At 72.6% G+C, this 55,798-nt stretch carries 56 protein-coding genes and 1 pseudogene (1 of these 57 only partly in view); 34 read left to right on the forward strand and 23 right to left on the reverse strand.

Annotated elements, in window-relative coordinates; translation table 11 throughout:
- Positions 1-410 (forward strand): transposase (locus MCM47_RS35025; protein ID WP_238951043.1); only part of this gene is annotated, 410 nt, incomplete at its 5' end.
- A 213-nt stretch (positions 411-623) separates the two neighbouring features.
- Here MCM47_RS35025 and MCM47_RS35030 read toward each other — a convergent pair.
- Complete coding sequence (locus MCM47_RS35030; protein ID WP_238951046.1) at positions 624-1,139, reverse strand: DUF4245 domain-containing protein; 516 nt, start codon at positions 1,137-1,139, stop codon at positions 624-626.
- A gap of 236 nt (positions 1,140-1,375) precedes the next feature.
- Here MCM47_RS35030 and glpX point away from each other — a divergent pair, with 236 nt between their 5' ends.
- A complete protein-coding gene (gene glpX, locus MCM47_RS35035; RefSeq protein WP_238951047.1) occupies positions 1,376-2,416 on the forward strand; it encodes a class II fructose-bisphosphatase in 1,041 nt (346 codons plus the stop codon).
- 91 nt (positions 2,417-2,507) lie between these two features.
- Here glpX and MCM47_RS35040 read toward each other — a convergent pair whose 3' ends face one another.
- Both MCM47_RS35040 and MCM47_RS35045 read right to left on the reverse strand, forming a co-directional pair.
- Positions 2,508-2,939, reverse strand: coding sequence for a WhiB family transcriptional regulator (locus MCM47_RS35040; RefSeq protein ID WP_374209262.1), 432 nt, complete (start codon positions 2,937-2,939; stop codon positions 2,508-2,510).
- A 330-nt stretch (positions 2,940-3,269) separates the two neighbouring features.
- Positions 3,270-4,013, reverse strand: coding sequence for a DUF1707 domain-containing protein (locus MCM47_RS35045; protein WP_374209263.1), 744 nt, complete (start codon positions 4,011-4,013; stop codon positions 3,270-3,272).
- Between the two features lie 155 nt (positions 4,014-4,168).
- On the opposite strand from MCM47_RS35045, the gene MCM47_RS35050 reads away from it, so the two are divergent.
- Positions 4,169-5,836 carry a fumarate hydratase gene (locus MCM47_RS35050; RefSeq protein ID WP_238951049.1) on the forward strand — a complete coding sequence of 556 codons (1,668 nt, stop codon included), beginning with the start codon at positions 4,169-4,171 and terminating at the stop codon, positions 5,834-5,836.
- Positions 5,837-5,958: 122 nt separating this feature from the next.
- Here the strand turns inward: MCM47_RS35050 and MCM47_RS35055 are convergent, their stop codons facing one another.
- Positions 5,959-6,717 carry a GntR family transcriptional regulator gene (locus MCM47_RS35055; protein ID WP_238951052.1) on the reverse strand — a complete coding sequence of 253 codons (759 nt, stop codon included), beginning with the start codon at positions 6,715-6,717 and terminating at the stop codon, positions 5,959-5,961.
- Between the two features lie 143 nt (positions 6,718-6,860).
- Between MCM47_RS35055 and MCM47_RS35060 the strand changes: the two genes are divergently transcribed.
- Positions 6,861-7,271 carry a hypothetical protein gene (locus MCM47_RS35060; protein ID WP_238951054.1) on the forward strand — a complete coding sequence of 137 codons (411 nt, stop codon included), beginning with the start codon at positions 6,861-6,863 and terminating at the stop codon, positions 7,269-7,271.
- Between the two features lie 84 nt (positions 7,272-7,355).
- On the opposite strand, the gene MCM47_RS35065 is transcribed toward MCM47_RS35060, so the two are convergent.
- Positions 7,356-7,616 carry a hypothetical protein gene (locus tag MCM47_RS35065; RefSeq protein ID WP_238951056.1) on the reverse strand — a complete coding sequence of 87 codons (261 nt, stop codon included), beginning with the start codon at positions 7,614-7,616 and terminating at the stop codon, positions 7,356-7,358.
- 213 nt (positions 7,617-7,829) lie between these two features.
- Here MCM47_RS35065 and MCM47_RS35070 point away from each other — a divergent pair, with 213 nt between their 5' ends.
- The 3 genes from MCM47_RS35070 (at position 7,830) to MCM47_RS35080 (ending at position 14,143) form a co-directional block, all read left to right on the forward strand.
- Positions 7,830-10,781 (forward strand): AfsR/SARP family transcriptional regulator, encoded by a 2,952-nt coding sequence (locus MCM47_RS35070; RefSeq protein ID WP_238951057.1) that lies wholly within the window; start codon positions 7,830-7,832, stop codon positions 10,779-10,781.
- A gap of 567 nt (positions 10,782-11,348) precedes the next feature.
- Positions 11,349-12,116: a methyltransferase domain-containing protein gene (locus MCM47_RS35075; RefSeq protein WP_308222582.1), complete on the forward strand. Its 768-nt coding sequence runs from the start codon at positions 11,349-11,351 to the stop codon at positions 12,114-12,116.
- A gap of 56 nt (positions 12,117-12,172) precedes the next feature.
- Positions 12,173-14,143 carry a SpoIIE family protein phosphatase gene (locus MCM47_RS35080; protein WP_238951059.1) on the forward strand — a complete coding sequence of 657 codons (1,971 nt, stop codon included), beginning with the start codon at positions 12,173-12,175 and terminating at the stop codon, positions 14,141-14,143.
- A 102-nt stretch (positions 14,144-14,245) separates the two neighbouring features.
- Here the strand turns inward: MCM47_RS35080 and MCM47_RS35085 are convergent, their stop codons facing one another.
- Complete coding sequence (locus MCM47_RS35085) at positions 14,246-16,438, reverse strand: MMPL family transporter (protein ID WP_238951060.1); 2,193 nt, start codon at positions 16,436-16,438, stop codon at positions 14,246-14,248.
- Between the two features lie 155 nt (positions 16,439-16,593).
- Between MCM47_RS35085 and MCM47_RS35090 the strand changes: the two genes are divergently transcribed.
- Positions 16,594-17,220, forward strand: a complete 627-nt coding sequence (locus MCM47_RS35090) for a TetR/AcrR family transcriptional regulator (RefSeq protein WP_238951061.1) — start codon at positions 16,594-16,596, stop codon at positions 17,218-17,220.
- A gap of 164 nt (positions 17,221-17,384) precedes the next feature.
- On the opposite strand, the gene MCM47_RS35095 is transcribed toward MCM47_RS35090, so the two are convergent.
- Positions 17,385-18,362, reverse strand: coding sequence for a LysR substrate-binding domain-containing protein (locus tag MCM47_RS35095; RefSeq protein WP_238951062.1), 978 nt, complete (start codon positions 18,360-18,362; stop codon positions 17,385-17,387).
- A 191-nt stretch (positions 18,363-18,553) separates the two neighbouring features.
- Between MCM47_RS35095 and MCM47_RS35100 the strand changes: the two genes are divergently transcribed.
- Both MCM47_RS35100 and MCM47_RS35105 read left to right on the forward strand, forming a co-directional pair.
- Positions 18,554-19,105 (forward strand): peroxiredoxin, encoded by a 552-nt coding sequence (locus tag MCM47_RS35100; RefSeq protein ID WP_238951063.1) that lies wholly within the window; start codon positions 18,554-18,556, stop codon positions 19,103-19,105.
- A 5-nt stretch (positions 19,106-19,110) separates the two neighbouring features.
- A complete protein-coding gene (locus MCM47_RS35105) occupies positions 19,111-19,653 on the forward strand; it encodes an alkyl hydroperoxide reductase (RefSeq protein WP_238951064.1) in 543 nt (180 codons plus the stop codon).
- 97 nt (positions 19,654-19,750) lie between these two features.
- Here the strand turns inward: MCM47_RS35105 and MCM47_RS35110 are convergent, their stop codons facing one another.
- From MCM47_RS35110 to MCM47_RS35125, 4 genes are all read right to left on the reverse strand, one after another.
- Entirely contained in the window at positions 19,751-21,250 is a 1,500-nt protein-coding gene (locus MCM47_RS35110) for an AI-2E family transporter (RefSeq protein WP_238951065.1), read from the reverse strand.
- 454 nt (positions 21,251-21,704) lie between these two features.
- Positions 21,705-22,427, reverse strand: a complete 723-nt coding sequence (locus MCM47_RS35115) for a transglycosylase SLT domain-containing protein (RefSeq protein WP_238951066.1) — start codon at positions 22,425-22,427, stop codon at positions 21,705-21,707.
- A gap of 446 nt (positions 22,428-22,873) precedes the next feature.
- Positions 22,874-24,208: a PhoH family protein gene (locus tag MCM47_RS35120; RefSeq protein WP_238951067.1), complete on the reverse strand. Its 1,335-nt coding sequence runs from the start codon at positions 24,206-24,208 to the stop codon at positions 22,874-22,876.
- A 284-nt stretch (positions 24,209-24,492) separates the two neighbouring features.
- Entirely contained in the window at positions 24,493-25,287 is a 795-nt protein-coding gene (locus tag MCM47_RS35125) for an isoprenyl transferase (RefSeq protein ID WP_238951068.1), read from the reverse strand.
- A gap of 407 nt (positions 25,288-25,694) precedes the next feature.
- On the opposite strand from MCM47_RS35125, the gene MCM47_RS35130 reads away from it, so the two are divergent.
- Positions 25,695-27,293: a chitinase gene (locus MCM47_RS35130; RefSeq protein WP_238951069.1), complete on the forward strand. Its 1,599-nt coding sequence runs from the start codon at positions 25,695-25,697 to the stop codon at positions 27,291-27,293.
- Between the two features lie 132 nt (positions 27,294-27,425).
- Here MCM47_RS35130 and MCM47_RS35135 read toward each other — a convergent pair whose 3' ends face one another.
- Positions 27,426-28,139, reverse strand: coding sequence for a prepilin peptidase (locus tag MCM47_RS35135; protein WP_238951070.1), 714 nt, complete (start codon positions 28,137-28,139; stop codon positions 27,426-27,428).
- 202 nt (positions 28,140-28,341) lie between these two features.
- On the opposite strand from MCM47_RS35135, the gene MCM47_RS35140 reads away from it, so the two are divergent.
- Together MCM47_RS35140 and MCM47_RS35145 are read left to right on the forward strand one after the other, a co-directional pair.
- Positions 28,342-29,100: a hypothetical protein gene (locus MCM47_RS35140; RefSeq protein WP_238951071.1), complete on the forward strand. Its 759-nt coding sequence runs from the start codon at positions 28,342-28,344 to the stop codon at positions 29,098-29,100.
- A 100-nt stretch (positions 29,101-29,200) separates the two neighbouring features.
- On the forward strand, positions 29,201-30,415 hold the full coding sequence (locus MCM47_RS35145) for a pyridoxal phosphate-dependent aminotransferase (RefSeq protein WP_238951072.1): 1,215 nt from the start codon (positions 29,201-29,203) through the stop codon (positions 30,413-30,415).
- Positions 30,416-30,704: 289 nt separating this feature from the next.
- Here MCM47_RS35145 and MCM47_RS35150 read toward each other — a convergent pair whose 3' ends face one another.
- A complete protein-coding gene (locus MCM47_RS35150) occupies positions 30,705-32,516 on the reverse strand; it encodes a phosphoenolpyruvate carboxykinase (GTP) (RefSeq protein WP_238951073.1) in 1,812 nt (603 codons plus the stop codon).
- Positions 32,517-32,799: 283 nt separating this feature from the next.
- Here MCM47_RS35150 and MCM47_RS35155 point away from each other — a divergent pair, with 283 nt between their 5' ends.
- Positions 32,800-33,489, forward strand: coding sequence for a hemolysin III family protein (locus MCM47_RS35155; protein WP_238951074.1), 690 nt, complete (start codon positions 32,800-32,802; stop codon positions 33,487-33,489).
- Here the strand turns inward: MCM47_RS35155 and MCM47_RS35160 are convergent.
- Positions 33,460-34,104, reverse strand: a complete 645-nt coding sequence (locus MCM47_RS35160; RefSeq protein WP_238951075.1) for a hypothetical protein — start codon at positions 34,102-34,104, stop codon at positions 33,460-33,462. The two genes, MCM47_RS35155 and MCM47_RS35160, sit on opposite strands and share 30 nt — an antisense overlap.
- Positions 34,105-34,418: 314 nt before the next feature.
- On the opposite strand from MCM47_RS35160, the gene MCM47_RS35165 reads away from it, so the two are divergent.
- On the forward strand, positions 34,419-36,125 hold the full coding sequence (locus tag MCM47_RS35165; RefSeq protein WP_238951076.1) for an MFS transporter: 1,707 nt from the start codon (positions 34,419-34,421) through the stop codon (positions 36,123-36,125).
- 8 nt (positions 36,126-36,133) lie between these two features.
- Complete coding sequence (locus tag MCM47_RS35170) at positions 36,134-36,802, forward strand: TetR family transcriptional regulator (protein WP_238951077.1); 669 nt, start codon at positions 36,134-36,136, stop codon at positions 36,800-36,802.
- 115 nt (positions 36,803-36,917) lie between these two features.
- Here the strand turns inward: MCM47_RS35170 and MCM47_RS35175 are convergent, their stop codons facing one another.
- Both MCM47_RS35175 and MCM47_RS35180 read right to left on the reverse strand, forming a co-directional pair.
- The gene (locus MCM47_RS35175) at positions 36,918-37,826 is read right to left on the reverse strand and encodes a hypothetical protein (RefSeq protein ID WP_238951078.1); all 909 of its coding nucleotides are present in this window, start codon (positions 37,824-37,826) and stop codon (positions 36,918-36,920) included.
- A gap of 9 nt (positions 37,827-37,835) precedes the next feature.
- The gene (locus MCM47_RS35180) at positions 37,836-38,516 is read right to left on the reverse strand and encodes a papain-like cysteine protease family protein (RefSeq protein ID WP_238951079.1); all 681 of its coding nucleotides are present in this window, start codon (positions 38,514-38,516) and stop codon (positions 37,836-37,838) included.
- A gap of 267 nt (positions 38,517-38,783) precedes the next feature.
- Between MCM47_RS35180 and MCM47_RS35185 the strand changes: the two genes are divergently transcribed.
- Complete coding sequence (locus tag MCM47_RS35185) at positions 38,784-39,716, forward strand: hypothetical protein (protein ID WP_238951080.1); 933 nt, start codon at positions 38,784-38,786, stop codon at positions 39,714-39,716.
- 73 nt (positions 39,717-39,789) lie between these two features.
- Here the strand turns inward: MCM47_RS35185 and MCM47_RS35190 are convergent.
- Together MCM47_RS35190 and MCM47_RS35195 are read right to left on the reverse strand one after the other, a co-directional pair.
- Positions 39,790-41,879: pseudogene (locus tag MCM47_RS35190) on the reverse strand (thioredoxin domain-containing protein).
- Between the two features lie 308 nt (positions 41,880-42,187).
- The gene (locus MCM47_RS35195; protein WP_238951081.1) at positions 42,188-42,391 is read right to left on the reverse strand and encodes a cold-shock protein; all 204 of its coding nucleotides are present in this window, start codon (positions 42,389-42,391) and stop codon (positions 42,188-42,190) included.
- A 459-nt stretch (positions 42,392-42,850) separates the two neighbouring features.
- Here MCM47_RS35195 and MCM47_RS35200 point away from each other — a divergent pair, with 459 nt between their 5' ends.
- A complete protein-coding gene (locus tag MCM47_RS35200) occupies positions 42,851-43,081 on the forward strand; it encodes a hypothetical protein (RefSeq protein WP_238951082.1) in 231 nt (76 codons plus the stop codon).
- A gap of 234 nt (positions 43,082-43,315) precedes the next feature.
- Here the strand turns inward: MCM47_RS35200 and MCM47_RS35205 are convergent, their stop codons facing one another.
- Positions 43,316-43,576, reverse strand: coding sequence for a MerR family transcriptional regulator (locus MCM47_RS35205; protein WP_238951151.1), 261 nt, complete (start codon positions 43,574-43,576; stop codon positions 43,316-43,318).
- Between the two features lie 780 nt (positions 43,577-44,356).
- On the reverse strand, positions 44,357-44,554 hold the full coding sequence (locus MCM47_RS35210) for a hypothetical protein (RefSeq protein ID WP_238951083.1): 198 nt from the start codon (positions 44,552-44,554) through the stop codon (positions 44,357-44,359).
- A 351-nt stretch (positions 44,555-44,905) separates the two neighbouring features.
- On the opposite strand from MCM47_RS35210, the gene MCM47_RS35215 reads away from it, so the two are divergent.
- A complete protein-coding gene (locus tag MCM47_RS35215) occupies positions 44,906-45,298 on the forward strand; it encodes a hypothetical protein (RefSeq protein ID WP_238951084.1) in 393 nt (130 codons plus the stop codon).
- Positions 45,299-45,469: 171 nt separating this feature from the next.
- Here MCM47_RS35215 and MCM47_RS35220 read toward each other — a convergent pair whose 3' ends face one another.
- From MCM47_RS35220 to MCM47_RS35230, 3 genes are all read right to left on the reverse strand, one after another.
- Positions 45,470-46,903, reverse strand: coding sequence for a site-specific integrase (locus MCM47_RS35220; protein WP_238951085.1), 1,434 nt, complete (start codon positions 46,901-46,903; stop codon positions 45,470-45,472).
- Positions 46,873-47,310, reverse strand: a complete 438-nt coding sequence (locus MCM47_RS35225; RefSeq protein WP_238951086.1) for an ImmA/IrrE family metallo-endopeptidase — start codon at positions 47,308-47,310, stop codon at positions 46,873-46,875. The genes MCM47_RS35220 and MCM47_RS35225 overlap by 31 nt, the downstream gene beginning before the upstream one ends.
- A 123-nt stretch (positions 47,311-47,433) precedes the next feature.
- Positions 47,434-48,042 carry a helix-turn-helix transcriptional regulator gene (locus MCM47_RS35230; protein ID WP_238951087.1) on the reverse strand — a complete coding sequence of 203 codons (609 nt, stop codon included), beginning with the start codon at positions 48,040-48,042 and terminating at the stop codon, positions 47,434-47,436.
- 105 nt (positions 48,043-48,147) lie between these two features.
- Between MCM47_RS35230 and MCM47_RS35235 the strand changes: the two genes are divergently transcribed.
- From MCM47_RS35235 to MCM47_RS35305, 15 genes are all read left to right on the forward strand, one after another.
- Positions 48,148-48,414 carry a helix-turn-helix domain-containing protein gene (locus MCM47_RS35235; RefSeq protein ID WP_238951088.1) on the forward strand — a complete coding sequence of 89 codons (267 nt, stop codon included), beginning with the start codon at positions 48,148-48,150 and terminating at the stop codon, positions 48,412-48,414.
- Between the two features lie 16 nt (positions 48,415-48,430).
- Complete coding sequence (locus tag MCM47_RS35240; protein WP_238951089.1) at positions 48,431-48,712, forward strand: helix-turn-helix domain-containing protein; 282 nt, start codon at positions 48,431-48,433, stop codon at positions 48,710-48,712.
- 87 nt (positions 48,713-48,799) lie between these two features.
- Entirely contained in the window at positions 48,800-49,096 is a 297-nt protein-coding gene (locus MCM47_RS35245; protein ID WP_238951090.1) for a hypothetical protein, read from the forward strand.
- A complete protein-coding gene (locus tag MCM47_RS35250; protein WP_238951091.1) occupies positions 49,093-49,266 on the forward strand; it encodes a hypothetical protein in 174 nt (57 codons plus the stop codon). The genes MCM47_RS35245 and MCM47_RS35250 overlap by 4 nt, the downstream gene beginning before the upstream one ends.
- The gene (locus MCM47_RS35255) at positions 49,266-49,619 is read left to right on the forward strand and encodes a hypothetical protein (RefSeq protein WP_238951092.1); all 354 of its coding nucleotides are present in this window, start codon (positions 49,266-49,268) and stop codon (positions 49,617-49,619) included. The genes MCM47_RS35250 and MCM47_RS35255 overlap by 1 nt, the downstream gene beginning before the upstream one ends.
- The gene (locus tag MCM47_RS35260; protein WP_238951093.1) at positions 49,616-50,407 is read left to right on the forward strand and encodes a PD-(D/E)XK nuclease family protein; all 792 of its coding nucleotides are present in this window, start codon (positions 49,616-49,618) and stop codon (positions 50,405-50,407) included. The genes MCM47_RS35255 and MCM47_RS35260 overlap by 4 nt, the downstream gene beginning before the upstream one ends.
- Complete coding sequence (locus MCM47_RS35265; RefSeq protein ID WP_238951094.1) at positions 50,404-51,195, forward strand: hypothetical protein; 792 nt, start codon at positions 50,404-50,406, stop codon at positions 51,193-51,195. The genes MCM47_RS35260 and MCM47_RS35265 overlap by 4 nt, the downstream gene beginning before the upstream one ends.
- 141 nt (positions 51,196-51,336) lie before the next feature.
- Complete coding sequence (locus tag MCM47_RS35270; RefSeq protein ID WP_238951095.1) at positions 51,337-53,892, forward strand: phage/plasmid primase, P4 family; 2,556 nt, start codon at positions 51,337-51,339, stop codon at positions 53,890-53,892.
- Positions 53,893-54,148: 256 nt separating this feature from the next.
- Complete coding sequence (locus MCM47_RS35275; RefSeq protein WP_238951096.1) at positions 54,149-54,502, forward strand: hypothetical protein; 354 nt, start codon at positions 54,149-54,151, stop codon at positions 54,500-54,502.
- Complete coding sequence (locus tag MCM47_RS35280) at positions 54,499-54,858, forward strand: hypothetical protein (RefSeq protein WP_238951097.1); 360 nt, start codon at positions 54,499-54,501, stop codon at positions 54,856-54,858. The genes MCM47_RS35275 and MCM47_RS35280 overlap by 4 nt, the downstream gene beginning before the upstream one ends.
- Positions 54,855-55,025, forward strand: coding sequence for a hypothetical protein (locus tag MCM47_RS35285; protein ID WP_238951098.1), 171 nt, complete (start codon positions 54,855-54,857; stop codon positions 55,023-55,025). The genes MCM47_RS35280 and MCM47_RS35285 overlap by 4 nt, the downstream gene beginning before the upstream one ends.
- A complete protein-coding gene (locus MCM47_RS35290) occupies positions 55,022-55,318 on the forward strand; it encodes a WhiB family transcriptional regulator (RefSeq protein WP_238951099.1) in 297 nt (98 codons plus the stop codon). The genes MCM47_RS35285 and MCM47_RS35290 overlap by 4 nt, the downstream gene beginning before the upstream one ends.
- 20 nt (positions 55,319-55,338) lie before the next feature.
- The gene (locus MCM47_RS35295) at positions 55,339-55,542 is read left to right on the forward strand and encodes a hypothetical protein (RefSeq protein WP_238951100.1); all 204 of its coding nucleotides are present in this window, start codon (positions 55,339-55,341) and stop codon (positions 55,540-55,542) included.
- 9 nt (positions 55,543-55,551) lie between these two features.
- On the forward strand, positions 55,552-55,755 hold the full coding sequence (locus MCM47_RS35300; RefSeq protein WP_238951101.1) for a hypothetical protein: 204 nt from the start codon (positions 55,552-55,554) through the stop codon (positions 55,753-55,755).
- A protein-coding gene (locus MCM47_RS35305) for a hypothetical protein (protein ID WP_238951102.1) crosses the window boundary here: on the forward strand, positions 55,752-55,798 show its 5' portion. Its footprint extends 439 nt past the window's final position; 47 of the gene's 486 nt are visible here — the first part of the coding sequence; it begins with the start codon at positions 55,752-55,754; its stop codon lies beyond the right edge, outside the window. Before MCM47_RS35300 ends, MCM47_RS35305 begins: the two co-directional genes overlap by 4 nt.

Consider the following 55,798-nt stretch of genomic DNA (forward strand, 5'->3'; position numbering starts at 1 on the left):
CCGTCATCCGGGTCCGCTTCAGCCCCGCCGACTGCCGCCCCTGCCCCCACCTGCGGGAATGCGTCAACTCACCCAGGGCCGAACGACGCGAGCTCAACCTGCGACGCCGGGACGAATACGAAGCCGTCCACGCCGCCCGCGCCGAACAGCGAACCGACGCCTGGAAGGACCGCTACAAGATCCGCGCCGGCGTCGAGGGCACCATCTCCCAGGGCGTCGGGCGCTGCGGCCTGCGCAGATCCCGCTATCAGGGCCTCGCAAAGACCAGCCTCCAGCACCAGCTCACCGGCGCCGCGATCAACCTGGCCCGCATCGACGCCCACCTCACCGACACCCCCCGGGCCCGCACCCGCACCAGCCACTTCGCAGCACTTCGCCCCGCCGAGCAACAGCTCGACGGGGCGAAGTGATCAGGACCCCGAATTCACCAACAGCGTCCGGTTCCGACCGGCGCGGGGCCCTTCCGCATGGACCCGGCCGCACGGACCTCACCGCACGGACCCGACCGGACGGACCCGGACCCGAGGAACCCGGACCCGAGGAACCCGGCGCACCCGCCGGCGGCACGGACCGGGCCCGCCGCCGGCGCGCAGCAGGCCGGTGCCGACGCCGGCCGCGCGGGACTACTTCAGCGCCTGCGCCAGCTCGGCCAGCTCCTCGTACGAGGCGGTGCCGGTGAGCACGGTGGTGGCGTTGCCGCTCCGGGTCGTCAGCGCGCGGTCCTTGGTGCCCTGCAGCCGCTCCCAGGCCGTCCCGGCCACGTCGGCGGTGCCGTCCGGCTTGGCGCCGGCCACGACCGAGGAGAGCAGCGCGTCGCGGTCGAGGTCGCTCTGCTCGACGGCCGCGTACTGGCCGGACGGGGTCACGAAGCCCAGGTGCCAGGCGTTGCCCTTGCCCTTGCCCAGCGAGGCGGGCTCGTAGCTCACCGAGGTGGCCCGCCACCGGTCGGACAGCCCCTCCGGGGAGAGCAGCGGGTACGGCGCGGCACGCTTCGCGGAGGCCGCGGCCACCTTGTACTCCTTGGCGTGGACCCCGTCACCGCTCGCGTCGTGCGGCAGGAACAGGTACCCGATCCAGACCACGACGCCGACCGCCAGCATCGACAGGACCATGTCCCGTACCGTCTGCCGGCCCCTCATGCCTCTGCTCTCTCCAGCCACCCCCACATGGTGACTCATCCACTCCCGGACACCGGCACCCGGGGTGCCCTCGTACGGGTGAACAGGGGCAAACCGACCGTTTCCGAACCGGGGCGGCGACCCGCGCCACAGACAGTCATCTCGTGGGCGGATACGATCGCAGGACCCTCACCACGGCGTTCGACCTGGCAGTAGTCGGGCGCTCACTGGCCGTCGCGTACAGAGAGGTAACGACGATGACCACGCAGTACCCGCACACCCTCCCCCAGGCCCTGGAGGTCGCGCCGGAGGCTCCCGACCGGAACCTCGCGCTCGAGCTCGTCCGGGTCACCGAGGCCGCCGCGATGGCCGCCGGGCGCTGGGTCGGCCGCGGCGACAAGAACGGCGCCGACGGCGCCGCCGTGAAGGCCATGCGCACGCTCGTCTCCACCGTCTCGATGAACGGCGTCGTCGTCATCGGCGAGGGCGAGAAGGACGAGGCGCCGATGCTCTACAACGGCGAGCGGGTCGGCGACGGCACCGGCGCCGAGTGCGACGTCGCGGTGGACCCGGTCGACGGGACCACGCTCACCGCCAAGGGCATGAACAACGCCGTCGCGGTGCTGGCCGTCGCCGACCGCGGCACCATGTTCGACCCCAGCGCGGTGTTCTACATGGACAAGCTCGTCGCCGGCCCCGAGGCCGCCGAGTTCGTCGACATCACCGCGCCGCCGGCCGTCAACATCCGCCGGGTCGCCAAGGCCAAGGGCTCCGCCGTCGAGGACGTCACCGTGGTCATCCTCGACCGGCCGCGCCACCAGGGCCTGGTCCAGGAGATCCGCGAGGCCGGTGCCCGGATCAAGTTCATCTCCGACGGCGACGTGGCCGGCGCCATCATGGCCGCCCGCGAGGGCACCGGCGTCGACCTGCTGATGGGCGTCGGCGGCACCCCCGAGGGCATCATCGCGGCCTGCGCCATGAAGTGCATGGGCGGCGTGATCCAGGGCCGGCTCTGGCCGAAGGACGACGCCGAGCGCCAGAAGGCCCTCGACGCCGGCCACGACCTGGACCGCGTCCTCACCACCAACGACCTGGTCAGCGGCGAGAACGTGTTCTTCGTCGCCACCGGCATCACCGACGGCGAGCTGCTGCGCGGCGTCCACTACCGCCAGGAGACCGCCACCACCAGCTCGCTGGTCATGCGCTCCAAGAGCGGCACCATCCGGGAGATCCACTCCACCCACAAGCTGTCCAAGCTGCGGGCCTACAGCGCGATCGACTTCGACCGCGCCAACTGATCCCGGACGCACGCGCGTCGACGACGCCCGCGGCCTCGGCGGAATCCCCCTCCGCCGAGGCCGCGGGCGTTCCCGCCGTCCGGGCCCGCGCTCAGCCCGCTATCCGCCGGCGGGCCGGCACCCGGGCCGCCTCGCGCAGCTCGGTGTCCCGGCGCCGCCGCCGGGCCAGCACCACCCGCCGCTCGGCGGCCGTCAGCCCGCCCCACACGCCGTACGGCTCCGGCTGGGCCAGCGCGTGCTCGCGGCACTCCAGCAGCACCGGGCAGCGGGCACAGACCTGCTTCGCCTGCTCCTCGCGCGAGAGCCGGGCCGCCGTCGGCTCCTTGGAGGGCGCGAAGAACAGCCCCACCTCGTCCCGGCGACAGGCCGCACCGGTGTGCCAGGGGTCGTCATCGCCCTGCGGCTGCGGCTGCGGCGCGGGCCGGTGCTGCAGGACCCGGGCGGTCGCGACCGGCGACACGACGGGCGGGGTGGCGGGCGACGCGACTGGCGCGGTGGGGCGGGACTCGATCGGATGCAGCACGGCCGTACTCCTGACGAGGCTCTCGGACACGGGGAAGCTCGCACCCCTGCCCGGCTGCGAGCCCCCGCTCTTCACCCCCCGGGCCGGCCTCAGGCCGCCTCCGGTGCGCAGCCGTACAAGAAGCGATGTGCGAGAGGAACTACCCCGCCGCGCCGCGATTCATGCACACTGCATGCAATCGACTACAGCCTGCACTCACCGCAACGGCGAGTGCCCGGGCGGGAGTTGTTCCCGCCCGGGCACCCGGGTGCGCGGCCGCGACCGGCGGCGGCCCGCCGACCTGCCGAATCCTGCCCGGCGCCGGGACCCGGCGGACGGGCCCAGGACGGCCTAGTCGGCGCCGAGTTGCTTGCGCACCCACTCCTTGAGCTTCTTGCCCTTGCGCGGCTTGGCCTCGCAACCACCGAACACCGCCGCGCCCTTGACCCGGACCACCGGCGCGTAAGGATCCGCCGCCGTCTGCTCCTTGACGTCGAAGCCGCCGAAGATCCCGACGCCGCTGCCGTGCAGGCTGACGTTCTCCGGCACCTTGATCTCGACCCCGCCGAAGACGGCGATCACCTCGATGACCACCTCGGGCGACTCGAAGACGGCGTCGGTCAGGTCGATCTCGACCCCGCCGAACGCCGCGACCGCCCGCAGGTGCGAGCCGACCCGCCAGCGGCCCTTGCGGGACGCCCCACCGAAGATCGCGACCATGGTCGGTGCCTCCTGCCGGGCCGGCAGCCGAACCGGCCCGTCCGGGCGCGGTCCCTGCTCCGGGGCGCCCAGCGGGGGCTTGTCGAAGGAGATCGCGCGGTGCACCGGAAGGTCCCTGGTCAGCGGCACCAGGTCGCCCAAGGTCTTGGCGGCGTAGGCCGCTTCGATCCGCTCGGCGTGCTCCTCGACGTCCAGCCGGCCCTCGGCGTAGGCGTCCCGGAGGAGCTCGGCCACGCGTTCGCGGTCCGCGTCGGAGGCCCTCATCTCGGCCTCCGCCACCGGGGCGTGGTCGGCGCGAGCCGGCGGCTTCGTCTCCGGCTTGGTCATCGGTACGGGCGGCTGGCCCTGGTCGTCCCTCGACGGCGAGTTGTCCACGGGTCAAGACTAGCCACCGGGGCAAGCCCCGTACGCGTGTCCGAGTGAGCCCGGTCACGCAGGCGGACCTGTCCGCGTACGGCGCTCCGGCGGGTCCTACCCTTGAGGGTGCTTCGCCGACGCAGCCGGAACACGGAACACTAAGGACCTCCCCCATGGCTCCCACGCCAGACTTCGAGTACAGCGACCTGCTCCCCCTGGGCGCCGACCCGACCCCGTACCGCAAGCTGACCTCCGAGGGTGTCTCCACCTTCGAGGCCGGCGGCCGCACCTTCCTCCAGGTCGAGCCCGAGGCCCTGCGGCTGCTCACCGCCGAGGCGATGCACGACATCTCGCACTACCTGCGCCCCGCCCACCTCGCCCAGCTGCGCCGCATCCTGGACGACCCGGAGGCCAGCCCCAACGACCGCTTCGTCGCGCTGGACCTGCTGAAGAACGTCAACATCTCGGCCGGCGGCATCCTGCCGATGTGCCAGGACACCGGCACCGCGATCGTGATGGGCAAGCGCGGCCAGAACGTGCTGACCGAGGGCGGCGACGAGGCCGCCATCGCCCGCGGCGTCTACGACGCCTACACCAAGCTCAACCTGCGCTACTCCCAGATGGCCCCGGTGACCACGTGGGACGAGAAGAACACCGGCAACAACCTGCCGGCGCAGATCGAGCTGTACGCGACCGACGGCGACGCGTACAAGTTCCTCTTCATGGCCAAGGGCGGCGGCTCGGCCAACAAGTCGTACCTGTACCAGGAGACCAAGGCGATCCTGAACGAGGCGAGCATGCTCTCGTTCCTGGAGCAGAAGATCCGCTCGCTCGGCACGGCCGCCTGCCCGCCGTACCACCTGGCCATCGTGATCGGCGGCACCAGCGCGGAGTTCGCGCTCAAGACCGCCAAGTACGCCTCCGCGCACTACCTGGACCACCTGCCGACCGAGGGCAACGCGAAGACCGGGCACGGCTTCCGGGACCTCGAACTTGAGGCCAAGGTCACCGAGCTGACCCAGAAGATCGGCATCGGCGCGCAGTTCGGCGGCAAGTACTTCTGCCACGACGTGCGCGTGGTCCGCCTGCCGCGCCACGGCGCCTCGCTGCCGGTCGCGATGGCCGTCTCCTGCTCGGCGGACCGCCAGGCGCTGGGCAAGATCACCGCCGAGGGCGTCTTCCTGGAGCAGCTGGAGACCGACCCGGCCAAGTACCTGCCGGACACCACGGACGAGCACCTGGACGACGACGTCGTGCGCATCGACCTCGACCAGCCGATGTCCGCCATCCGCGCCGAGCTCTCCAAGTACCCGGTGAAGACCCGCCTCTCGCTGACCGGCACGCTGGTCGTGGCCCGCGACATCGCGCACGCCAAGATCAAGGAGCGCCTGGACGCCGGCGAGGGCATGCCCAAGTACCTCCAGGACCACCCGGTCTACTACGCGGGCCCGGCCAAGACCCCCGAGGGCTACGCCTCCGGCTCCTTCGGCCCGACCACGGCCGGCCGGATGGACTCCTACGTCGACCAGTTCCAGGCCGCAGGCGGCTCGATGGTCATGCTCGCCAAGGGCAACCGCAGCAAGCAGGTCACCGACGCGTGCGCCCAGCACGGCGGTTTCTACCTCGGCTCGATCGGCGGCCCGGCGGCGCGGCTCGCCCAGGACTGCATCAAGAAGGTCGAGGTCCTGGAGTACGCCGAGCTCGGCATGGAGGCCGTCTGGCGGATCGAGGTCGAGGACTTCCCGGCGTTCATCGTGGTGGACGACAAGGGCAACGACTTCTTCCGCGAGACCACCGAGGGCCCGCTGATCACCAACCTGCGCGTCCGCTCCAAGGAGTAGCCGCCCCCGCCGCTGCGACACCCGGGACCGACCCGACCGACCCGACCGCCCCGACCGCGACCTCGCGGCCGGGGCGGTTCCGCCTTGCGGCGGGGGCTCCCGGGCAGCAGGCTGCGGAGGGCTCAGGCGTCGAAGTCGTACTCCAGGACGTAGGAGGCCGCGTCGAGGGTCATCTCGTTCAGCTCGACCACCTGCCCCTCGTCCGCGAAGGCCGTGCGGCAGATCAGGATGACCGGCGTGCCGGCCGGGAGCTCCAGGCGGGCGCTCTCCTCGGCGCCGGGCATCCGCGCGCGGACCTCCTCGCGGAAGTGGACCGGCTTCGCACCGATCTCCGCCAGCCGCGCGTAGGTGCCGCCGGGCCCGGTGTCCTCACGGGTGATCGCCGTCCCCGCGACCAGGCCGGCCGGAAGGTACGAGGTGGAGAGCAGCACCGGCTTGCCGTCCAGGACGAAGCGCCGGTGCCGGACGCACATCGGTGCGCCCGGGTCGACGCCGAGCACCCGCGCCACGTGGTCCGGCGCCCCCTGCTCGGTGACCGACACCTGGTCGACGACCAGCGAGCGACGGTCGATGTCAGCCGACCATATCGACCGGCCCGAACCCCACTGCCCCTGGGCGAGCCGCTGGATCCCGCGCCGCCGCAGCGGCCGGAAGTCGCGGACGAAGACCCCGGCGCCCCGGCGCGCCTCGGCGATGCCCTCGCTCTGCAGCACGCCGAGCGCCTGGCGGGCGGTCATCCGGGCCACGCCGTACTCGTCCATGAGGTCGTTCTCCCCGGGCAGCCGGTCGCCGGCGCGGTACTCGCCGGCGTCGATCGCCGCCTTCAGGGTGTCGGCGATCCGCTGGTACTTGGGCTGTTTCTCGCCACTGCTGCCGACCATCGCCTTCTCCTCGTCCTCGCCCGGAAATCGTAGGCGCGCCCGCGGCCGTCGGTAAGCCGATAGGACCGGTCAGGGCCGTTGACATCTCTAGAGATATTAGCTTCTCTAGAGAGGCTGGGTAGTACCAGAGCAAGGAGCATGCGGTGAGCACCCGTAAGCGCGACGCCGCGGCCTACCGACCGCGAGTGGGTGAACTCGTCCTCGACGGCAGGACCGGACGCACCGGCATCTACATGGACACCATCGGCGGGGAGCACTACCTGCGCCCCGAGGCCGGCGGCCGCGAGTGGACGGCCCTCCCGGGCCAGATCGGGCCGGTGCCGGACCGGGCCCCGGTCCCGGGGGAGGAGGGTCGACCGCCGACCCGGACCCCCGGCATTGCCGCGGAACCGGATCGGGCCCCGACCCCGCCAGCGGAACGCGGCTTTCGCAGGGAATCGGATCAGTCGCCCGAAAAGTCAGCACTTGCGGCAATCAAGCGGAAATCCGCCCAGGAAGCGCTGAGGGGGATCCTGCAGGGTTCATGGCGAATCCGGAATTCCGGAACGACCTGACGCCCCCTCCGTTATCGATAGCCGCAATGGCGAGTGCCCTACGCTCCGCGTCACGCGGGGCGCAGGGCACTGGCGTGGCGCACGTTACGGGTGTGCCGCGATGATGCCCTGCGGCTCGAACACCTCGCCCGGCTTGCCGGTCGCCGGAGCAGTGGGCTCCACGACACGCTCGGACTCGTCGCCGAACAGATCGTCCTCGAGGTCCGCCTTCTGCGCAGCGGTGGGTTCCGTGTACTCGGTCGGGTTCGAGGACGCGGCCACTGCGCCCTCGACCGCCTTGCCGGCCTCCACAGCAGCATCGGCCGTCTTGATCGGCTCGGGGGTCGCGCTCTGGTCGTTGGCCATGGGCGGCCGCCTTTCAGTCATCAAATGTCTTCGGCCCCACCGGCATGGCGCGGGCGCGTCGCCAGTATCGTAGGGTTGATTAAATGTCCGATAAACATCGTGCGGCTTGCCGTGTTGTCCGGCAGAGTCGGCCCTCCGCCTAAGCTGAAGCCATCACACGGCGGACCGCCGAGCGCCCTTCGCGGAATCGACCACAGGCCATCGGGGGACTTCATGGAGTTTCGGGAAACGCCGCCCGCACCGGCGCTGCGCTTCCAGGTACTCGGTCCTGTCCAGGCATGGCTCGACGGCAAGCCCCTCGCGCTCGGCTCGCCCCAGCAGCAGGCCGTCCTGACCACCCTCCTGCTGCACGCGGGACGCCCCGTCACCACCCAGGACCTCGTCGACGGCCTCTGGGGTGACCGGCCTCCGGCGCAGGCCATCGCCGCGCTGCGCACCTACGTCTCCCGCCTGCGCTCCGTCATCGAGCCCAGGCGCGAGGTCCGCGCCCCGGCCGAGCTCCTGGTCTCGGTGGCCGACGGCTACGCGCTCCACATCCCCCGCGACGCACTCGACGTGACGGTCTTCGAGAGGCTCGCCGCCGAGGCCGCCACGGCCCGGGCGGCCGGCGAGGTGCAGGAGGCGCACGAGCTGCTGCTGCAGGCACTCGGCCTCTTCAGCGGACGCCCGCTGACCGGCGTCCCCGGGCCGTACGCCGAGGCGCAACGGCTCCGCCTGGGCGAGCGCCGGATCGCCGTCGCCGAGGAGCGGTGCACCGCCGCCCTCGACATCGGCCTGCACGCCGAGGTGGTCGGCGAGCTGAACTCGCTCACCGCCGAGCACCCGCTGCGCGAGCGCCTGCGCGAACTGCTGATGCTGGCGCTCTACCGCTGCGGGCGCCAGGCGGAGGCCCTCGGCGTCTACACCGACACCCGGAAGCTGCTGATCGACGAGCTCGGCGTCGAACCCGGCGCCGGCCTGTCGGCCATGCACGCGCGGATCCTCGCCGCAGACCCGACGCTGACTCCCACCGGCGCGCCCGCCACCCCCGTCCGCGAGGACGGTCCGGTCACGCCACCTCCGCCGGCCCAGCTCCCGGCCGACGTCTCCGACTTCAGCGGACGGGAGGGGCTGGTCGCCGAGCTGTCCTCCGTCCTGATGAACGCCACCGGGCAGGCGGTCGTGGTGACGTCGCTCGCCGGCATCGGCGGCGTCGGGAAGACCACGCTCGCCGTCCACGTGGCCCACCGGGTGCGGGCCGAGTTCCCGGACGGGCAGCTGTACGTCGACCTCCGCGGCGCCGGGGCGTCGCCTGCCGACCCGGCGGTCGTCCTCGGCGACTTCCTGCACGTTCTCGGCGTCACCGAGAATCCCGACTCCCTCGAACAGCGTGCGGCCCTCTACCGCTCGCTGCTCGCCAGCCGGCGGATGCTGATCCTGCTCGACAACGCCCAGGACGCCGAGCAGATCCGACCGCTCATCCCGGGGGTGTCCGGCTGCGCCGTGCTCGCCACCAGCCGTGGCCGGCTCGCCGGCATCCCGGGCGCGCACCTGGTGGACGTCGAGGAACTCACTCCGCAGGAGGCGCTGGCCCTCTTCTCGGCCATCGTCGGCGAACAGCGCGTCGCCGCCGAGCCCGAGGCCTCGATGGCGGTCGTGACGGCCTGCGGCTTCCTCCCCCTCGCCGTCCGCATCGCGGCAGCCCGGCTGGCCAGCCGGCCCAGGTGGAGCGTCTCGGACCTGGCCCGCCGGTTAGCCGACCAACGGCGCCGGCTGGACGAGCTCCAGCTCGGAAACCTCGCGGTGGAGACCACGATCGGCCTCGGATACGGACAGCTGTCCCCGGCCGAGGCGCGTGCCTTTCGACTGCTCTCGCTGATCGACTCCCCCGACATCCCGCTCGCGGCCGCCGCCGCGCTGCTCGGCGTGGACGAGACCACCGCCGAGGACCTCGCCGAGGCCCTGGTCGAGGCCAACATGCTGGAGTGCTTCACGCCGGGGCGCTACCGGTACCACGACCTGCTCCGGCTCTATGCGCAGCGCCAGAACGAGCGCACCGGCGACGCCGAGGAACAGCGGCTGGCCATGCTGCGCCTGCTCGACCTCCTGTTGGCCACCGTCTCCAACGCAGCCCGCGCGATCGAGCCGGACGACCAGTTCCCCGACCCGCTGAACCCACCGGCGTCGACCGGCCTGGCACTGGCGACGAGCGAGGCCGCACGGGGCTGGCTCCGCGCCGAGAACGCGCTGATCCTCGGGGCCGTGGAAGCCGCGACGGACGGGCCGCGAGAACTGCGGTACCCGGCGGTCGACCTGCTGATCCTGCTGAACAGCCTGGGCGCGGACCCGACGCACGGGCCCCGGGTCCGTCGGGCCCTGGAGATCGCGGGCCAGAACGCCGGCGACGACCGCGAAGCGCTCGCCCGCGTCCACTTCGCCATCGGTGCCCTTCAAGGTCTCACCAGCGACTTCCAGGGTGCGGAGCACTCCCTGCGCCGGAGCCTCGAGTTCCAGGCGACGGACGACACCGTGCTCCGGTCGGCCGCCACCAACATGCTCGGGATCATCCTCAGTATCGGCAACAGACCCGCCGAGGCCCTGGCCTTCTTCGAACAGGCCCTCGCCATCAGCCGGGTGGTCGGAGCACCGATCGGCGAGGCCCGGCTGATCAGCAACATCGCCCGCGTCCAGCAGCGGCTCGGCATGACGGAGACGGCCGTCCAGTCCGCCACCGACGCGGTGGCCGCGGCGCGCACGTCGAAGAACGGGCCGTGCCTCGCGGACACGCTCTACCAGCTCGGCGTGGTGCTCTCCTCGGGCGCCGCCGTGGCGCACCTGCGCGAGGCCCACGAGCTGTACCAGTCCCAGCAGAACCCGCTCTGGCAGGGCTACACCCTGGCCCGGCTCTCCTCGTCGCTGCTCGCCGCCGGGCAGCACGCCGAGGCGGCGGAGTCCGCCGAGGAGTCACTGGCCATCGGGCAGGAGCTGGACTCCGCCTACTGCCAGGGCCTGGCCAACGCCGCGCTCGGCGAGGCCCTGCTCGGCCTCGCCCAGCCGGCGCGTGGTCTGGCGTGTCTCCGGGAAGCCCACGCCATCTTCACGCGGCTCGGTGTGCCGGAGGCCTCCCCCGTTGCGGACCTCATCTCCCAGCAGCACACCGAGCCCCTCTCTCCCCCTGCGCCGTAGGCCGCCGCCCCCCGGTCGGCAGCCTCCCCCGGGCGTTCCGGTGCTCCCGCAGCCCCCCGGCTGCGGGAGCACCCTCAACGCTTCCCCGGCGCTGGACTCCACTGTGCACCCGGCCGATTGACGATTGATAAACGACGGCTTGTCAGCTCGCTCCGCGACGAAGGCGCAGGTCAGCGCCGCTCCTCGGGCGAGCGGGCGGCGTGCGGACCGGTGCCGCACCACCCCGCCCCGCACCGATGTGCTTCCGCAACCCGGGCCGACGCACCCAACCGTCACGAGTTGGCTGGAAACGGACCCCATGGCGGAGTGATCACGCATATTCTCAGATGCCAGTACACGAGACTGCACCTTCCGGGCGGAGCATCCGGAAAGGGCGGCGCGGCGGCGCTCCCACGGTGCAGAGTGTCCCTGCACGGAGGTTCCGTGCACTGTGTCAGCGTGCAGTCAGTGTGACGCGGGGAGCGTGACGTACCGCCACCGGCAGCGGGGCAGCACGGGCGCCGGGCGGACGGCGGCCCGGCCTCGTCCGGCCGACCGGAGGCCCGGGTGGAAAGGTGCCTCTCAATCGTGACGACCGGACAGATATCCGACCCGTTCCCCCTCGACGAAGACGCGGACGGCGCCGACGGTCCCCACGTGCTGCGACGGCGGGCCGAACGCGCCCTCCAGGCCGTCGCCTTCGACACCATCGGCGCCTGCTACGCCGAGGCCTTCCCGGTCAAGGACGGCCAGCTCGCCTGCGGCCGCCGGCTGCTGGAGCGGCTCGAACCGGGCGACGCGGTGCTCGACGTCGGCTGCGGCACCGGCGACCCGACCGTCGGGCAGCTGACCGCCGGCGGGATGAGGGTCACCGGGATCGACCTCTCGGACGGCATGCTCACCCGGGCCCGGGCGGCGCACCACCCCGGCCCGCACGCCCCCACCCTCCACCGCATCGACATGTACGACCTGGCCACCGAGCGCGCCGACCGGGCGTGGAACGTCCCCGCCCTCGGGCCGCGCGGGAAGGGCACCTTCGCCGCCGTCACCGCGTTCTTCTCCCTGATGCTGCTCCCGCAGGACGAGATCCCCACCGTGCTGGCCCGGGTGCGCGAACTCCTCCGGCCCGGCGGACTGCTGGCGCTCGGCACGGTCGAGGCCGACCTGGATCACGTTCCGCTCCCGTTCCTCGGACGGGAGCTTCGCATCAGCGGGTATCTGAGGGAGGATCTGGAACGGGTTCTGGTGGAGTCCGGGTTCGCCGTCGAGGAGCGGTCGGGGTACTCGTACGCTCCGGCCAGCACCTCGCTGCCGCCGGAGGAGCAACTGTTCCTGTGCTGTCGACGCGTCGGCTGAGCCCGGACCAACCCGGAAGACCACCTACTCCACACCACTCCCCAGGACAGGCAGCCGTGCGCGACCAGCTCAACCCCGAGGCCGGACAGCCGCCTGCCCTCCCGGACCAACGCCGTCCCCCGCACCCGCCGCCCCACCCGTCCGGTCCCGCCGTGCCGCTGCCCGCACCGCCGTTGCCCGCACCGCCGTTGCCCGCACCGCCGCCGCTCCCCGTAGGGTCGGGCCCGGCCGCGTCGGGCCCGGACGGGGGCGCCCACGACCGGGTCGCCGAACGGCTCGCCTACCTCGACTCCGCCACCCGCCGGATCAACAGCGCCCTCGACCTCGCGGCGACGCTGCGCAACATCTGCCGGGTCCTGGTGCCCACCCTCGCCGACGCCGCCGTCGTCCACCTGCGCGACCCGCTGCCCAACGTCGAGCGCGAGCCCGGCTTCCCGGACGAGCTGCGGATCCACCACAGCCTGGGCACCCGGCTCGGCCGCCGCGGCCGCTCCACCGCCGGGGGCGAGCAACGCGGCTCCCGCCACGACGGCCGGTACGGCCCCCGGTACGGCGCCCGCTCCAGCGCCGACACCGGGCCGGCCACCCCGGTCACCCGGGGCGGCGCGCTGGCCCACACCCTGCTCAGCCGCCGGCCCGCCGAGCCGGCCGTCCTCGGGGCGGGCGGCTGTGCCGAGGGGGACTCGCGCGCCACCGAGCGGTCCACCGAGCTGCTGCGCGAGCTGTACGGCGCTCGCGGGGTGGCCCGGCTCGGCGCCGGCAGTTCGGTGCTCGCCCTGCCGCTGCGCGGGCGCAAGGCCGTCCTCGGCCTGCTGGTGCTGATCCGCCGGCCGCCCGGGAAGACCGGCCGGCCCGCCTTCGACGCCACCGACACCGCGACCGCCGCCCACCTCGCCACCCAGGCCGGGCTCGCCGTCGACACCGCCCTGCGCTACGCCCGCGAGTGGGAGATAGCGAACGAACTCCAGCGCAGCATGCTGCCGTTGCGCCTCCCGCAGCCGCACGGCGTCCGGCTCTCCCAGCGCTACCTGCCCGGCGAGCGCGGCGCCCAGGTCGGCGGCGACTGGTACGACGCGGTGCCGCTGCCCGGCAACCGGGTCGCGCTGATCGTCGGGGACGTCATGGGCCACTCGCTGACCTCGGCCGCCATCATGGGCCAGCTCCGCACCAGTGCCCAGACCCTGGCCGCCCTCGACCTGCCGCCGCACGAAGTCCTCTACCACCTGGACGAACAGGCCCAGCGCCTCGGCCGGGAACAGCACCTGGCCACCTGCGTCTACGCGGTCTACGACCCGATCGCCAACCGGGTGGTGCTCGCCAACGCCGGTCACGTGCCGCCCGTCCTGGTCCAGCCCGACGGCAGCGCCGAGCTGCTGGAGCTGGACGCCGGCGCGCCGATCGGCGTCGGCGGGGTCGACTTCAACTCCGTCGAGCTCCCCGCCCCGCCGGGCTCCGCGCTGCTGCTCTTCACCGACGGCCTGGTGGAGACCCGCAACCGCCCGATCAGTGACGGACTGGAGCTGCTGCGCGCCCGGCTCGCCGGCGCGCAGCTCCAGGCCCCGGAGCACCTCTGCCACGAGGCGCTGCGGATCCTGCCGCCCGGCGACCGCGGTGACGACATCGCGCTGCTGGCCGCCTGCTTCGACGGCATCCCGGCCGGGGACGTCGCGCACTGGTACCTCCAGCCGCGCAACGAGACGCCGGGCAGGGCGCGCCGACTGGCCGCGCACACGCTGCGGCGCTGGGGGCTGGAGGAGCTCACCGCGGCCACCGAGCTGATGGTCAGCGAGCTCGTCACCAACGCCGTCCAGCACGCCACCCGGCCGGTCACCCTGAGCCTGGTGCGCACCACCCGGCTGCGCTGCGAGGTCGGGGACGACAGCCCGCTGCTGCCCCGCCCGCGCCGCACCGGGCCGGACGACGAACGCGGGCGCGGGCTGCAGATAGTGGCCCGGTGCGCCGAGCGCTGGGGCGCCACCCGGCTGGGCACCGGCAAGGTGGTCTGGTTCGAGCAGCGCCTCCCCTGACGGACGGGGCCGGCGGACGGGGCCCGGCGGTCGTGCACCGCCGGGGCCCGTGCCCGCCCGGGCCTGCTCACGCGCCTCGGCGCCCGTCGGTGCCCGTCGGCGTCAGACCCGCTCCGGCACCTTCGCCGGCTCGGCGGCCTTCGCGCCCTCCAGCCGTGCCATCAGCTGCTCGCCCTCCATGTCCACCCTCGGGACGACCTTCTCCAGTGCCTTCGGGAACCACCAGGCGGCCTGGCCGAACAGCGCCATCGCCGCCGGCACCAGCGCCATCCGCACCACGAAGGCGTCCACCAGCACGCCCACCGCCAGCGCGAAGCCGATCGGCTGGACGATCGGGTCGTGGCCGAAGACGAAGCTGCCGAAGACCGAGACCATGATCAGCGCAGCCGCGGTGACCACCCGCGCACCGTTCTTCACCCCGGCGACCACCGCATCCCGCGGCGCCGCGCCGTGGACGTGGTGCTCCTTCATGCCGGAGACCAGGAACAGCTCGTAGTCCATCGCCAGGCCGAACAGCACCCCGATCAGCAGGATCGGCACGAAGCTCACCACCGGTCCCACCTTGGGCACGTCGATCAGGCCGTCCAGCCAGCCCCACTGGTACACCGCGACCACGGCGCCGAGCGAGGCCGTGATGCTGAGCAGGAAACCGGCCACCGCCTTCAGCGGCACGAGGACGGAGCGGAAGGCCAGCGCCAGCAGCACCAGCGCGATGCCCACGATCACCGCGACGAACGGCGGCAGCGCGTCGCCCAGCTTGGCCGAGACGTCGATGTTGGCGGCCGTGGTGCCGGTGACGTCGATCCGGGCTCCGGTGGCGGCCTTGATGCCGTCGCGCTGGTCGCGGATCTCGTTGACCAGCGTCCTGGTGTCGGCGTGGTCCGGGCCGGTGTGCGGGATGACGGTGAGCAGGGCGGTGCGGCTGGGTGCGTCCACGGCCGGCGGCAGCAGCGTCTGCACGCCCTTGAGCGTGGACAGCGTCTGCGCCACGCCCTGCACCGCCTGCTCGGGCTGCTGGGCGCCGGCGGCGTCGACGACCACCACGAGCGGCGCGTTGAAGCCGGGGCCGAAGCCCTCGCTGACCAGGTCGTACGCCTTGCGGGCGTCGGTCCCGGCGGCCTGCGAGCCGCCGCCGGGCAGGCCGAGGGTGAGGCTGGCGGCCGGCACCGCGAGCGCGCCGAGCGCGGCGAGTCCGGCCAGCAGCACGGCGACCGGGCGACGGACCACGAAGGTCGCCCAGCGCTCGCCCAGGGTGGTCCGGTCCGAGGTCCGCAGCGCGCGCCGCCAGACCGGCAGGCGGTCGATGGCGCGGCCGGCGAAGCCGAGCAGCGCGGGCAGCAGGGTGATCGCGACGAGCACCGCCACCACGACGGCGCCGGAGGCCGCAAGGCCCATCACGGTCAGGAACGGCACCCCGGCGACGGAGAGCCCGGCCAGCGCGACCACCACGGTCAGGCCGGCGAAGACCACCGCGCTGCCGGCCGTCGCGTTGGCGCGGGCCGCGGCCTCCTCCGGCTCCAGGCCCTCGGCGAGGTGGCGGCGGTGGCGGGAGAGGATGAACAACGCGTAGTCGATGCCGACCGCCAGGCCGATCATCAGGGCCAGCACCGGCGCGGTGCTGATGATCTCGAACGAGCCGGAGAGGGCGAGCAGCCCGGCGAGCGCCACCCCGATGCCGACCAGCGCGGTCAGCAGCGGCAGTCCGGCGGCGACCAGCGAGCCCAGGGTGATCACCAGGACCACGCCGGCCACCGCCAGGCCGACCGCCTCGCCCCCGTCGACCTGGGCCATCCGGTTGTAGGCGTCGCCGCCGTAGGCCACCGTCAGCCCTGCCGCGCCGGCCGGGTCGGCGGCGGCCCGCACCGCGTCGCGCTGCTCGTCGGTGATGTCGCCGAGCTTCCGGTCGAAGGAGACCAGCGCGATGGCGACCCGGCCGTCCGGGGAGACCGCCTTGGTGGCGTACGGGTCGGGGGCGCCCGCCACCCCGGGGACGGCGGCGATCCGGCCGACCGCCTCGGTGACGGCCTCGGCGGTCGCCGGCGCGGTGATGCCGCCGGGCTGCGGGGCCGCGAAGACGACCTGGGCGGAGCCGTGGCCCTGGGCGGGGAACGTGTCCTTGATCCGGTCCAGGGTGGCCTGCGCCTCGGTGCCCGGGACCTTGAACTCGTCGCTGGTCCTGCCTGCGAACGCCCCCGCGGCACCGCCCACGGCGATCAGGACGGCGAGCCAGACGGCGAGCACGGCTCGCCTGCGGCGGAAGCAGAACCGGCCGAGTCGGTAGAGGTACGTGGCCATGGAGAACCTTCGATCAGGTCGGTCGGGCAGGCGGGTGCCTGAACGGATCGCGACCCACCGTACGCCCGACTTGGTCGCATGACAAAGTCGACCGACATGAGCTCATGACAAGTTCCGCCGACATGGTTGTCCGACTATGGCGATACGCTGATCCAATGGCCCACGTCCCCGCCTCCGAACGACGCCCCCAGCTGATCCAGGCCGCGATCGACCTGATGAGCCGCGAGGGTGTCGCCGCCGGCAGCACCCGGGCGATCGCGGCCGAACTCGGGGTGGCCCAGGCGACGGTGCACTACACCTTCGGCACCAAGAAGGACCTCTACCGCGCCGTGGTCGAGCAGCTGACCGCCGAGTTCATCGGCCACGTCCGGGCGGCCGCGCCGGGCGCCGGCGCGTTCGGCGACCAGGTCCGCGCGATGGTCTACGCGCTCTGGGACAGCGCGGTCGGCGAGGGCGGCAAGTGCGCCCTGATGTCCGAGTTCTCCGCGCTGGCGATGCGCGACCCGGACCTGCAGGAGATCATGCGCGCGCTCCAGTACGAGATCGAGGACACCGCGGCCGAGCTGCTGACCGCGCTCGCCGCCGCCCACGAGCAACCGCTGGCGACGCCCGCGGCCGACGTCGCCGTCCACTTCCTGGCCGGCTTCCACGGCCTGACCGACCGCTACCTGGTGCTCCGGGCGGCCGGCGAGGAGCCCGACCAGGAGTCGCGCCGGGCCCTCGACCTTCTCGTCGCCACCACCGTCGGGCTCTGTCTGGGCGCACCCGCCCGACTGCCCTAGGCCCTCCGGCCGAGGGCAGCGCGCCGCACGGCCCCCGGCGGCGCCGGTGCCCGGCGGCTCAGCGACTCAGCTGCTCGGCGACTCGGCGACTCGGCGACCCAGCTGCTCGGCGACTCGGCAACTCCCCGCCCCCGACCGGGCAGCGACGACGCGCGGGCCGTCGATCAGCAGACGATCCGCACCGGAAGCTCGGCCAGCACCTCGCGCAGGCTCGCGGCGAACCGGTCGTACTCGGCGCTGCGGGCCGAGCCCGGGCGGGTGGCGAGCCCGATCCGACGCCCCGGCGCGGGGGCGGCGAACCGGACGGCCGCCAGCCGGTCGGTGCGGCCCGCCTCGACGTCCAGCGCGGTGGCGGGCAGCAGCGTGACCCCGAGCCCGCCGGCCACCAGCTGCACCAGGGTGGAGAGGCCGGCCGCCCGGGTGGTGGAGCCGGGGGGGTACCCCCGCCCGGAGGCCTGGGCGGGGTCGGCGCCGACCTCGCGGCAGATGTCGAGGGCCTGGTCGCGCAGGCAGTGGCCCTCCTCCAGCAGCAGCACGTCCAGGTCGAGCAGCACGTCGCGCGGGGCGTCGATCCGGCCCGCCAGCGGGTGGCCGGGCGGCGTCACCAGGACGAAGTCCTCGTCGTACAGCGGGATGTCCCGGGTCGGCGCGCTGCCGCCGGCCGGCAGCGCGAGCAGCAGGACGTCCAGCCGGCCGGCGGCCAGCCCGTCCAGCAGCGACGGCGTCCGCTCCTCGTGGACGTGCAGCTCCAGCTCCGGGTAGCGGTCGCGGACCAGTCGCAGCACGGTCGGCAGCAGGTACGGCGCCACGGTCGGGATGACCCCGAGGTGCAGCGGGCCGGTGAACGGGCGGCGGGCCGCCTCGACCTCCTCGGTCAGCGCCTGCAGCGCCGCGAGCACCCGGTGCGCGTGCTCGACCACCCGCTCCCCCAGGGGAGTCACGATCACCTTCCGCGTCGTACGCTCGATCAGCTGGGCGCCGAGCGCCTCCTCCAAGGCGGCGACCGCGCCCGACAGCGCCGGCTGGCTGGTTCCGGTCGCGGCCGCGGCCTCCCGGAAGTGCCGGTGCTCGGCGACCGCGGCGAAGGCCCGCAGCTGGGCGACGGTCGGCGTCCGGGGGCCGCGGGATGTGGCACTCGCCACAGCGCCGTCGGGTTTGCGGGCGCCCGCCTTGCGCCCCTTGGGGCTGGCCTGGGAAGTCGGGGTATTGATAGCTCTCTCCGATCAGACACATCGAGTGTAGCTATTTCCCTGATCAGTCCACGATGTGGAATCGTGGAGACCGTTCCGCAATCCGGACAAACTCCCCTCATCTCACTTCAGGAGAAGCGAACGTGCTCACGATCGGTGACAAGTTCCCCGAGTTCGAACTCAACGCCTGCGTCGACCTGGACGCCGCGAACGCCTTCGCCGAGATCAACCACAAGTCCTACGAGGGCAAGTGGAAGATCGTCTTCTTCTGGCCGATGGACTTCACCTTCGTCTGCCCGACCGAGATCGCCGCGTTCGGCAAGCTGAACGAGGAGTTCGCCGACCGCGACGCCCAGATCCTCGGCGTCTCCGGCGACTCGGAGTTCGTGCACCACGCCTGGCGCAAGGACCACAAGGACCTGCGCGACCTGCCGTTCCCGATGCTGGCCGACGTCAAGCACGACCTGATGCGCGCCTGTGGCGTCGAGGCCGCCGACGGCACCGCCCAGCGCGCGGTGTTCATCGTCGACCCGAACAACGAGATCCAGTTCGTCATGGTGACCGCCGGCTCCGTCGGCCGTAACCCCAAGGAGGTCCTGCGCGTGCTGGACGCCCTGCAGACCGACGAGCTGTGCCCGTGCAACTGGAACAAGGGCGACGACACGCTCGACGCCCAGGCCCTGCTGGCGGGCTGACCACCATGGCCCTCGACGACCTGAAGTCCGCCCTGCCGGACTACGCCAAGGACCTCAAGCTCAACCTGAGCGCGGTCATCGGCAACTCCGACCTCCCCGCCCAGCAGCTCTGGGGCACCGTGCTCTCCTGCGCGATGGCCACCCGTAGCGCCGAGGTGCTGCGCCGGCTGGAGCCCGAGGCCAAGGCCAACCTCTCCCCGGAGGCGTACAACGCCGCCAAGGGCGCGGCCGCGATCATGGGGATGAACAACGTCTACTACCGGACCACGCACCTGCTCTCCGACAAGGAGTACAGCAGCATGCGGGCCGGTCTGCGGATGAACATCATCGGCACCCCGGGCGTCGAGAAGGCCGACTTCGAGCTCTGGTGCTTCGCGGTCTCCGCCATCAACGGCTGCGGCCAGTGCCTCGACTCCCATGAGGGCGTGCTCCGCAAGGCGGGCGTCGAGCGCGAGGTCATCCAGGCCTCGGTGAAGATCGCCGCGGTCCTCCAGGCCGTGGCCGGCGTCCTCGACGCCGAGGCCGCCCTGGCCACCGTCGACGCCTGACGCGCCCGGACGCACGACAGACACGAAGGCCCGCCGGACACCCGGCGGGCCTTCGCGCGTCGGCGCGCCCGGGCGTCGGCACGCCCGGCGGGCGCGCTCAGTCCACCGCGGGCCGGACCGCGGCGGGCAGGTCGGGAGCGGACGCAGCCGCGGCGGCGGCCGCGGCCGGCCGGTCCGCCGGGGCGGGGTGGGCGTGGCTGCGGGTGGCGGCGGCCTCGCGGGCCGCCTCCAGGGCGGTGAAGACGGCCTGGCCGGCCTCGTTGCGACGGCGGAGGTGGGTGACCACGGTGTTGGTGACCGCGATCAGCGGGACGGAGACGACGGCGCCGCCGATGCCCCCGATGATCGACCCGGCCGCCACCCCGAGGACCACGCCGAGCGGGTGGACGCGCACCGCCCGACCGAGGATCAGCGGCTGGAGCACGTGGCCCTCGATCTGCTGCACGGCGACCAGCACCACGAGCACCATCAGCGCGGTGAACGGCGTCGTGGTGACCAGCGCGATCAGCACCGCGACGGTCCCGGTGACGAGCGCACCGACCAGCGGGACGAAGGCCCCGAGGAAGATGATCACCGCGAGCGGCAACGCCATCGGCACCCCGAGCAGCTGGATCCCGACGCCGATGCAGACCGCGTCGATGAACGCCACGCAGACGGTGCCGCGGACGTAGGCGGTGAGCGTGGCCCACGCCTTCGGGCCGGCGCCGGCCATCGCGTACCGGGAGTGCCGGGGCAGGCCGCGCAGCGCCCAGTTCCAGATCCGCTCGCCGTCGTAGAGCAGGAAGAAGGTGGTGAAGAAGGCGAGCAGGACGGCGGTCAGCACCTCGACGGCGATCTGCGCGCCGGTGAGACCGGCCGAGGTGAGCTGCTCGGTGTTGGTGCTGATCGCCTTGGTGATCTGGTTGGCGAAGTCGGTGATCTGCTGCTGGGTCAGGTGCAGCGGGCCGGTGATCAGCCAGTCCCGCAGGGTGGCGACACCGTCCTGGACCTTGGTGGTGACCGTGTTCAGGTTGGTGGTCACCTGCCAGACCACGAACCAGCCGACCAGCCCGATCCCGGCCAGGCCGCTCATGAACACCCCGCCCGCAGCCAGCGAGCGCGGCACGCCGTGCCGGCGCAGCCAGGAGACGGTCGGCTCCAGGAGCGCCGAGATCAGCAGCGAGGCGAGGACCGCGAAGGCCACCAGCCGCAGCATGTCGACGATGTAGAAGACGACGTAGAGCGCGGCGCCGAGCAGCAGCAGCCGCCAGGTGGACTCGGCGGCCACCCGCAGCCCCCAGGGCACGGCCTCGGCCGGGGTGGCGGGCCGGCCGGGGTGGTACTCCCGGCCGAACGCGGCATGGCTCGCGGGCGCCGGGGCCGGCGCCGGGGCGACGGCGCGGGCCGCCTCCTCACGCGGCCCCGGCAGCGGCGCGGAGACGGGTGCCACCGGCAGCGGAGCCGGCACCGCCGCGGGCGGCGGCTCCACCGCGAGCGGGGGCTCGTAGGCCTCGGCCGCGATCGCGGCGCGCCGGCGCCGCTCGATCACCGCGGCCGCGCTCGCCACCACGGCCGCCCCCTTGGCCACGGTCTTGAAGGCCTTCCCGCCCCACGCCATCCTCGCTACCACCGCTCCCCGCTGGGCCCGCCGGGCCGGCGGGTACGCCGTGGGTCGCGCCACGGCCGTCAGGGATGAAACTACCCGCCCGGGGCACGGCGGGTCCGGCGGGCGGGTGGGTTGGCCGCGCCCCGGCCGGTGCGAGCGGCCCCGAGCCGTGCCCGGCGGCCGGGGAGCAACCGGGGCAAAACCACCCGGACCAGGGGGTTTCAGGCGCGTGACAACGGGGAGGAGTCGGACGAGAACACAGGCCAACTGTCGGCGGACCGGCCGGTGCAGGAAGCAACCAGGACCCCTTCCCGCGCCCCGCGTCCGCACCCAGGACCGCACCGCCCGTGGGCGCACTGGTCAGCGCAGCCCGGGCGGCGCGGCCCGCCCCTACGGGTACGCCGCAGCCCCCGACCCCGCTCAGGGCGGTCGGGGGCTGCGGCGGAAGTCCCTGGGACCGGTCTTCCTAGTACCAGTGGTGGGACTGCCAGAACGACCAGGCGCCACAGGGGCTGCCGTAGCGGCTGTTCATGTAGTTCAGGCCCCACTTGATCTGGGTGGCCGGGTTGGTGCGCCAGTCGGCGCCCGCCGAGGCCATCTTGGAGCCGGGGAGCGCCTGCACGAGACCGTAGGCGCCGGAGCTCTTGTTGGTGGCGGTGTAGTCCCAGCCGCTCTCGCGCTTCACGATCTGGCTGAAGCACTGGAACTGCGCGTCGTCGCCGACGATCTGCTGGGCGATCTCCTGGACCGAGCCGGGGCTGACCGACACCGGCGGGGCCGAGGTGTCGGTGGCGGCCATCGCCGAACGGGCCTTGGAGCGGTTGGCGGCGGCCTCGTCGGCCTTGCGCTTCTCCTCGGCCGCCTTGGCGGCCTTCTCCGCGTCGGCCTTGGCCTGCGCGTCGGCGGCGGCCTTCTGGCGCGCGGCCTCCTCGGCGGCCTTCTGCTCGGCCGCGGCCTTGGCGGCCGCCTCGGCGGCGGCCTGCTGGGCGGAGGCCTGCGTGCCGATGTTGTCGCTGATGGTCTGCGCCTGGGCGCCAGAGGGGACTTCGGCAAGCAGGGTCGCGCCGGCGACGTCGACCGTCTGCGTGGTCTTGCCCTCGCTGCCCGAGGCCATGCCCACGACGGCACCGACGGCGGTGACGGCGGTGGCGGAGGCCACAGCAACTCCCCGGACCGAGATCCGAGTCACATGGATTCCTTCCAGCATCGCCCACGCGTGACCGTGCGGACGCAACATGCCCCTTGGCGCTGCCCTCCGTACGGTGCTGGTCACGGGAGGTACTGACCCGGCGTCCGGCCGCGGTGGGCGACCGAGCGTTGAGATCGGGCGGCGTACGACTCATCGGTGTTCAATTGTGCGTCCACCCACCGGAGTTGGCGGACCGTCCGGACCGGGCCACCGGTTGCCCGGGGCCCTGTCATGCCGTACGCGGGGCCTGACAGAACCCTCACCATGCCGCACCGGGCACTGTCGACGCAATTCCCCGTTGCGTGGCGGATGTCACATTCACCGCACCGGGGTTCTCCGGACAGAAAGCACTCGATGTGATGAAACGGGCGGAGGCCCGCTCCGTCAGGAGCGGGCCCCACGCCCGTAATTGACCTTATTGTCCGACTATGCCCGGAACGCTCCGGTCACGGGTGGATGTCCTCCAGCATCTCGGTGACCAGCGCCGCGATCGGCGAACGCTCGGAGCGGGTGAGCGTGATGTGCGCGAAGAGCGGATGCCCCTTCAGCTTCTCCACCACCGCCACCACGCCGTCGTACCGGCCGACCCGGAGGTTGTCCCGCTGCGCCACGTCGTGGGTGAGCACCACCCGGGAGCCCTGACCGATCCGGGACAGCACCGTCAGCAGGACGTTCCGCTCCAGCGACTGCGCCTCGTCCACGATCACGAAGGCGTCGTGCAGGGAGCGCCCGCGGATGTGGGTCAGCGGCAGGACCTCCAGCATTCCCCGGGAGATGACCTCCTCGATCACGTCCGGGGTGGTGACGGCGGAGAGGGTGTCGAAGACCGCCTGCGCCCAGGGGCTCATCTTCTCCGTCTCGGAGCCCGGCAGATAGCCGAGCTCCTGGCCGCCGACCGCGTACAGCGGCCGGAAGACCATCACCTTGCGGTGCTGCCGCCGCTCCAGCACGGCCTCCAGACCTGCGCACAGGGCCAGCGCGGACTTCCCGGTGCCGGCCCGGCCGCCCATCGAGACGATGCCGACCTCCGGGTCGAGCAGCAGGTCCAGCGCGACCCGCTGCTCGGCACTGCGCCCGCGGAGCCCGAAGGCCTCGCGCTCCCCGCGCACCAGGCGGACCCGGCCGTCGCCGGTGACCCGGCCGAGTGCCCGGCCGCGCTCGGAGCTGAGCACCAGTCCGGTGTGGACGGGCAGCTCGGCAGCCCCCTCGACCGCCACCGTGGCGTCGTGGCCGGCCGCGAACAGCGCGTCCACGTCGTCCGCCGGGACGTGCAGTTCGGCCATGCCCGTCCAGCCCGAGGTGACCGCCAGCTCGGCCCGGTACTCCTCGGCGAGGAGCCCGACCGAGCTCGCCTTGATCCGCAGGGGGAGGTCCTTGGAGACGACGGTGACGTCGTACCCCTCGGCCTGCAGGTTCCGGGCGACCGCCAGGATCCGGGTGTCCGCCTCGCCGCCGCCGGCCCGGTAGCCGACCGGCAGTATCGACAGGTCCGAGTGGTTGAGCTCGACCCGGATCGTCCCGCCGAGCTCGCCGACGGGGATCGGCTCGTCGAGCCGGCCGAAGCGGATGCGGTAGTCGTCGAGGAGTCGCAGCGCCTGGCGGGCGAAGTAGCCCAGCTCCGGATGGTGCCGCTTGGCCTCCAGCTCGGTGACGACCACCACCGGAAGGACGACCTCGTGCTCCTCGAAGCGGGTCATGGCGAGGGGGTCCGCCAGGAGCACGCTGGTGTCGAGAACGTACGTGCGCCGGTCTGGTGTCCGGCGGCTCTTGGAACTGACCACTAGGCCTCCAGAGCGGATGACCCTGCGTCATCCGCGGCAAGCCGGCCCCCGCTGCCCCGGTGGCCTCGGGGCCGGTCTGACCGGAGTATTCCCAGGCGAGGGGCGGTGCATTCGCGTCCCCGGCGAACTGACGGATCATTGCCGGTGAACGTTTGGCCTCACGCCCCGCCCGGGTACTCCAGCCCTACTGGACGCAGATCGGCCCGCGGGCGCAGTGCGCCGCGGGGCCGGTGGGGCGGGAGGGGTCTCCCGGAGGGGGGTCTCCCGGTGGGGCGGAAGGAGCCTCAGAGACCCATCCGCCGGTTCCGCTGCTCGTACGCGCGCAGGGCGCGCAGGAAGTCGACCTTCCGGAAGGCCGGCCAGTACGCCTCGCAGAAGTAGAACTCGCTGTGCGCGCTCTGCCAGAGCAGGAAGCCCGAGAGCCGCTGCTCGCCCGAGGTGCGGATGACCAGGTCCGGATCGGGCTGGCCCTTGGTGTAGAGGTGCTCGGCGATGTGCTCGACGTCGAGGATCTCGGCCAGCTCCTCGATCGAGGTGCCGCGCCCGGCGTGCTCCTGGAGCAACGAGCGGACGGCGTCCGCGATCTCGTGCCGGCCGCCGTAGCCGACGGCGACGTTGACCGTGATCCCGTCGATCCCCGCGGTCTCCTCGGCGGCCCGCTTGAGCACGTCGGCGGTGTGCTGCGGCAGCAGGTCCAGCGCGCCGACCGGGTTGACCCGCCACCGGCGGGCGGCGGCCAGGCCGGTGACGGCGTCCTCGATGATCCCGAGCAACGGGACCAGCTCGTCCGCGGGCCGGGAGAGGTTGTCGGTGGAGAGCATCCACAGGGTGACGACCTTGACGTGCGTCTCGTCGCACCAGCCGAGGAACTCGCTGATCTTGTCGGCTCCGCGCTGGTGGCCGTAGGCGGTGGAGCCGCCGGTGGCCTTCGCCCAGCGGCGGTTCCCGTCGAGGATCACGCCGATGTGGTGCGGGGTGCGGGCGAGGTGCACCTCGACCCGGCGACCGTAGAGGCCGTACATACCGTCCAGCAGGGTGCGCAGCCCCGGCGTGCGTTCGACGACATCGCGCAGACCCATGGTTTTCGGCCCCTCCGTAACTCTTCACCGGGGTGCGTCACAACCCCGGGCGCAGCCTACTCCCGCCCGGACGAGCTGGGTAAAGCCGCAGGTAGCGGTCAGGTCACGGTCCTGTGCGGACTCTGTCGCGACCGGTGCGGCAGCCGTGGCCGGAAGACGTCCGTCGGGCGGCCGCCCCTCTCCACGGGGGAGACGGCTACGGAACGGTATCCGGTTCCTTAAGGAATCCGTAAGCCGACCGTTCCGTCCTTGACGGCCGGCAATGGTCTAGTCCAGCTTTTGACCGAGGCGGAAGAGCACCCGGACTCCCGCCCGCCAAGGCACCACTGCGGATGCATGCCCTCCCCCACACGCGGCCGCCGCGCCCCCCACCGCGGCGGCCGCTCCTTCCCCAGGAGCCCACCTCCATGGCCCGTACGCAGAACCAGCCCGCGCACCGGCGCCGGCGCAGCCCCCTGCCGGCCCTCGCCGCCGGCGCCACCGCTCTCGCCCTGGCCGGCAGCGGCCTGGCCCTCCTCGCCGGCGGCGCCACCGCCGCCGCCGGAAACCTGGTCACCAACGGCGGATTCGACGGCGGCTCGCTCGCCGGCTGGTCCTGCACCGGCGCCGCGACCACCGTCGCGGCCCCGGTCCACTCCGGGACCGGCGCGCTCCAGGCCACCCCGGGCGCCGGCGACACCGCCGAGTGCACCCAGACCGTCAGCGTGCTGCCCAACAGCAGCTACACGCTGAGCGCGTGGGTCCAGGGCCCGTACGTCTACCTCGGCGCGCGGGGCACCGGCGGCGCCGAGCCGAGCACCTGGTCGAACCAGAACACCTGGAACCAGCTCTCCTCGACCTTCACCACCGGCGCCAACACCACCAGCATCACGGTGTACCTGCACGGCTGGTACGGCCAGAGCGCCTACCTCGCCGACGACGTCGTGCTGAGCGGCCCCGGCGGCACCTCCACCCCGAGCCCCACCGCGACGCCGACCCCCACCCCGACCGCGACGGCCACCGCGACCGCCACGCCCACGCCCACCGCGACCCCGACCGCGACGCCCACCCGGACCGCCACCCCGACGCCCACGGCGACCGCCACCGGCACCACCCCGCCGGCCACCGGCCTGCCCAAGCACGTGGTCACCGGCTACTGGCACAACTTCGACAACGGCGCGACCGTCCAGAAGCTCGGCGACGTCCAGAGCGCCTACGACATCATCGCGGTCTCCTTCGCCGACGCGGTGCCCACCAGGACCGGCGCGATCAGCTTCACCCTGGACCCGGCGCTCTCCAAGGCCCTCGGCGGCTACACCGACGCACAGTTCCGCGCCGACGTGAAGGCCAAGCAGGCGGCCGGCAAGAAGGTCGTCCTGTCGATCGGCGGCCAGAACGGCGCGATCACCGTCGGCGACGCCACCGCGGCCGCCGCGTTCGTGGACAGCGCCTCCGCGATCATCAAGGACTACGGCTTCGACGGCATCGACGTCGACCTGGAGAACGGCGTCAACCCGACCCACCTCGGCAACGCGCTGCACGGCCTGCAGGCCAAGGTCGGCCCGGGCTTCGTCCTGACGATGGCCCCGGAGACCATCGGGATGTACAGCACCGCCGGCGCCTACTTCCAGCTCGCGCTGAACACCAAGGACATCCTGACCGTCGTCAACACCCAGTTCTACAACTCGGGCGGCATGAACGGCTGCGACGGCAAGGTCTACAACCAGGGCACCATCGACTTCATCACCTCCCAGGTCTGCACGCACATCCAGGGCGGCCTGCGGCCCGACCAGGTCGGCATCGGCGTCCCGGCCTCCAGCCGGGCGGCCGGTGGCGGCTACGTCTCGCCGAGCGTGGTGAACAACGCGCTGGACTGCCTGGCCACCGGCCGCAACTGCGGGAGCTTCGTCCCGCCGGCCAAGTGGCCGACCATCCGCGGCGCGATGACCTGGTCGACCAACTGGGACGCCAACAACGGGAACGCGTTCTCCGCCGCGGTCGGCCCGTTCGTCCACCAGATGCCGTAACTCCCCACGGTGCGCGGCTCCTTGAGGGTGGGGCCGGCGCACCCGCGGCGGGCCCGCCGTATCCCACCGGTACGGCGGGCCCGTTCGTGTCCCGGGGGGCCGGTCGCGCCCGGCCACCGCCGGCCCCCGGCGCTACTGCGCCAGCACCGCGGCGGTCGCGCCGAGCAGCAGGAAGGGGCCCATCGGCAGGTCGAGCCCGCGCACCGGCCGGCGGCGCAGCACGGCCGCGACGGCCAGCCCGACCGACCAGAGTCCGGCCAGCACCGCGGCCGCGAACAGCCCCCCGAACGCGGCCGACCAGCCGTAGCGGCCGAGCAGTGCGCCGAGGCCGAGCGCCAGCACGGTGTCCCCGGGGCCCATCAGCCCGAACCAGGCGGGCAGTTCGAACAGCGCGGCGGCGGTGAGGGCCACCAGCAGGCAGCGCAGCAGGACGCCGGGGCTGCCGCCGGCCAGCTCCAGGACCACCAGCAGCAGCGCCAGCCCCGCCGCCAGCGTCCAGCTCAGCGCGTACGGCAGCCGGCGCACCCGGGCGTCGGTGAAGCCGAGCACCACGCCCGGCCCGGCCGCCCAGAGCAGCAGGACCGCGTCGGCCGGGTGCGCCGCCGAGAGCGCGGCCGCCACCGCCAGAGCGGTCACCGCCTCGACCTGCCCGGCGCCCGGGCCCAGCCGCTCCCGGCAGCCCGGGCAACGGCCGGTCGGCGGCAGCCCGCGGAGCTCCCGGTCACAGGCCGGGCAGCGGGTGCGCCACGGCTCGCCCTCGGGCACGGCGTACCGCACCACCAGCCCGCGCAGGGCCGGTGCCACCAGCACTCCGGCCAGCACCGCCCCGAGTACGGCGACGATCACAGCACCCCTCCCGCCACCTTCGGGCCGCCCGCGAGGGAACCGGCCCGCTGTCGTCCTCGTCCGAGCGTTGGGGCAGTCCGATCGATCTCGTAGGTTCGGCGCGCGCGGTTGCGTGCGCCGGGCGGAATCGGCCGGACCGGACCCGGACGGCGCCCGGCGACCCGGGTGCCGCACCGACCACATCATCCACGGGGAACCCATCTTGACGAAGACCCAGACGGTCCTGCGCGCCGCTGTCCCGGCCGCGGCGCTGGCCATGCTGCTGACGGCCTGCGGGCCGGAGAACGACACACCGGCCGCCCCGGGGGCGGCGGGCGCCGGGGACGCGACCGCCCCCGCCCCCGCCACCGCCCCGGCCACCACGGAGCCCCCGGCGGCCGGCGGCTCGGCGGGCACGGGCGGCACGGGCAGCACGGGCGCGGCCGCCGGCGGCACCGGCGGCGCGGGCGCGGGCACCGCCCCCTCGGCCACCACCAGCGGCAACCCGATCGGCGGTGCGAGCGGCGGCAGCGGCAAGGTCGGTTTCGGCAACCCGCTGGCGCTCACCGCCACCGGCAGCTACCAGGGCAAGACCAAGGCCGACGTCACACCGGTCTCGGTGGTCAAGGGCACCGCGGCCGAGATCGCGCCGTTCCACTTCAAGCCCGCCGACCTGGAGGGCCGGACGCCGTACTACGTCACGGTGTCGTTCACCAACCGCACCGGCGCCCCGCTGACCGACGAGTACTTCATGATGCGGTTCAAGGTGAACACGGACGCCAGGGCGACGGGCATCCTCCCGGCCCCGACGATCATGAAGTCGATCCCGCAGTGCGACGCGGGCAAGAAGCCCGGCACCCTGGCGGACGGCCAGAGCCAGCAGCAGTGTGCTGTCTATCTCGTTCCGACCGCCACCCCGCCGCAGTTCCTCTCCTTCGGCAGCGTTCTGGACACCGAGCCGCTGGTCTGGAAGGTCGGCTGACGGCCCCGCCTGCCGATCGAAGGCAGGCTTTCGGGGCGGTCCGACGCGCGCCCCGGTGCGCGCGCGGAACCGCCCCGGTCTGCCCCTAAAGTAGGCAGGCATGCAGGTCATCCAGTCCAGCAAGCTCGCCAACGTCTGCTACGACATCCGCGGCCCGGTGCTCGACGAGGCGATGCGGCTGGAGGAGCAGGGCCACCGCATCCTGAAGCTCAACACCGGCAACCCCGCCGTGTTCGGCTTCGAGGCGCCGCCGGAGATCCTCCAGGACGTCCTGCGCAATCTCGCGTCCGCGCACGGCTACGGAGACTCCAAGGGCCTGCTCTCCGCCCGCCGCGCCGTGGTGATGCACTACGAGGAGCGCGGGCTGCACGGGCTCACCGTCGAGGACGTCTTCCTCGGCAACGGCGTCTCCGAGCTGATCCAGCTGGCCATGACGGCGCTGCTGGACGACGGCGACGAGGTGCTCGTCCCCGCGCCGGACTACCCGCTTTGGACCGCCTCCGTCTCGCTGGCCGGCGGCACCGCCGTGCACTACCGCTGCGACGAGCAGTCGGAGTGGTACCCGGACCTCGCCGACATCGAGGCCAAGGTCACCGACCGGACCAGGGCGCTCGTGGTGATCAACCCGAACAACCCGACCGGCGCGGTCTACCCGCGCGAGGTCCTGGAGGGGCTGGTCGAGATCGCCCGCCGGCACAAGCTGGTGGTCTACGCGGACGAGATCTACGACAAGATCCTCTACGACGACGCCGAGCACGTCCCGCTGGCCACCCTGGCGCCCGACCTCTTCTGCGTCACCTTCAACGGCCTCTCCAAGGCCTACCGGGTCGCGGGCTTCCGCTCCGGCTGGATGGTGCTCTCCGGCGACCGGAACCGGGCCCGCAGCTACATCGAGGGCCTGACCGTGCTCGCCTCGATGCGCCTGTGCGCCAACATGCCGGCCCAGCACGCAGTGGCCGCGGCGCTCGGCGGCCGGCAGTCCATCCGGGACCTGGTGCTGCCCGGCGGTCGGCTGCTGGAGTCCCGGGACGCCGCCTACCGGCTGCTCAACGAGATCCCGGGCGTGAGCTGCGTGAAGCCCAAGGGCGCGCTCTACGCCTTCCCCCGGCTGGACCCGAAGGTCTACAAGATCAAGGACGACGCCCAGATGGTGCTCGACCTGCTGCGGGCCGAGCGGATCCTGCTGGTCCAGGGCACCGGGTTCAACTGGCCCGAGCCGGACCACTTCCGGCTGGTCACCCTGCCCCGGGCCGAGGAGATCACCGACGCCGTGACCCGGATCGGCGCCTTCCTCGGCGGCTACACCCAGCCCTGACGGCGGGCGGACGTACGAGACGCGGAGGCCACCGGAACCGTCCGGAGGCCTCCCCGGGAACTTCCGGGAGCTCCCGCGGACTTCCGCGGACTTCCGCGGACTTCCGCGGACTTCCGCGGACTTCCGCGGATTCCCGCGGATTCCCGCGAACGACTACGGCCGGAGCCCCGGTCGCCGGACGATCTCCTTGGTCGGGGAAAGATCGTCCAGCAGGGCTCCGGCCGTCCTGTCACCCGGTCGGCGCGCGATTCGTGCCACGCGCCGACCGTTCGCCGGCTGAGGCTCAGGCTCAGCCGAGGCGGGCGACGAGGTTTCGGTACTCGTCCCACAGCTCGGTCGGCGTGTGGTCGCCGAAGAGCTCCAGGTGGGCGGGGACGAGTGCGGCTTCCTGGCGCCAGATGTCGGCGTCCACGGTGAAGAGCAGCTCACGGTCGGCCTCGGAGAGCTCCAGGCCGTCCAGGTCGAAGCCGTCGACGGACGGCAGCACGCCGATCGGGGTCTCGACGCCCTTGCCGTGGCCCTCCAGCCGCTCGACGATCCACTTCAGCACGCGGCTGTTCTCGCCGTAGCCGGGCCAGACGAACTTGCCCTCGGCGTTCTTGCGGAACCAGTTCACGTAGTAGATCTTCGGCAGCTTGCCGGGGTCCGCCTGGGCGCCGATCTTCAGCCAGTGGGCGAAGTAGTCGCCCATGTTGTAGCCGCAGAAGGGGAGCATCGCGAACGGGTCGCGACGCAGCTCGCCGACGGTGCCCTCGGCGGCGGCGGTCTTCTCGGAGGCGATGTTCGCGCCCAGGAAGACGCCGTGCTGCCAGTCGAAGGACTCCGTCACCAGCGGGACGGCGGTGGCACGGCGGCCGCCGAACAGGATGGCCGAGATCGGCACACCCGCCTGGTCCTCCCACTCGGGGGCGATGGTCGGGCACTGCGCCGCCGGGACGGCGAAGCGGGCGTTCGGGTGGGCGGCCGGGGTGCCGGACTCCGGGGTCCAGTCGTTGCCGCGCCAGTCGGTGAGGTGGGCCGGCGGCTCGTCGGTGAGGCCCTCCCACCAGACATCGCCGTCGTCGGTGAGGGCGACGTTGGTGAAGACCGTGTTGCCCCAGAGGGTGTCGATGGCGTTGGCGTTGGTGTCCACGCCGGTGCCGGGGGCGACGCCGAAGAAGCCGGCCTCGGGGTTGATGGCGTACAGGCGGCCGTCGGCGCCGAAGCGCATCCAGGCGATGTCGTCGCCGATCGTCTCGACCTTCCAGCCCGGGATGGTCGGCTGGAGCATGGCCAGGTTGGTCTTGCCGCAGGCCGACGGGAAGGCGGCCGCGACGTACTTGGCCTCGCCGGACGGCGGGGTGAGCTTCAGGATGAGCATGTGCTCGGCCAGCCAGCCCTCGTCCCGGGCCATCGTCGAGGCGATGCGCAGCGCGTAGCACTTCTTGCCGAGCAGGGCATTGCCGCCGTAGCCCGAGCCGAAGGACCAGATCTCCCGGGTCTCCGGGAAGTGCGAGATGTACTTGGTGCTGTTGCACGGCCACGGCACGTCCGCCTGACCCTCGCCGAGCGGGGCGCCGACGGTGTGCACGGCCTTGACGAAGTCGCCGTCCTCGCCGAGCTGGTCCAGCACGGCCCGGCCCATGCGGGTCATCACGCGCATCGACACGGCGACGTAGGCGGAGTCGGTGATCTCGACGCCGTACGCGGCCAGCGGGGAGCCCACCGGGCCCATCGAGAAGGGCACCACGTACATGGTGCGTCCCTTCATCGCGCCGCGGAACAGGCCCTTCTCGCCCTGGAAGATCTCCCGCATCTCGGCGGGGGCCTTCCAGTTGTTGGTCGGGCCGGCGTCCTTCTCCTGCTCGGAGCAGATGTACGTGCGGTCCTCCACGCGCGCCACGTCCGTGGGGTCCGAGGCGGCGTAGTAGGAGTTGGGGCGCTTCTCCTCGTTCAGCTTCTTGAAGGTGCCCTGAGCCACCAGCAGGTCCGCGAGGCGCTGGTACTCCTCCTCGGACCCGTCGCACCACTCGATGCGGTCGGGCTGGGTGAGCTCCGCGATCTCGCTCACCCAGGCAAGCAGACGCTTGTGGCGGGTGGGCGCGAGGTTCTCGTTCGACACGATCGCTCCTTCACGCCATCTCGGCGAGGAGACGGCGTAGCGGGGGTTTGAGGGTGCTTGCAGCGTAGCTCCGGCCTCCAGCCCCGAATACGGCGCATCGGTGAAATTGACGCATCTTTTACTACAGGCTGTCTTATTACTAGTTGGTAACCGGGCGCTTTCGGCCGAGCCCCACCCCGTCGACCACCACTTCGATTACTCCAAAACGTCCAAGTAGTGATGATCGCCACTTCCTACGAGCCGGTAACCTACGGAGCCGTAGGTAGCGGATAGCATGCTCGGCATGACTGCTGAGCTCCTGGAGAGCACGGAGAGCAACGAGAGCACGGAGAGTGCGGAGAAGCCGAAGTGGCGCGGCTGGCTGCACGCCGGGATGTTCCCCGCCACGGTGGCCGCCGGGATCGTGCTGATCTGCCTGGCCGACTCCACGCCCGCCAAGATCGCCTGCGCGATCTACTCCGCCAGCGCCTGGCTGCTGTTCGGGGTCAGTGCGGTCTACCACCGCTTCACCTGGGGACCGCGCGGCGACGCGGTGCTGCGCCGGCTCGACCACGCGAACATCTTCCTGATCATCGCGGGCACCTACACCCCGTTCACGATCCTGCTGCTGGAAGGCGCCGCGCAGCAGGTGCTGCTCTGGGCGGTCTGGGGCGGCGCGCTGGCCGGGATCGCGTTCCGGGTGTTCTGGGTGGGGGCGCCGCGCTGGCTGTACACACCGGTGTACATCGCGCTGGGCTGGGCCGCTGCGTTCTTCCTGCCGGACTTCCTGCGCACCGGCGGTGTCGCGGTCCTGGTGCTGATGATCGTGGGCGGCGTGCTCTACAGCGTCGGCGGAGTGGTCTACGGGCTCAAGCGGCCCAACCCGTCACCGCGCTGGTTCGGCTTCCACGAGGTGTTCCACGCCTTCACCCTCGGGGCCTTCATCGTGCAGTACGTCGGCGTCTCACTGGTGGCGTACAGCGCGGCCAGCTGAGCCCTGCGCCCCGTGACGGGCGGTCGGCCGGTCCAGTGACCGGGCGGCCGCCCGTTCCGCTGTCCACTCCCGGGCGGGACGACACTCCTGGCCGCCGAGGTCGGGGCCGGAGCGGTCGGGGCCGGCGAGGTCGCGGCCGGGAAGCTCGCGGGCGGGCGCTTCGCGGCGGGGCCGGTCACGGCCGGGGAGCTCACGGGCGGGGAGCTGACGGCCGGGGTACCCCTGGAGGTGGCGGTCGCGGCCCGCACCGTCATGGCCCGAAAGCCCCGCATCCCGGTGCGCATCCCGGTGCGCCTCCCGGCGCTCCGCCCGGGGACCCGGCCGCGGGAGGGCACGCGCCCGCCGCGCGTCCAACGCCTCGCGCGCCCGACGGCAGCGCTCGCAGTGCGCCGCGTCCGGGGCGCCGCCCGCCCCTTGGTGGCCGCGCGGCACCGCCGGTCGGTGGAGCCGCCGCCAGCGCCGGCCGACGTGGACCATCAGCAGCAGCACCTCGACCCCGGCGACCACCAGCACCAGCGCGGCACCGTTGATCAGATAGGCCGCGACCACGGCCAGCGCCGAGGCCAACACCACTGCCGCGCCCCAGACCTGGGCGGTCGACTCCCTGTCGGCCATTCGGTATCCCCTTCCTGCGCCGGGCTCGTGGTCGGCTCCTGCCGCCCCACCCCTTCCCCGCTCTCGGCACGCGGCGGCCTGCAACTGACCGATTGCCACATCGTATCTACCGACAGTCACCCGGAGCCGCCCCGAAGCGGCGAACGACAGATCAACGTTGCGTCAATTCCCCGTGCGGAACCCTCACTTCCAGGACACATCACCGAGCGTCACCGGAACGCCACCGCTCACTCCATTGACGGTGACCTTCTTTTGGGAGTTACTGTCATTTGAAAGGAACTTCCCACTCGTACTCCCGGCTCCCGGAGGTTGCCGTGCCGACCATCCCTGCCCAAGCCCCGTCCGGACCCGACCCACGGCGCTGGCTGGCGCTGGTCGCCGTCGCGCTCAGCGCCCTGGTGATCAGCTTCGACATGACGATCCTGAACGTCGCCCTGCCCACGCTGGCCTCCCAACTGCAGGCCACCACCGGCCAGCAGCAGTGGATCGTCGACTCGTACACGGTCCTCTTCGCCGCCGCGATGCTGCCCGCCGGCCTGATCGGCGACCGGTTCGGGCGCCGCCGGACGCTCACCGCCGGTCTCGCCCTGTTCGCCCTCGCCTCCGCCGTCGGCATGCTCGCCGACAGCCCCGGCACCGTGGTCGCCGCCCGGGGCGCGATGGGCCTGGCCGGCGCCCTGGTCATGCCGATGTCCCTGGCGGTGATCCCCGGGCTCTTCCCCGCCGCGGAGCAGCGCCGCGCGACCGCCGTCCTGTCCACGGCGCTCGCCGCCGGCGCCCCGCTCGGACCGCTGATCGGCGGCTTCCTGCTCCAACACCTCTGGTGGGGCTCCGTCTTCGCGATCAACATCCCGCTGACCGCCGTCGGCATCGTCGCCTGCGTGCTGCTGCTCCCGGAGACGCGCACCCCCGCCGCACCCGGGCTCGACCTGCTCGGCGCCGCGCTCGGCGCGGGCGGGCTGGCGGCGCTCACCTTCGGCATCATCGAGATCCCCGAGCGCGGCTGGGCCGATCCGCTGGTGCTCGGGACGCTCGGCGGCTCGCTGGCCGCCCTCACCGCCCTGGTACTGCGCAGCCGCCGGCAGCAGGACCCGATGCTCGACCTGGCCCTGCTCGCCGCCCCGGCCTTCCGCTGGTCCGCGGCGGCCGCGACGCTGGTCTCGCTGGTGCTGTTCGGCGCCTTCTTCGTACTGCCGCTCTACTTCCAGAGCGTGCTCGGTGCCGACGCCTTCGGCACCGGCCTGCGGATGATGCCGATGATGCTCGGACTGATGGTGGCCGCGAAGCTCAGCGACCGACTCGTCGCCCGGGCCGGCCCGCGCGCGGTGATCACCCTCGGGCTGGCCCTGCTGGCCGCCGCCCTGCTGCTCGGCAGCCGGACCGGGACCTCCGACGGCTACGCTCTGGCGGCGGTCTGGCTCGTCCTGCTCGGCCTGGGCATGGGCCTGGCGCTGATCACCGCCCAGGCCACCGCCATGCTGACCCTGCCGCCCGCCCGGGCCGGCGTCGGCTCCGGACTGCTCCAGACGCTTCGTCAGGTCGGCGGTGCGATCGGCGTGGCCGTCTTCGGCAGCCTGCTGGCCGGCTCGTACCGGAGCGCGCTGGAGACCTCGGTCCTCCCGGCGGACGCCGCGCACCAGGCCGAGCAGTCGGTGGTCGCCGCCGACGCGGTGGCCGCCGCCACCGGGGACCGGGCGCTGGCCACGGCCGCGCACACCGCCTACGTGCACGGCATGACGGTGGTGCTGCTGGCCGCCGGGGTGATCGCGGCGCTGTCCGCGGTCCTGGTCGCGCTGCGGATGCCCGCCGCGGAAGCGCGCGCGGGCGTCGAGGCCGGTGCGGGTGCTGCGGACACGGCGGGTGCCGAAACCGATCCGGGTGCCGAAACCGGTCCGGGTGCCGAAACCGGTGCGGGCGCCGAGGCCGGTGCGGGCGCTGCGGACGCCGTCGGGGCCGGTGCCGGGGGCGATGCCGGCCGGCTCTCGGGGAACGCCGCCGCGCCGGCGGCCGATCACCGATAATCGAAGGTATGAGCGCAGCGCGGCCGACAGCGGCACCCCCGGTATCCGCGGCAGGACCGACGACCGATCCGCTCCAGGCGATCCTGGAGGAGCCGCTGTCGCTGCGGGAGCGGAAGAAGCTGAAGACCCGCCAGGCGATCCGCCGCGAGGCGTACCGGCTGATCGCCGAGCAGGGGTACGAGAACACCACCGTGGAGCAGATCGCCGCCGCGGCCGAGGTCTCGCAGTCCACCTTCTTCCGGTACTTCGCCACCAAGGAGGACCTGGTCCTCACCGACGAGTACGACCCGGCGCTGGTCGCCGCGCTGCTCGCGCGCCCGGCGGACGAACCGTTTCTGCGCTCCTGCCGCGAGGCGCTCATCGGGCTGATCCGCGAACTGCTCCAGCACGAGCGCGAGGAACTGCTGACCCGGATGCGGCTGGTCAACGACGTCCCGGCGCTGCGCGCCCGGATGCACGAACCCGCCAACGACCCGCAGCAGCTCTACCTCGCCGTGCTGACCCGGCGGGCCGGCGTGGCGGAGCCGACGTTCGAGATGCGGATCACCGCCGCCGCGATCGGCGCGGCCACCACCGAGACGGTGCTGCGGTGGGCGGACGGCGGCGGCAGGCAGGACTTCGCGGAGCTGGTCGACCACACCTTCGCACTGCTGGAGCACGGCTTCACGGGCGTGTAGGCCCGGTCCGACCGGGCCCCCGCGCAGGGCGGGGCCCGGCGCCGCCGCGCGCCGGACCTCGCCCCGCCGGTCGGTGGGCACCCAGCCTCGCCGGGCGCCCACCGCCGCCCGGCCGCTACCCGAGCCGGGCTCCCGTCCGCCGCCGCAGAGCCGCCGCCCCGCCCGCCAGCGCGGTGACGCCCAGGGCCGCGGCCACCGTGGCCGGCAGCACCGCACCGGCGCCACCGGCGCCCGCCGCCTCCGCGGACTGCCCGGGCTGCACGGACTGCCCGGGCTGCACGGACTGCTGCGGCCGGGCGGTGGCTTCCGGCTGGTAACCGCCGCCCTTCCCCGCCCGGTCGTACGCCGAGCCGGGCAGCTTGTCCCCGTACCGCTGCCGGACGAGCTGCTGGTACGCCGCCAGGCTCACCCCCGACGCGCCCACCGAGCGCTGCGCCTCGTCGGACAGCGGGAGCACCCGGCCGTCCCGCAGCACGTACCAGGCGTTGAGCTGCGGCTCGCGGAACGCCGTCCCGCCACCGCTGTCGGCCGCCCGAGCCGCGTAGTCGCTCTCGTCGCCGCCCGAGGCGATGTTGACGACCTGCCAGGTGCCGCCCCGCTCGACCGTCCAGACCGAGGCGGTCTGCCCGTCCGCCGAGACGGCCTTGCTGGCCACGAACTCGGCCCTCGCCACCGGCGCGCCCGGAGTCCCGGCCACGAAGGCCGCGTCCAGGGTGTAGACCGGCACGGTGTCGCCCGCGAGCCGCGGGGCGGCTGCCTGCGCCGCCCGGGCCTCCTCGGCCGCCCCGACGGTCAGGCGGCCGTTCGGCGGGACGCCCTTGCGGGCGAAGAAGTGGCCCAACCGGTCCATGACCGCCGGGCTCTGGGCCGCGCCGCGGGCCTGCGCCAGCTCCGCGGCGGTGACCGGCGCGGGGGTGCCGGCGGGAGCACCGGCCCGGTCGTCGGCGTGGGCGGCCGGAGACGCGGCCAGGCCGAGACCGGTGACGAGCAGGAGGCCGGCGGCGGCCTTACGGATGCTGGTCATGGTCGCCCCTCACGCGCCGATCCGGTACAGGGAGTGGGTCCAGGAGAACGTGCCGTTGGACACGTAGTAGTTGTAGTCCGCCCAGTTGTAGCGGTAGTTGGACGGCCACGGGTCACCCCAGTAGACCCAGTTGTTCGAGGTGTCGTAGCCGTAGACCACGTGCATGTGGCCGCCGCCCGAGCTCCACTGGATCCGGGTCTCGATCGGCCGGTCGGCGTTCACCTCGGTCTGCACGGTGCTGTAGCGCAGGTACCCGTTGACGTACGAGCCCGGGTTGATGCCGATCCAGCTGAGGCCGTTCTGCACGTCGCCGAGCGTGGCCTGGTCGTTGGGGCAGCTCGAGTTGATCGCCCGGCCGAACGCGGCGTTGCAGAACTGGTTCTGGCTGTAGGAGTAGCCGAACCAGGTGGCGATCGTGTTGCCGCTCGCCGCCCAGCACCAGTTGCTCTGCTGTTGCTGCTGCATGGTGATGTTGAGCTTCTTGTACGTACCGGCCAGGTCGGCGGTGCTGCCCGCCGCGGCCGCCGGCCGCACCGGGGCGGACGGCGCGGACCTGACGGAGAGGGCGGACGGCGCGCCGTTGGGGGCGGCGGAGGCCGGGGCGGCGGCCGCGACGCCGAGCGCCGGGCCGAGCACGCCGAGCGCGAGCACCGAGACCGCGCGGCGCAGGCGTATCCGTGGAACTGACATGGGGGCGTTCCTCCTTGCGCAGGCAGAGGAGTGGAGATGTGTGGGGGTGCGGTCCGGATCGCGCCATGAGCATCACTCCGTTGACAGAGTCTGGTCAACGGCCCTCGCGGCCCCCGTTCCCGGGTGTGAACGCCACCACCCGGATGTGAACGGCGCCCCGCAAACCCCGGCGCCCCCAGGCGCCACCGGTGACAAACCGCCCTCCGCATGTGAATATTCACGACCGGACGAACCGGTGCCCGCCCCGCTCGACACGAGGAGGCCGCCATGCAGCGGACCGACCAGGCCGACCTCGCCACCGTCCTGCGCACCGGGCCCTTCCACCTCGCCCTGCGCACCGCCATCGCCGCCCGCGGCCTGGCCCTGCACCGGGTGCGCCAGCACCTCGCCCAGCGCGGCGTCCACGTCGGCCTGACCAGCCTCAGCTACTGGCAGCAGGGCCGCCGCCGCCCCGAACGGGCCGAATCCCTGCGCGCGGTGGCCGCGTTGGAGGAGGTCCTGGACCTCCCCGAGCACTCCCTCACCCGGCTGCTCGGCCCGCGCCGGGCCACCCCCGCCGACCCGGCCGGCCCACCCGTGCGCCCCTACCGGGACCTCATCGTCCCGGCCGCCGCGGTCGACGACCTGCTCGCCACCATCGCCGGTCCCCGGGACACCGGCCTGCACACCATCACCCACATCGAGCGGGTCCGGATCGGTGCCGACCGGCGGATGGTCCGCCGCGACTCCCAGCACGCCCTGCGCGCCCACCGCGACGGCATCGACCGCTACCTGGCCATCTACCAGGGCGACCCCGGCTGCGACATCACCCGGGTCGGCGTCCGCGCCGAGGAGAACTGCCGCCCCGGTCGGATCCGCCGCGACGCCGCCCACGACCTCCTCGTCGTCGAGCTCCTGCTCGACCGGCGACTCCGCGCCGGCGACACCCACCTGCTCGGCTACGGCTTCGACGACGCCCCCTCACCGGGGCCCAGCAGCGAGTACGTGCGCGGCTTCAACTCCGGCGCCGGCCAGTACGTCCTCCAGGTCACCTTCCACCCGGCCGCCCTCCCGGTCCGCTGCCACCGCTTCGCCCTCCGCTCCCCCGGCGAGAAGCCCTACGAGACGGAGGAGCTGACCCTGGACGGCCACCACTGCGTCCATCTGGTCGGCACGGCCCTGCAGCCCTGCCTGCTGGGGATCCGGTGGGACTGGGAGTAGCAGCGGGAGCGGCGTCGCCGGCCCGCCCGGGCGACCGCCGGCCGGTGGCCGATCGGCCGCCCCGGGCCGGCCACTACCCCTGCGCGCCGCCCGGGTCCGTCCGCGCACCGAGCCGCTCAGCCAGCGTCGCCGGATCGGTGGTCGGCGCGTCACAGGCGAAGTGCCGGCAGACGTACGCGGCGGGCGCGTCGTCGACCAGCGGCCGGCCGGCCAACAGCGGCACCTCGTCCGACGCCGCGCCCGGCCCGCCGACCGCGACCACCGCCCCGGGCGCGGTGCCCAGCAGCGCGGCCCGGTGCAGCGCGGCCGTGGCCGGCGTCCCGGCCGGGCCGATCACCGCGACCTCGCGCGGCCCGTCGGCCAGCGCCTCGGCGACGGCCAGGCCCCAGCCGATGAACCGCGGCGCCCGGCCGGCCAGCGCCCCGACGATGCCGAGCGCCCGCTCGGCGGCCGTGCGGTGGCGCGCCGAACCGGTGTACGCGGCGTAGGTGAGCAGGGCCCCGGCGGCGGCGGTCCAACCGGACGGGGTGGCGTTGTCGGTCGGGTCCTGCGGCCGCCGGATCAGCTCCTCGGCGTCGTCCGCGGTGTCGTACAGCGCTCCGGAGGCCTCGTCGGCGAAGTGCTTGAGCACCGTGTCGAGCAGCCCGCCGGCGAGCTGCAGCCACTCGGCCTCGCCGGTGACGGCGAAGAGCGCGAGGAACCCCTCGGCGGTGTCGGCGTAGTCCTCCAGGACACCGGCGTTCGCGCCGGCCCGGCCGTCCCGGGAGGTGCGCAGCAGCCGGCCGTCGGGGGTGAGGTGGACGGCGAGCAGCAGGTCGGCGGCGCGCTCGGCGGCCTCGACCAGGTCGGGCCGGTCGAGCAGCGCACCGGTCTCGGCGAGCGCGGCGATGGCGAGCCCGTTCCAGGCGGCGACCACCTTGTCGTCGCGCGCGGGCGCCGGCCGGGCGGCCCGCGCCTCGAAGAGCCTGGCCCGGACGCGCTCGTGGGCCTCGGGGTCCTCGGGGTCGGCCGGCAGCTGCAGCACCGAGGCGCCGTGCTCGAACGTCCCGGCCGCGGTCACCTCGAAGAGCTCGGCGGCGTACCGGCCGTCCTCCTCCCCCAGCACCTCGGCCAGTTGCTCGGGCGTCCAGGCGTAGTACGCGCCCTCGGCCTGCTCGCCGCTGGCCGGGTCCAGGCTGTCCGCGTCCAGGGCCGAGGCGAACGCCCCCTCCGGGGTGCGCAGTTCGCGCAGCAGGAAGTCGGCGGTGGAGAGCGCCACCCGGCGGGCGAGCGGGGAGCCGGTGGACCGCCACAGGTGCAGGTACGCGCGGAGCAGCAGCGCGTTGTCGTAGAGCATCTTCTCGAAGTGCGGCACCACCCAGCCGGCGTCCACCGCGTAGCGGGCGAAGCCGCCCCCGAGCTGGTCGTGGATGCCGCCGCGGGCCATCGCCTCGGCGGTCCGCCCGGCCATCTCCAGCGCGGCCTCGGAGCCGGTCCGCGCGTGGTGGCGCAGCAGGTACTCGATCACCATGGCCGGCGGGAACTTGGGCGCGCCGCCGAAGCCGCCGCGCCGGGTGTCGAACTCCCGGCTGAGGGCAACCAGCGCCTGGTGCAGGTCGGCCTCGGCGGGGGGCTGGTGCAGGCCGGCACCCACCCCGTAGACCGACGCGCGCTCGGCCAGGTCGGCCCGGATCCGGGCGGCGACCTCGCCGACCTCCCCGCGCCGGTCACGCCAGGCCGCGTCCACACCCTCCAGCACCTGCCGGAAGGACGGCATCCCGTGCCGGGGCTCGGGCGGGAAGTACGTTCCGAAGTAGAACGGGTCCTTGTCGGGGGTGAGGAAGACCGTCATGGGCCAGCCGCCCTGCCCGGTCGCCGCCTGCACGGCCTCCATGTAGACGGCGTCGACGTCCGGGCGCTCCTCCCGGTCGACCTTGACCGCGACGAACCGCTCGTTGGCGTACGCGGCCAGCTCTTCGTCCTCGAAGGACTCGTGCGCCATCACGTGGCACCAGTGGATTACCAGAAGCATAAGTGGCAGGACGCATAGCCCACACTCAAGAGAATGGGCACGTCCCGCCGCTTGGCTTCATTGATCGCCTCCTCTCCCCATGGCCACCAATCCACCGGATTGGAGGCGTGCTGGAGCAGGTACGGCGACGTCGCGTCAGCGAGTCGGTTCATGTCGCCATCGTCCCACGACCGGAAGCATCCACCTATGCCATCCGCGCGGTCGCTCCGAGCGTCCGAAGGGCCGCGAGTCCGGCCGCCCGCGCGGCCGAAGCACTCGCACCGCAGGCGCGCAAGGTCTCCGGCGCCTCGGGAGCACCCACTGCGCGACGTCGACGTGGCTGGGACGAGACGAGGCCAGAGAGGCTCCGTACGGCCGGGTGCGTTGTCGTGCGGTGTGTGTTGTCATGCGATGCCGAAAGGCCCGCACTGGCATGTAAGCAGTGCGAGCCCCTCGCTGCCCGGCGGGTGCCGTGGCGGTACTACAGCGGGCGAATGTTCTCGGCCTGCGGGCCCTTCTGGCCCTGCGTGACGTCGAACTCGACCTTCTGGCCCTCGAGCAGTTCACGGAAGCCGTTGGCCTGGATGTTCGAGAAGTGGGCGAAGACGTCGGGGCCGCCACCGTCCTGCTCGATGAAGCCGAAGCCCTTCTCCGAGTTGAACCACTTCACAGTGCCATTAGCCATAAAATAATCTCCTTCAAGGGGCAGTCCGAAGCACGCGGATCGCGGACTTCGAGTACGCCGCATGGAGAACCCGCCCGGGGAAGAGCCGGGGGAACAAAAATGCGCCCGCCACACAGGCAGGCGCACACAAAGTTCATGGGAACCACTACTGCAACTGGTACGACTCTAGCAGGCCGGCGCCCGAAACGGGGGGATCTTTCACCTCCGGCCCTGCGGGAACCCGGCCTCCACGTGCTGGCCCCCGGTCCTGGAGGGGCGCCAAGTCCCTTGAGCGGTATGCCTTTTGAACCTGGGCCCGGGCAGGAAGCGGCCTGGTCCTCGCGGCGAGGCGTGCGAGGGGGCGGTGCGCATCCGGCACCGGAGGCGCCTACGGGACCACCGCAGGCGCCGATGCGCACCGACAATCCCACGCGATGCGGAGGGTATCCATTTCGCGCCTTCCGGCGCACACTGGCGGTAATGACAAATTACGCAGCACCTCGCCGCCCCATGCCCACCAGTCCCTTCAAGCGCCGGGCGGAGGAAGTGCCGCGCAAGCACTTCGCCGTCGGTGACCGCGTCACCCACGACGGATTCGGCCTCGGCCGGGTCATCGGCGTCGAAGGCGGTGGCGACATCGCAGTCCTCGTCGACTTCGGATCGCGTCAGGAACGCCTCACTCAGCCGTACACCGCGATGTACAGGCTCTGACCCCGGCCGTGCCGGTCCGATTGGCTCAGGACCCGTGAGCCAGGGCGCCGACGCTCCGTCCGGAGGGAGACCTGCGGACTTGGTATGCGCGGACGAGCGCAGATCGATGACCGGCGGGCAGCGACGGCAGAGCCCTGCGATGCGGCCGCCCGGCGGGCCTGCGGGTCCACCACCGGCACCACCGGCGCCGGCATCCGATCTCGGCCCCCCTGAGCAGGGCGCGTGGGCACGGCGTCAGCTGGGGTGGTCGCGGCGGAGTTCGGCGTTGATGCGCAGGGCCTCTTCGAGCTGGTCTTCGAGGATGATGATGCGGCACGCCGCGTCGAGGGGGGTGCCCTGGTCGACGATCTCGCGGGCACGGGCGGCGATGCGCAGCTGGTAGCGGGAGTAGCGGCGGTGGCCGCCGGCTGAGCGCTGCGGGGTGATCAGCTTGGCCTCGTCGAGGCTGCGGAGGAAGCCGGGGGTCGTGCCCAGGATCTCTGCGGCCCGGCCCATGGTGTAGGCGGGGTAGTCGTCGTCGTCGAACTTGCTCTCTGCGCTCACTGGGTCCTTTTTCGAGTCCGGGGCGTGGGTGGCCTGTTCCACCGGCACCTTCCTTCCTGGGAAACGGGTCGAGGGCCCCGGCGCGCTGTGCGCCGGGGCCCAGGGGTACAAGGCTTCACTTCACCTACTGCACTACTGCTGCCGACCGTCGGGTCGGCCTGTAGTGTCCGCATCGCCCAGGGGATGGGCGGGATGCGGGGATCGCGTATGCGTGACCGAGAACCACCTCTTCCATGACGTTCCATGACGATGGGTACTGCGGTGACCGCCCGGCAGTGAACGTGCGCCGGGGCGGGCGATCCGGCTGGGTGAACCCTTCCCTTCTCCTCTGTCGTGCATGGTGCGAACTGCTGGGTACTACGGACTGCTGGCGACACCCGTCCTGCTGGTACTGCGGGTACTGCGCGGGGCGAACCTCCGGTGCTGCTGGAGGCTCGACTCCCCGGGTGCTGCCGGTACTGCGTTCCTGCACGTGCGCGACCGCCACCGCCTCGGACCCCACGCACAACCGGGCCCGACGCGCCTGGCAGGTCACCCGCCCCCGCCGGACCCCGACCATCACCGGGCCCCGCGGACTGACGACCTGCACGCCTCATGCGTCACTGCTGTACTGCCCGGGCAGTTCGTGTCTGCCCGTCCTACAGTCCTGCTCTTCCAACACCAGGAACACTACACAGACCGCCGGGCAATGTCTACTCTCGCCGCAGCAGGTTTTCCCACGGGGGCGGATCACTAACGGTCGGAGCCGTCCGGGCCGGCGGCGTGCGGATGCTGCGACAGGGCATCACGCAGGGCATAGAGGTCGGCGACCGTGGCCTGTTCGGCCAGGCGCGCCAGCAGCCGGCGCAGGACCCTGTCGTCTCCGTCCCGGACGGCCTCCACGATTCCGGTCACCACGGAGCCATCGGGACTCGGGGGGTGCTGGCGCATTCTCCTGTCTCCTTCCCATCCAGCAGCTGCGCGTCCTGCCCCGCGGGGCCGGGAGCGCGGGTCGGTCGGGAGAGTACCCCCGCTTGTCGACGGCCCGACGCCGCAGGCGCCGAACGGGGGGCGGCGCCGCAACGAAGACCGCGCCCGCCACCCGCCCCGACGGGAGTGGCCACACCCGCCGCCGGATATCTCTCCCGGCCGCATGACATTTCTTCCCGTACTCCGATCACCGCTACGGAATCGGCGCGGATGGGCGCGGCCCACAGGTGTCGGCGCGCGACACGCCACGGCCGGAGTCCGTTCGAGGGCGGTCGTGCGCGTGTTCTGCGGCGGGAACTATCCTCTGGGGGCATGTCGAACCCTGATGCGCTGCTCGTCGAGATCGCCGCCATGGTGGAGTCCGAGCACAGCAACCAGATGCCCCTGACCGTGGTCGTTCCGGGCGCGGTCATCACCGGGCGCCTGGCGCCGGAGAGCCTGTGGCACGAGCGGGTCGCCGAGGTCCTGATGGCCTCCGACCGCTTGAAGCCCTTCGCCGCACTGTTCTCCGACCCCGCCGGCCGCGGCACCGGCGATATCGGCGAGGGCACCTCGCACCCAGCCCGGCCGACGCACCTGCACCTGCACGTCGCCCGCATCCTGCAAGGCAGCTACGGGCTGCCGCACACCGGAGGCATGTACCGCATCTCCATCGCCGACATCAGCAGCTGGACGGTGGGCGACCTCAGCTACACCGACCAATGACCCGTCCCCCCGGGGTCGCCGGCGCCCGTGCGTCGTCGTCGCCGCCTGCGCCGGACGGGGACACCGGTCCACCGGGTCGGCATGCTGCAGGGGGGAGGGCGAGGTCGCGTCCGCGAGACGGTTCGGCACGCCCCCGTCCTTGCGCATCGCGGCGCGGACGGGGGCGCGGTGTCACTCCTTCGGCGCCTCGGGCTCCTCGACGAAGTCCACCTTCTTGAACTGGCGGTTCATGTCCGCCTTGACCGCCGCCCCCGCCCCGACCAGGGCCATGTCTGCCGCCCATCGAGCCACCGCCGCCTCCAGGGAGTCCTGAGGGAGAATTTGCTTCTGAGGGGGTTCGAACCACGCGTTGATCGCCGAGCGCCCCCGCTGTACCGCTCCGGGGACCATGTGCCCGTACACCTCCAGCGTAATCTTCACGGTGGCGTGTCCCATCCACGTCGACACGGTCACCGGGTTCTCGCCCGCCCCGAGGTTGACCGACGCGTAGGTGTGGCGGAGGCAGTGGAATCCGTGCTCGCGGGTGTCGCCGTACGTCTTCGCCGGCCGCCGCCAGCTCACGTCTGGCAACGTCGCCAGGTCCAGCCGCTGGACGATGCCAGCGTGTTCCAGCGCGGGCTTCCAGTAGCTCGTGTTGAAAACGCCGGGAAGGACTGGCGTGCCCTTCTCCGCCAGGACGATGAGCCGAGCTGTACGGGGCTTGCGCTGCTTCGCTTCCTGCTCAGTCGCCGGCTCCTCTGGGTCCTGCCAAGGCAGCGTGATCTGAACGGGCGGGTAGGACGCGATGTGTGCCCGGATGCGGGCCGCCACGTTCGGCGCCACCGGCACCCGGCGTGTCTTCTTGCCCTTCGGAAGGCAGAAGTAGGGACGCCCGCGCTCGTCGAACCGCAGCTGGCGCTGGATGAACACCTCTTCGGCATCCCAGTCGAAATCCTCTGCTGCCAGGCCGAGCGCCTCACCCTGCCGCAGCCCGAGACCGACGCCCAGGTCGACCATCACCCTGTAGCGGTCGGCCAGGCCGGCACGGATCGCGTCGACGGTCTCTTTCGACCAGGCCTTCGCCTTCCGGCCTTCCTCTGGGGTCGGCTTGAGCTCGCTGTGCTCACGGCACGGGTTCTCAACGATCCGCTTCGCCTTGCGCGCAGTCTCCAGGATGGTGCTCAGGTGCGCCCAGATCGCCTGAGCAGAGGTCACGCCCACCCTGGTGAGCAGGTCGGCCTTCCATTCCTTCAGCGCTTCGTAGTCGATCTCCAGGAGCTGCAGGTGCCCGAGGTAGGGGATGATGTGCCGCCACACTCTGCTCTTAACCGACGCGCGGGACGAGACCGGATACGCGGCGCTCGGCCACCACTTCTGGACGATGTAGTCCTCCAGGAGGATCTGACCGTCGCGCGGGTCGACGAATCGACCCTCTGACTTCTTCGTCGTGGCCTGAGCGAGCCAGATCTTGGCATCGCCCGAGGCGTGGAACGAGCGCGAGCGCACGCCCGGGATGCCGGCGACCTTGTAGCGCTTCCCCTTGCCCCATAGCGCGGTGCGTTCGCGCTTACCTGTCGCGGGGTTCGGCCGCTTCTTCAGCCAGCGATCTTCGATGTACCCAGCCACCGGGCGCCCCCCTCCAGGTCGGCGATGCGGGCCCGCAGGACCCAGGTGGTGACGCTCAGTTCGGCGGCCAGCTCGGCCTCGCTGGTGGCCCACTGCCGGGCCGCACAGAAGTCGGACAGCGCGATCAGCTTGCGGCTGGCCCTCAGGTCGGCACGGCGCTCGGCACGCATGCCGTCCCCACGGCCGCAACCGGTGTCCCCTGCGAGAATGTGCTCGACTTCGTGCGCGAGGACGCACCGTTCCTCGGTCGGGCTCAGCCCCTTGGCGATGATGACGACGCGCTGTGCGGGGGCCCATGCGCCCCATGTGTCCCGCAGCCAGTACCGGATGACGGGTATGCCCATCTGCTCCAGCGCGGCGTGCGGATCGTACGACAGCCCAGCTACTTCGGCGGCGGCTGCGGGCATGCCTCTCCCCCTGAATCCTGACGTGTGGGAGGCATGCCGGAGGTTGAATTCTGGCATATGCGCGTGGGGAAACGTGAGGAAATATGCACGTTAAGTGATGCGCGTCGCGGGTATGGCAGGGAGTTACGGTCTCTGCTGGTTGCGCGTGTACTCCTCCAGCGCCTGCCGGATCCGCTCCTGGTCGTCCTCGGGCACGCCGGGGTCGCCCTCGTCCCAGCCGTGCGGCCGGTACGCGGCCAGGCCGAACGTGCTCTGCGCCGCCGACCTGGCCGCGCCACCCTGCGGCACGGACTGGAGCAGGCGGTCCGCGACGTCCTCAAGCAGATCGCGAAGCGCCGGATCGCCGCCGGCCGCGACGGCCGCACGCGCGAACCGGCCGACAGCCGGAAACAGCTCGGCAGGAGAAGCGCCGGGCCCGGACAGGGCGCCGAAGACGTTCGGCCTAGCCGCCTCCGGGACCTCGGCTGACTCAGCAGCGGCATCGCCGAGTGGCCGCCGCCCACATAGCAGGTCCTCAACCACGCCACGCGCCCAGCCAAAGTACCGGGCAACCGCGTAGTAGCCGTCGGGGATCCGGCCGGGGGCTGGACGCCGACCGCGCTCGTAGTGGCTGATCGTCTTCCGGTCGAGGCCCGTGAGGTCCGCCAGCTGCTGCTGGCTGAGCTTCCGCGCCGTGCGCTCTGCGCGGATCTCGTGCCCCAGTTCCGCCCAGTCGGGATCGCGCTCGGACATGGCCGCCCTCGGTTTCCTCTAGTTGGACAACGTTAGGCAACAGTCTCGCAGACCGCCCCTGCCCCCGCGAAGTCGGGTTCCCGCCATTTCCCCAGGTGGGAAGCCTTGCTCCGCTTCATTCCCCACCATGCCTTGCCATTGCCCATGATTGCCCATACAGTTGCCCATGTGAGAGCGCACGGACCGAACATCCGAAGCAAGCGCGAACGGCAGGGCTATGGCCTGCGGCGGTTCGCCGCCCTGGTCGATGTCTCACCTGCGCACCTGTCCCGAATTGAGCGCGGACAACGCGGCGCCCAGCCCGAGGTGATCCAGCGGATCGCCAGGGGGCTCGGCGTCGAAATCACCGACATTGCCGATCTGTCAGCATGAGAAATGAGGGGAAACAATGGCCAACGCCGTGCAGGAGCCCGCGACGATGTCGCCCCTGCTGACCCTGGAGGAGGCGGCGGCGTACATCGGCCGCACCCCGAAGGGGCTGCGTCGACTCCGCGAGCGGCGGAGCGGGCCGCCCGGCTTCCGGGTCGAGGGCCGCGTCATGTACCGACTCACCGCCCTGAACGACTACCTCGCCGCGTGCGAGGCCCGCGACAGCCGATCGAACCCGGCGCTGGACCCCACCCGGCGCGCCCCCGAGCCGCGACGTATCCGTCGGCCGGCCGCCGCCTGACCCACCCACAGACATGGGTCGGCCCCCGCCCGGTGGCACCCGGACGAAGGCCATCGGCCCACCGATCAACCCGAAAGGAGGTAGGCCATGTTGAAGCCTACCGACATCCTCACCGTCTCCGACATCACCGAGGTGACCGGCGTCGCCGACGTCGTCATCGCTGGCACCCCCCTCTGGGTGTCCCCGGGACAGACCCCGGCCGGCCGCTACTGGACGCTGTGGACCCCCATGCACCTGCTGGCCGGAATGGTCGTGGAGCTGAAGGACGGCACGTTCAACGCCGAAACCCTCGCCGGCGCCACGCACACCGAGACCGCCCAGGACGCCGCGCTGGTGATCGCCGCCGCGGTCCACGCCCCCACCCCGAAGGGCGCCGACAAGTGATCGCCCCCGACGACACGGGCTGCGCGACCTGCGGACGGCCCAGCCGCGACCACATCAAGGGCTGGATGCCCGGCCCGGGCTGGCACACCTACCAGGCCCCGACCGCCGAGCAGATCCGCGCCCGCCTCCGCTTCCCCCTCCAGCGCACCACCAGCACCGAGGAGTCCTGATGCTCGCCGCCTTCCTGCGCCGCCGCCAGCCCGAGGCCGCCGACCCGGCCACCGCGATCCGCCTCCTGAAGGCCGACCGGGCCCGCGACCGCGAGCACATCCTCCGCCTGGAGGCGATGCTCCGGACCGAGGCCCGCCGCGCCGAGGCCGCCGAGCAGGCCCTCGACGAGTTCCGCACCGCCATCCGGGACGGCCACGCGGCCGTCATCGCCGACAACGCCCGGCTGCGGCGCGAGGTCGAGCTGGTCCGTCGGGACCGCGAGAGCGCCCTCCGCCAGCTCGACGACGCCCTCGGCTACGACGCCAAGACCCTCGCCACCATCGCCGCGGGCGGCACCCGGGCGGCGGCGTGATCGCCACCGGCAACGACGAGCAGTCCCGCCAGCTCGCCGAGCTGATCGGCCAGTTCATCGTCAACGCCGCCAACCACTCGCCCAGATCGTTGCAGACCGCCATCGGGCCGTCCGAGATCGGCGAGCCGTGCGAGCGCAAGCTCAGCTACAAGCTGCTCGCCTGGCCAACCGCCGCCGGCGAGCGCGAGCCCATCGCACCCGTCATCGGAACCGGTTTCCACTCCTGGATGGAGGCCCAGTTCACGGCCCGAAACACCGGCGGCCGCTACAAGATCGAGGAGAAGGTCACCGTACGGGACAGCCCGATTGAGTCGGCCCGGGTCCGCGGCAGCAGCGACCTGTACGACCGGACGACCTGCACGAACTACGACTGGAAGCTCGTCGGGAAGTCGTCGCTGGAGAAGTACCGGAGGCACGGGCCCGGCGCCCAGTACCGCGTCCAGGCCCATCTCTACGGCCTCGGCCAAGAGAACGCCGGCGAGACCCCGCGGCGCGTCGCGATCGTCTTCGTGGCCCGCTACCACGAGCTGATCATCCACGTCTGGTCCGAGCCGTACGACCGGCAGGTCGCCCTGGACGCCCTCGACCGGCTCGACCGGATCCGTCAGCGCGTCCTCGACCTCAACCCGGAGGCCAACCCGGGCACCTGGGCTGAGATCCCGATGGCCGACGACGCGAAGTGCCGGTTCTGCGACTGGTTGCTGCCTGGCAGCACCGACCTCTCCAAGGGCTGCCCCGGCACCGCGAGCACGTCCACCCGCACCGGCTTCGAGGGGCTGATCGCGTGACCGAGCAGCAGCCCCGCTGCCAGGCATGCGGCCACCCGGCCTTCCTCAAGGGCTCCCACGGCGTCCCGCCCAGCCAGTGGCGGCACCGCTGCCTCGTCGATGGGTGTCCGTGCGCCCCCGACAACTGCCGCCCCGACCAGGGCGGGACCGCAACCAGCAAGGAGAGCAACAGCATGAGCACCCCCAGCGCCGACGACTTCCTCATGGGAGGCGGTGGCGCGCCCACCGCCAAGTTCGACACCCGCGGCGTCACCGTCGGCGGCCGCATCACCGAGCCGCCCACCGTCCAGCAGCAGCGCGACATCCAGACGGGCGAGAAGAAGTTCTGGTCGGACGGCAACCCGATGATGCAGCTCGTCGTCACCGTCCAGACCGATCGCCGCGACCCGGCCATCCCCGACGACGACGGCCGGCGCCGCCTGTTCGTCAAGGGCCAGATGAAGCAGGCCGTCCAGGAGGCGGTGAAGGCGTCCGGCGCCCGCGGCCTGGAGGTCGGCGGCCACCTGTCCGTCACCTACACGCACGACGGCGAGGCCAAGCAGCGCGGGTTCTCGCCGCCCAAGCAGTACCGCGCCCAGTACACCCCGGCTGCCTCCGCCGAGCTGCACGCCCAGGACCCGGCGGCCGCGTACTCCATGCCGGCCGCGCCGCCCGCGGCCGTGCCGGGCCTCACGCCCGAGCAGATCGCCGCCGCGGCCGCCAACCCCGCCACCGCCGCGTTGCTCGCCCAGATGCAGGCCCAGCAGGCCGCCCCCGCCCCGCAGACCGGCACCGTGCCGCCGTTCTGATCCCGCCCGCTCCGTCCGGCGCCGCAGGCCCCCGCCCGGCGCCGGGCGGCACCACCAGCCCGACCGGACCCAGCCGGCGCCCCGGGAGCAACGCCCGGGTCGGGCACCACGCACCGCCAACCCCCGACCGAGGAGCACAGCTTGAGCACCACGCCACCGCCGGACACGCTCGCCGCAGCGCTCGCCTGGCACGCCGCCGGCGCCAGCGTCGTCCGGGTGGCGCTCGACGGCACAAAGCGACCCCTCGGCGACTGGAAGGGCGCACAGTCCGTCCGCGCCACCGAGGACCAGATCCGCACCTGGTTCGCCGACGGACACCCCGGCCTCGGAGTCGTCATGGGTGCCGTCTCCGGCGGCTTGGAGATGTTCGAGTTCGAGGGCCGCGCCGTCGAGGAGGGCCTCGCCGCGCAGTACAACGAGATCGTGGAAGCGTCCGGCCTTGCCGAGGTCTGGAACGCCGTGAAGTGCGGCTACACCGACCGGTCACCCAGCGGCGGTTTCCACGTCGTCTGGCGAGTGGTCAACGGGCCCGTGGCGGGGAACACGAAGCTTGCCGCGCGTCCGGCCCGACCCGAGGAACTCACCGACCGGGAGCGCCAGGTGCTCGCCGAGCGCCCTGGCAAGATCTTCCAGCGGGATCTGATCGAGACCCGCGGCGACGGCGGTCAGTCGGTCATGGCCCCCTCGCATGGACCGGTGCATGACACCGGGCTGCCGTACGTGCTGCTGGCCGGCGGCCCGTCCACCGTCGCCGTCATCAACGCGGACGAGCGGGACGCGCTGCTGGAGATCGCGCGCATGCTCGACCAGATGCCCGCCGTCGAGCCCGCGCCGGCGCCGCTGCCCGGCCCGCGCGAACCCCGTTGGGACGACGGCGGCATCAGCCCGGGCGACGACTTCGAGGCCCGCACCCCGTGGGCCGACATCCTCACCCCGCACGGCTGGACCCACATCGTCACCCAGGGCCGCACCGCCTACTGGCGGCGCCCCGGCAAGACGCTCGGCGTCTCCGCCACCACCGGCCACGACCCCGCACGCGACCGGCTGTACGTCTTCACCTCCAGCACCGAGTTCGACCCGGAGCGGCCGTATACCAAGTTCGGCGCCTACGCGCTGCTGGAGCACCGCGGCGACCACTCCGCGGCCGCCAAGGAGCTCCGTCGCCGCGGATACGGCTCCCGCCCTCAGCACCTGCGGCCCGTTCCCGCCGCCGTACCTTCGCCGGCTGCCGCAGAGCCAAATGGCACCGGCCGGACCGCGCTCGCAGTCGCGGCCCCGCCCGTCGACGGAACCGCTGCCCTCAGCATCACCGAGCCCACCCCCCGCCGCGGCACCTGGCCCGGCTCCTTCACCGACGACGGCAACGCCGTCCTGTTCGCCGACCAGCACCACCACCAGCTCCGGTACGTCCCCGAGCGCGGCATGTGGCTGCGCTGGGACACCCACCGCTGGGTCTGGGACGAGCTGGGCGCCACCATCGAGCTCGCCCGCGACCTCGTCCGCGACCTCGACCCCGAAGACTTCCGCGCCGACGAGGACCTGCTCAAGGCCGCCCGCCGACACCGCTCCAGCAGCCTCTCTCGGCGCGGCATCACCGCCTGCCTCGGCCTCGCGCAATCCGACCGGCGCATCGCCACCTCGGCCGGCCACCTCGACGCCGCCCCCCGACACCTCAACACCCCCGGCGGCATCGTCGACCTGCAGCGCGGCATCACCCTGCCGTCCGACCCGGCCGCCCTCCACAGCCGCTCCACCACCGTCACACCCGACCCCACCCTGCCGACGCCCCGCTGGAACACCTTCCTCAATGACACCTTCGCCGCCGACCGCGACCTCATCGGCTTCGTCCAGCGCCTCACCGGCTACTCGGCGTCCGCCGACACCGGCAGCCACGTCCTGCCGTTCCTGTTCGGCGCCGGCCAGAACGGCAAGTCCGTCCTGATGGACGTCCTCCAGATGCTCCTCGGCGACTACGCGGCGCCCGCCCCGGCCGGCTTCCTCATGGTCGGCCGCCAAGAGCACTCCGAAGAGATGGCGCGGCTCCAGGGCCTGCGCCTGGTCGTCGCCTCCGAGGTCAACCAGGACGCCCGCTTCGACGAGGCGAAGATGAAAGAGCTCACCGGCGGCGACAGCATCACCGCCCGCTACATGCACCGCTCGTTCTTCACCTTCAAGCCCACCCACCACCTCTGGCTGATGGCCAACCACCAGCCGCGGGTGAAGGGCGGCGGAAACTCCTTCTGGCGCCGGCTGCGGCTCGTCCCCTTCACCCAGGTCGTCCCCGAAGAGAGGAAGATCACCGGTCTCGCCCAGCTCCTCGTCGCCGAGGAAGGCCCCGGCATCCTCGCGTGGATCGTCCAGGGCGCCGTCGCATACTTCGCGGGCGGCCTGGCCGAGCCTGCCATGGTGCGGGCCGCCACGCAGGCCTACGCCGCCGAGGAAGACCACATCGGCCGGTTCCTGGAGGACTGCTGCCTGCTCGGCGGCGCCGGCTCAGTCCGCACCGAGGCCGGGAAGCTCAGGGCGGCGTACGAGATGTGGTGCCAGAGCGAAGGCGAGCGCGCCCTCGACGCCCGGATGCTCGGTCGCGAGCTGAAGGGGCGGGGAATTACCCGCAGGCCCTCCAACGGCCGCTACTTCTACGACGGGCTGGCCCTCACGACCGATGAGGTCGCCGACTTCCTGGGGGGCCGGTGAACGCCAGCAGTGCCGTTAGCAGTGCCGTTGAAGTGCCGTTGAAAGTGCCGTTGAAATCGGTGCATCGTCGCAGTTCAGGGGCCATCAGTGCCATCAGTGCCGTTGAAAGCCCATTGCACTCTCACACGCGCACACGCACACGCGCATTGAGAACTAATTTGCAGGCAACGGCACTAACGGCACTGAACGGCACTGGAACCCCGTCTGACCTGCGAAGACAGGGCAGTGCCGTTAACGGCACTGCAACGGCACTGCCATGACCGCCCACCAAGTCCCCGCCTGGCTTGCCGACCGGAACCCGACCAGCGACCGGGCGCGCGTCGAGCAGTGCCGCACCTGCCAGCAGCCGGTGATCCGGGCCCTCGTCGGCCGGATCGGCGCCATCGACATCCGCGTCGACCCCGCCCCGGTCGGGCACGTCGAGGAGATCGCCGCCCGGCTCGCCGGCCGCTGGACCTACTGCCTGCAGATCCGCCCACACCTCCCGGCCCGCCTGCTCGACCGCCACCAGTGGCACATCGCCGGCGGCCGCTGCACCCACCTCGTCCTCGCCCAGCACGACTGTCCCGGCCGCCGCCCGGCCGGACCGATTCAGGAGGCACTGCTTTGAGCGCCAGCAAGAGGAAGGGCTCCACCTGGGAGCGCGCCATCACCGAGTACCTGCGTACCGTCGGCTGGCCGCACGCCGAACGTCGGCTCGCCGGGGCCGCCCAGGACCGCGGCGACATCGCCGGCATCCCCGGCGTCGTCATCGAGGCGAAGAACACCGCCCGCCTGTCGCTCGGCGAGTGGATCGCCGAGGCCGAGGTCGAGCGTGTCCACGACGGCGCGTGGCTCGGCGTCGTCTGGCACAAGCGCCGCGGCAAGGCAAGCGCGGGCGACGGCTACGTGACCATGACCGGCCAGCAGTTCGCCCGCCTGCTCGCTATGGCCACCGTCCCCGCCTCCGCGCAGCCCCCACAGTGACGCCGCCCTACACCTGCGGCCAGCTGGTCCGCGCCGACGGCGACGTGCACTGCGGTCTCCCGGCCCGCCTCTACCCGGCCGGCTGGCTTTGTGGCCCGCACGCCCCCGCCAACCAGCCGAAGCGTCCCGCACCGACGTACACCACCGCAGAGAAGGAGCCGAGATGATCCCGCGCCTCGACGTCGACGGCCGGCTGCCGTGCCAGGACAGCCCCGACCTGTTCGGCGGCCGCGAAGGCGAGCGGCCCGGCAGCGACGCCTACAAGCGCCGCGTCCGCGCCGCCCAGCTCATCTGCGGCCACTGCCCCATCCGCCTCGCCTGCCGCGACCTGGGCCGCGGACTCCAGGAACGGGACGTGTGGGGCGGCGAGGACGACAAGCGCCGCGCCGCTGCGGGCACCCCGCCCAGGCGCCGGTCGCCGAGCAACGCCCAGCTTCGCGGCCGCCGCCCCGCCGCCTGACCACCCACCAGGAGACCACCGTGACCCAGCCCATCATGTGCGCCGTCTGCCGCACCGCCATCGAGTGGATCGACTGCCCCACCGGCGGCTGGTGGAGGCACGGCCAGCACCCCGCCGACAACCACGACGCCTTCCCGCCGTATGGCGGCCACGACTCGTCGTGCGCCTACGTCGGCGGCATCAGCAGCCGCTGCACCTGCACCGCCGCCGTCCCGTCTGCCTGAGGACCCGCCATGACCCAGCCCTACCCGCACCGGCTCCGCCTCCACGGCGGCCGCAACACCCACGCCGCCCGGCCCGTCAACGGCAACCCGGACAAGCTCGTCACCGCCTGCGGATACCTCGCCGGCCCGAAAGACCACCGCCATCCCGACGACGCGCCCATCACCTGCCGAGCCACCGCCTGCCAGATCGCCACCGAGGAGACCGCCCGATGAGCACCCAGCCCCAGCCCGACGCGCCCCTCGACCTCAACGCTAT

The organism is Kitasatospora sp. A2-31 (assembly GCF_022288725.1).
In the GTDB taxonomy this organism is placed as follows: Bacteria; Actinomycetota; Actinomycetes; order Streptomycetales; family Streptomycetaceae; genus Kitasatospora.

Coding starts and splice junctions, on each gene's coding strand:
- MCM47_RS35030 (WP_238951046.1), bottom strand. CDS start 1,139: ATGAGGGGCCGGCAGACGGTACGGGACATGGTCCTGTCGATGCTGGCG.
- glpX (WP_238951047.1), top strand. CDS start 1,376: ATGACCACGCAGTACCCGCACACCCTCCCCCAGGCCCTGGAGGTCGCG.
- MCM47_RS35050 (WP_238951049.1), top strand. CDS start 4,169: ATGGCTCCCACGCCAGACTTCGAGTACAGCGACCTGCTCCCCCTGGGC.
- MCM47_RS35055 (WP_238951052.1), bottom strand. CDS start 6,717: ATGGTCGGCAGCAGTGGCGAGAAACAGCCCAAGTACCAGCGGATCGCC.
- MCM47_RS35065 (WP_238951056.1), bottom strand. CDS start 7,616: ATGGCCAACGACCAGAGCGCGACCCCCGAGCCGATCAAGACGGCCGAT.
- MCM47_RS35070 (WP_238951057.1), top strand. CDS start 7,830: ATGGAGTTTCGGGAAACGCCGCCCGCACCGGCGCTGCGCTTCCAGGTA.
- MCM47_RS35085 (WP_238951060.1), bottom strand. CDS start 16,438: ATGGCCACGTACCTCTACCGACTCGGCCGGTTCTGCTTCCGCCGCAGG.
- MCM47_RS35090 (WP_238951061.1), top strand. CDS start 16,594: ATGGCCCACGTCCCCGCCTCCGAACGACGCCCCCAGCTGATCCAGGCC.
- MCM47_RS35105 (WP_238951064.1), top strand. CDS start 19,111: ATGGCCCTCGACGACCTGAAGTCCGCCCTGCCGGACTACGCCAAGGAC.
- MCM47_RS35110 (WP_238951065.1), bottom strand. CDS start 21,250: ATGGCGTGGGGCGGGAAGGCCTTCAAGACCGTGGCCAAGGGGGCGGCC.
- MCM47_RS35125 (WP_238951068.1), bottom strand. CDS start 25,287: ATGGGTCTGCGCGATGTCGTCGAACGCACGCCGGGGCTGCGCACCCTG.
- MCM47_RS35130 (WP_238951069.1), top strand. CDS start 25,695: ATGGCCCGTACGCAGAACCAGCCCGCGCACCGGCGCCGGCGCAGCCCC.
- MCM47_RS35145 (WP_238951072.1), top strand. CDS start 29,201: ATGCAGGTCATCCAGTCCAGCAAGCTCGCCAACGTCTGCTACGACATC.
- MCM47_RS35155 (WP_238951074.1), top strand. CDS start 32,800: ATGACTGCTGAGCTCCTGGAGAGCACGGAGAGCAACGAGAGCACGGAG.
- MCM47_RS35160 (WP_238951075.1), bottom strand. CDS start 34,104: ATGGCCGACAGGGAGTCGACCGCCCAGGTCTGGGGCGCGGCAGTGGTG.
- MCM47_RS35170 (WP_238951077.1), top strand. CDS start 36,134: ATGAGCGCAGCGCGGCCGACAGCGGCACCCCCGGTATCCGCGGCAGGA.
- MCM47_RS35175 (WP_238951078.1), bottom strand. CDS start 37,826: ATGACCAGCATCCGTAAGGCCGCCGCCGGCCTCCTGCTCGTCACCGGT.
- MCM47_RS35180 (WP_238951079.1), bottom strand. CDS start 38,516: ATGTCAGTTCCACGGATACGCCTGCGCCGCGCGGTCTCGGTGCTCGCG.
- MCM47_RS35185 (WP_238951080.1), top strand. CDS start 38,784: ATGCAGCGGACCGACCAGGCCGACCTCGCCACCGTCCTGCGCACCGGG.
- MCM47_RS35195 (WP_238951081.1), bottom strand. CDS start 42,391: ATGGCTAATGGCACTGTGAAGTGGTTCAACTCGGAGAAGGGCTTCGGC.
- MCM47_RS35200 (WP_238951082.1), top strand. CDS start 42,851: ATGACAAATTACGCAGCACCTCGCCGCCCCATGCCCACCAGTCCCTTC.
- MCM47_RS35205 (WP_238951151.1), bottom strand. CDS start 43,576: ATGGGCCGGGCCGCAGAGATCCTGGGCACGACCCCCGGCTTCCTCCGC.
- MCM47_RS35210 (WP_238951083.1), bottom strand. CDS start 44,554: ATGCGCCAGCACCCCCCGAGTCCCGATGGCTCCGTGGTGACCGGAATC.
- MCM47_RS35215 (WP_238951084.1), top strand. CDS start 44,906: ATGTCGAACCCTGATGCGCTGCTCGTCGAGATCGCCGCCATGGTGGAG.
- MCM47_RS35225 (WP_238951086.1), bottom strand. CDS start 47,310: ATGCCCGCAGCCGCCGCCGAAGTAGCTGGGCTGTCGTACGATCCGCAC.
- MCM47_RS35230 (WP_238951087.1), bottom strand. CDS start 48,042: ATGTCCGAGCGCGATCCCGACTGGGCGGAACTGGGGCACGAGATCCGC.
- MCM47_RS35240 (WP_238951089.1), top strand. CDS start 48,431: ATGGCCAACGCCGTGCAGGAGCCCGCGACGATGTCGCCCCTGCTGACC.
- MCM47_RS35245 (WP_238951090.1), top strand. CDS start 48,800: ATGTTGAAGCCTACCGACATCCTCACCGTCTCCGACATCACCGAGGTG.
- MCM47_RS35255 (WP_238951092.1), top strand. CDS start 49,266: ATGCTCGCCGCCTTCCTGCGCCGCCGCCAGCCCGAGGCCGCCGACCCG.
- MCM47_RS35275 (WP_238951096.1), top strand. CDS start 54,149: ATGACCGCCCACCAAGTCCCCGCCTGGCTTGCCGACCGGAACCCGACC.
- MCM47_RS35290 (WP_238951099.1), top strand. CDS start 55,022: ATGATCCCGCGCCTCGACGTCGACGGCCGGCTGCCGTGCCAGGACAGC.
- MCM47_RS35300 (WP_238951101.1), top strand. CDS start 55,552: ATGACCCAGCCCTACCCGCACCGGCTCCGCCTCCACGGCGGCCGCAAC.